The organism is Euzebya rosea, from assembly GCF_003073135.1.
In the GTDB taxonomy this organism is placed as follows: domain Bacteria; phylum Actinomycetota; class Nitriliruptoria; order Euzebyales; family Euzebyaceae; genus Euzebya; species Euzebya rosea.
Genome location: NZ_PGDQ01000001.1, coordinates 345,345 through 390,868, shown reverse-complemented (window position 1 = coordinate 390,868; position 45,524 = coordinate 345,345). Strand labels below are relative to the sequence as shown.

The following is a 45,524-nucleotide window of genomic DNA, read 5'->3' as shown; positions in this document are numbered from 1 at the left end:
CCGAGGGGCCAGGACCTCCGAGGGGCCAGGACCTCCGAGGGGCCAGGACCTCCGAGGGGCTCGGCGCCCGCGTGAACAGGCGGACGTCGTCCACGAGGCCGTCGAGCTGCCACCCGTGTCAGCGCTCCGTGTGCGATGCACACCTCTCGTGGGAAAGGATCGAACACACCCGCCGGCGGTGGGTGCGATCCACTGCACCTCGAGCGGCCCATCGCACACGCCGGCCGAGGGTGGGTGCGATCCACTGCACCCCGGGCGGCCGATCGCACACGCCGGCCGAGTGCACATCCCCCGGCCACCACGAAGGCCCCGGACACGACGTCCCCCGGGACACGACGTCCCCCCGGGACACGACGAAGGCCCGCCGGTGGGGCGGGCCTTCGTTCGACTGTGGTGGTAGTTGCGAGGGCAGGATTTGAACCTACGACCTCCGGGTTATGAGCCCGGCGAGCTACCGAACTGCTCCACCTCGCACGAAGAACAGTAGCGCCGGGTTCACGACCTTGCAAAGGCCGACTTGGTCAACAGTCCAATCACCTGGCGGGTGGGCGCGAGGTTGGCCCCGCGGGGCTGGCGGGACAGCCATTCGACCCATACCGGATCGGGGTTGAGCGGCCAGCTCGGGTGATCCTTGCGGTGCAGCCGCTGGGGTGTGGCGTCCATCCACCGGGCGACCTGCTCGATGGTCCGCCAGCTGATGTTGGCGGTCCTGACGTCGGCCACGCCGGCCCGACGCTCGCGCTGCTCGGCGGTTGCACCGGGCAGGCGTGCACCCAACGAGGCCACCGTCCCTCCGAGCCGGTGCGGCAGCCACGGCACCCACCGCACGTCGGTGTGCTGCTCGACGGGGTACATCCGGTTCGGCGCCCCGACGATGGCCACGCCACCGGGAGCCAGCACCCGGCCGAGCTCCCTGGCGTAGGGCTCGAGGTCGGTGACGTGCTCGATGACGTCGAGGGACTCCACGACGTCGAAGTGGCCGTCCGGGAAGGGCAGCGGCTCGGCCGGGTCGATCAGCCGCACGTCGACGCCGGGCAGCCCGCGGGTGCGCAGCCGTCCCATCCGGACGGTCTCGTCGTCGATCTCGGTGCCCACGACCTCCGCGGCACCGAAGGCGTGGTAGGCCAGCACCGTCCCCGCCATGCCGCATCCCGAGGCGTACACACGGGCCCCCTCCAGCGGGCGGTGCGCCTCGACGATGCCGACCCAGCCGAGGAAGAAGTTGACGCCCAGGTAGGTGTCGGTCAACGAGCCGTGCAGGACGCTGTCCCGGGCGTGGTCGAGGAACGCGTCCACCGCCGCCCGGTAGGCCGGCGGGTTGGCGTCCATCAGCAGGCAATCGGGCGGCGGCACCCCGACGGCGGCCTCTGCGCGTATGCGCTCGACCTGCAGCCGGCGGGCGAAGGCGGCCCACGCGGCCCGCTCGGCCGCTGGGTCCCGGAAGGCGACGTGCTCGCCGTCCGGTCCCACCTGCTGCAGCCGCTGCCCGTCGAACACGACGCCGTCGGGCAGTCCCCACCCCCCCTGGGTGGTCATCGGGTCATGACCCCGCGTCGATCACGAGCTCGAGGGCTTCCAGGTATCCCTGCGCCTCCTCGACCTTCTCCTGGTAGGTCCCGAGGTCGCCGGCAGCCAGCGCCTCGTCCGCGGCCGCGAACGCCTCGATCGCGAGGGCGATCAGGGACTGGGCGTCGCCGCCCACCTCGACCGGTGCCGACGGTGCCTCGGTGCCCTCGGGTGCCGGCTCCGCGTCGGGTTCGGCCGGCTCCTCCGGTTCCTCGGTGGCGCCCGCCTCCGGCAACGAGGGGACGTCCTCGAACACCGCGATGTCGCCGAAGAGCGTCTCCAGCGCCTCGTCGAGCCGTGGCTCCATGACCACCCGGTCGCCGTAGACCAGGATCACCCGTCGCAGCTCGGGGATGTCGGACTGGTCGGACTTGAGGAACAGCGGCTGGGCGTACAACAACGACTCGTCGATGGGCACGACGATCAGGTTGCCGAGGATCACCGAGGAGCCGCTGTCACCGAGCAGGGTGATCAGCTGGCTGACGTCGGCGTCCTGCTGGATCCGGGCATGGATCTGCTCGGGACCGAACACGGTCTCGGTCGGCGGCATCTGCAGGATCCGCAGCTCGGGGTTGTCGGGATCGCCGGAAGCCGCGAGGTAGGCCGACAGGACGTCACGGTCGGCCGGCGTGAACGGCTGGATGAGGGAGAAGTCCTCCTCCTCCTCACCGGGCAACCTGATCAGCTGGTAGGTGGGCGGGAACGGCCGCGTGATGTTGCCGCCGTTGTTGTCGGCGAAGGCGTTGTCCGCCGGCAGCTCCCACTCGTCGGAGGCGTTGTAGAACGCATCGGCGTTGGGGATGTGGTACCGCAGCAGCAGCTCGGACTGCACCCGGAACATGTCCTCGGGGTAGCGGAAGTGCTGCTTGATGTCCGGGTCGATCTCCTCCATCGGGGTCAGCACCCCGGGGAAGGCCCGATCCCAGGCTTGGATCAGCGGGTCGTCCGGGTCGTTGACGTACAGCTCCACCGTGCCGTCGTAGGCGTCGACGACCGCCTTGACGGAGTTGCGGATGTAGTTGGCCTGCCCGGTCAGCCCGCTGACCCCGCGGATCTGCTCCTCGGTGGTGACGCTGCCGTCGGGCTGCTGGACGAACACCGTCTGGCGTTCCACGATCCGGGTGGGGCCGGCGAGGTCCAGCCGTTCGCTGTAGGGGATCATGTCGGTGATCGTGTAGGCGTCCTGGACCCACTTGACCCGGCCGTCCACCACGATGGGGTACGGGTCGTGGTCGAGCTCGACGAACGGCGCGACCGCCTCGACGCGCTCCCTGATGGAACGGTTGAACAGGATGCGCGAGTCGGGCTGGATCAGCCCGGACAGGACGATGTTGGGTTCGCCGTAGCGCAGCGCGAACGCCAGCCGGTTGAGCAGGCCGCCGACGTTGACGCCGTCCGCGCCGTCGTAGCGGTTGCGTTCCTGCGCCGACTCGGTCTCGAAGTCGAACTCGTCCAGCGTGGCGTTGATGATGGAGTAGCTGGGCGGGCGCTCCGCGAAGTAGATCCGCGGCTCCTCGAGCTCCAGCTCGCCCACACCCCGGTTGGGGATGTCACGGGCGAGGAACTCCGGCTGGCCGTTGCTGGCCGCGGTCGAGACGACCGAGGCGACCACGCCGTAGCCGTGGGTGAACTCCAGGCGCTGGTTCTGCCACGACGGTTCCTGCAGGTCGTCGATGGAGATCTCGCGAGCCGAGATCATGACCTGCTGGGGGTCGCCCTCGATCACGTACCGGTCGACGTCGACGTCGCGGAACTCGTAGTACGGCCGCAGCTCCTGCAGCTGCTGGTAGGTGTTCTGCAGCGTGTTGGGGTCCCACAGGCGGATCGCCTCGAGGGTCGCGGCGTTCTCCTCGACGTCCTCGGCGGTCAGGTCCTCCGACGCGGGGAACCGTTCGTAGCTGACGGTCCCCGCACCGATCTCGGAGGCATCGGTCTCGATGCCCCAGGCGTAGCGGGTGAAGGCGAGGTTGCGTTCGATGAACGGCTCCTCGCGGTCCAGCTCCTGCGGGTTGACCTGCACCGCCTGGATCACCGCCGGGTAGATCCCGCCGAGCACCAGCGAGGCGACCAGCAGGATCCCGACGCCAGCAGTCGGCAGGACCGCACCGCGGAAGCGGATGTTGGCCAGGAACAGCACGACACAGACCGCGGCGATGATCGTCAGCAGCTCGAACGCACGCAGCTCGGCGTTGACATCGGTGTAGGACAGGCCGGTGACCAAGCCGCGTTCGCTGTAGCTCAGCATGTAGCGGTCCAGCCAGAAACCCCACGCCCGCACGGCGATCAGGCTGGCCAGCAGCACCGACACGTGCACGTTGGCGCCCGAGGTGATCTTCTGGCCGGGGCTCTGCGGCCGGATGCCACCGAAGAGGTAGTGGGCGCCGGCCGACAGCAGGATCGTGATGGTGAGCGCAGTGAACAACCACGAGTTGATCGTCGTCCAGAACGGCAGGTCGAAGACGAAGAAGCCCAGGTCGATCCCGAAGTGCGGGTCGTCGATCCCGAAGCTGCCGCCGTTGGCCCACAGCAGGAACGTCCGCCATTCGCCGAACAGCGACGATCCGCTGAGCAGCGCCACGACCACGGTCAGGGCGATCAGGAGCGGCCGCGCGATCGGGGTCACCATGCGGCGGTAGCGCTCGATGACCTCCTCGCCCTCGGAGGGGATCCGGAACTCCGGTGTCAGTCGCCGGGCGAGGAAGAGGTTGGTGCCCAGCAGCGCCATCATGACGACGGTCGCGGCCGCCCCCAGCCCGAAGCGGGTCTGCAGCAGGTTCCAGAAGACGTCGGCGAAGCCGATCGACTGGTACCAGAGGACGTCGGTGTAGAAGGTTGCCAGGCGTGGCCCGACCACCGCCACCAGGACGACGAAGGCGAAAAGGACGAGAAGCCAGCGGCGGCGCAGCTCAGCGATGATGGTGTTCATGGTGGGTCGCCCAACCTAGAGCAGCCGGTCGTTCCCCGCCGCCGGGCACCACGTCAGTCGCTGTCGGTGTCCTCGTCGGCGTCGTCACCGGCCGCCTCGGCAGCCAGGACGGAGGTGTTGGCGTCGGCCGGTTCGGCCTCGGCCTCGATCTCCTCGACCTCCAGCAGCGCCAGGTCGACGGTCTCCTTGGCCTGGCGGAGCCGGTTGGCCAGCTCGTCCCGACGGCCCTCGAGGTCGTCGATCTGCTTGCGGATGGCCGCGGCCTGCTCGCGCAGCCCGTCGACCTCGTCCTGGGCGTCCTTCAGCCGGGACTCGCGCAACGACTCCGCCTCGGTCTCGGCCTTGCGGCGGATCTCCTCGCCCGCGGCGTGGGCGGCTTCGAGGATGCGCTGGGTCTCGGCCCCGATGGCGGCGAAGGAGGCCATGGCGTCGGCCGGTGGCGCGGGCTCGGGGGCAGGTTCGACGACCGGTTCGGGCGTCGCCTCCTCCACGGCCTCGTCGCCGTCCTCGGCGTCGGCCTCGACGGCGGCGTCGTCGGCCGCCGGCGCGTCGTCGGTGGCGGGCGCGGCGGCAACGCCGCTGCGGCCGAGCAGCGATGCGAAGTCCTCGGCGACCTCGTCGAGGAACGCATGCACCTCGTCGCGGTCGTACCCGCGGAGGGACACGAGGAACTCTCGTGACTGGATGTCCTCTGGCGTCAGCACCCCAGGAGCCTTTCGGTTGTCGGTCACGTCCCGGGGAGTCTAGAGGCCGGACGGGACGAGGCGAACCAGCCGGACCGGAGTTCTCGTGGGACGGGGCTACTCCTCGGGGTCGAGCAGGCCGACCGCTGCCGGGACGATGTCGAGCACCTCGTCGATGAGGGTGCCCACGGGCCCGAGGACCGGATCGGGTTCGGGGTCGGTCGGCGGGGGCGGCGGGGGTGGGGGCACGGTCGGCGGGACCGTCGGCGCCGGGCCCGGACCGGGATCGGTCACCGTGGGCACCGACGGCGCGGGCGCGGCCGGGGACACCGGCACCGGGGCGGGCACGGACGCCTCGACGACCTCGCGGGCGGCGACGGCTTGGTCGACGGTCGCCCCGAACGTGACCTGGCCGAGGTCCAGTGCCATCGCGATCAGGCCCCAGCGGGCCCCTTCTGCACGGAGTGCGGCGACCCGAGCGGCCGTGTCGGCGAGGTCCTCGGGGCGTTCGGCGGCCAGCGCGCGGGACACGAACAGGCCGATGAGCGCATCGGCGGGCGGTCCGACGGCCCCCTCGTCGTTGCGGTTCGGCGCGGCCTGCAGCAGGACGTCGACCTCGTCGGCCCCGACCTCGGCGAAGGAGGCGTAGAAGGCGGCGGGCTGCAGGCCGGTGCCGTAGAGCTCGGCCAGCCGGGTGCTGTAGCGGGCCACCTCCCCGTCGAAGTTGATGGCCTTGCTGAGCAGCCGCTGGTCGACGGGGTCCTCGGCGTCGTAGGCAAGCGGGTCGTCGAGGCCGTCGAAGCGCCGGCTGGTCAGGCTGAGCTGGCGGTAGGGCTGCAGGCGGTATCCCTCACCGGGGCGACGGACCTCGGCCGTGCCGGCGTAGATCGCGACCCGGGGTGCGACGCCCGCGTCCACCCGGAACGTGCCGATGCCGTCGACGACCGCATCGTCGACGCGGACCTGGAGCTGGTCGCCGTCGACGACGACGTCGCCCCGGACCAGCTCGACCTCCTGCTCGGTGATGACGGCCTCGGCGTCCTCGAGCAGGAACACCTGGTCACCGTCGACCTGCAGTCGGCTGTCGGTCACCGCACGGATGCGGTCCCCGTCGTCGGCGTGGCTGGCGAGGACCCACGCGTCGTCGTCGAACCGTTCCAGCTGGCCCTCCACCAGGGCGATGTCACCGCTGGACCGGGTCGACGAGCTGCACCCGCTCGCCACGAGGGCAAGCGCGGCGACGACGACCAGGGCTCGACGCATCCTTGCCAGTGTGCACCCCCGACATCGCTGCGGCCAGCATCGATCGGTGACGAACAGTGACCAGTCCATCGCGGAAAGTACCGACGCCGTGGCCTCAGAGGGGTGGCGGGGGGACCAGTCCACCGCGCAGCGGCGGCGACGGGAGCGCGGGAACGGGGACGGGACCGCCCACGGGCAGCAGCAGGCTGACGGTGGCGCCGACACCCGGGTCGGAGTCGACTTCCGCGGTGGCGCCCGTCCCGTCGAGGATGCGCTTGACCAGGCCGAGGCCCAGGCCGAGGCCGCCGTAGTGGCGGGTCTCGGTCCCGTCGACCTGCCGGAAGTCGGTGAAGAGGTGCGCCGCGGCCCGGGGGTCGATGCCGATCCCCCGGTCGATCACCGACAGCCGTACGCGGTCACCCTCGGGACGGGCGGTCACGTCGACGGGATCCCCGTCCGGGGAGAACTTCACGGCGTTGTCCAGCAGCTCGTCGAGGACGCGGCGCAGGTAGACCGGGTCGGCGAGGACCGGCGGCAGTCCCCCGTTGAGAAAGTTGCCGAACTCGCGGCCGTCGTGGCCGGCCCGCCACTCCTCCAGCGTCTCGGCGACCATGGCCGTCAGGTCGATCGGTTCGGGTTCGAGGACGACGCGGCCGGAGTCGAGGCCGGCGAAGTCCACGATCATCCCGACGATCCGCTCGAGCCGGGCCGTGGAGTTGAGGATCTCCCCGGCGAAGCGCTGGGTGGCCTCGGCGCCCACGTCACGGCGGGCCAGCACGTTGGCGTAGCCCTTGATGGGGGTGATGGGTGTCCGCAGCTCGTGGGAGACGTTGGCGAGGAACTCCGTCTTCATCCGCTCCACCTCGATCTCGCGGGTGATGTCGCGCAGGACGAAGACGCGGCCGAGCAGCTCGCCGTCGGGTGAGCGCACCGGGGCGGCGGTGACGGCTGCGGGGATCCGTTCGCCGTCCGGCCGGACCAGCAGCACGCGGGCGGCGGTGCTGCTGTCGGCGAGGGGATCGTCGAGGTGCAGGTCGGCCTCGCCGCTCATGCCGGGCACGGCCTCGGTCGCGGACTCCGCGGCGATCCGGTCGGCCATCACCGCGGCCAGCGGTTCGCCGACGACCTCGACCGCCAGCAGCCCGGTCAACGCCTCGGCGGCAGGGTTGAACTGGATGATGTCCCCGTCGGCGTCGGCGGCGATCAGGCCGTCGCTCATGGATGTCGTGAGGGATTCCAGGCGGCCACGCAGCTTGGACTCGGTCCGGGCGGCGTCGGTCAGCTCGGCCCGCTGGGCGGACAACGACCCGACCATCTCGTCGAAGGTGCGGCCGAGCAGGCCGACCTCGTCGGCGCTGTCGACCCCGGCACGTGCGGCGAGGTCACCGGCGCCGATCTGGCGGGCGGCCTCGGTCAGCTGGCTGATGGGTCGGACGAACCGTCGGGTCACGACGGCGCCCGCCACGATGGCCAGCAGGCCGCCGGCGAGGGCCACGACGAACAGCCGCTGGGTCTGTGCCCGCTCGACGTTGGCGATCACGGCAGGCGTGGAGGTGGTGATGATCCGTCCGAGCACGGCGCCGGACTCGGGATCGATGATCGGCGCGCTGGCCGCGAAGAGGGTCAGCCCCTGCTCGCCCAGATCGGCCCGGTCGCGGTCGCCCAGGCCGTCGAGGACGGCGTCGCCGGTGGTGCCGACGGCGGCGGCGGTGAACGCTGGGCTGTCGTCGACCACGCCGACGATGCCGACGTCCAGCGATGCGGATTCCTGCTCGGCCCACACCACGTCGACGAGTCGTCCGGTGATCAGCACGCCGCCGGGTGGGTCCTCGGGCAGCAGGCCGTCGGGACGCAGCGCCACCGCCCCGTAGGCGACGACGCGACCGCCGGTGGACAACATGCCACCAGCCTGCTGGACGTCGCCGGCGCCCTGCCGCACGGTCGTCACCAGCGGGTCGCCGGTGAGCGACAGGACCAACGATCCGCCGAGGTCCTGGGGGTGCTGGTTGACGACCTGTCCGGCGGCGTCCAGCACGAGGAAGAAGTCCTGGTCGGCGAACCCGACCCGGTACAGCTCGGCAGCTTCCTGGGCGGCGAATCGCGTCTCCAGCAACGACCGGGGCGCGATGGCGATGGCGGCGGCGGAGTTGACCGCCTCGGCCGGCCACTGCGACACCTCCTGCACGAGGGTGTCGGCCAGCCGCGACAGCCGGGTGAGCTCGTCGTTGGTCAGCTGCGCCGCACCGACGGTCGACAGGACCGCGGCCAGGAGGATGGCCAGGGCCAGCAGGGCCGTCCCGAAGGCCGCCAGCAGCTTGGCGAGGATCCTGTGGCGGGCCGCGCCCCACAGCCATCCACCGAGGGCCACCGCGCCGGCAACGGTCAGCCAGTCGCCGATGACCGGTTCGAGGGGCGCAGCCGCGTGCCCGAGGGCCAGCAGGACCATGCCGATAGCCGCCCCGAGGTGCGCGCGGCCGGCGCCCAGGATGCGGACGGCCACGAGCAGTCCGGCCCCTGCGGCGATGAACGACGGGGTCTGGGGCACCACCGGGATGAGCAGCGGCAGGCCGCGATCGTGGTCCCCGGCGGGGCCGGCGCCGACCGCGAGGGCGGCCAGGCCAGCGACGTGCAGCCACGTCCACAGGGTCGGGTCACCGACGAGCGCGCCGGCCAGGACGTGGCCGGCGGCGTACACCAGGGCGCCGAGCACGGCGATCAACCGCCACGGCCCCAGGGCCTGCCTGTTCCGGGTGTCGACCGGGTGCCCGGTCAGGACGCCCTCGGCGATCGCGAAGCCCACGCCCACCGACGCGGCGACCGCCAGCAGGGCGGCCGCCAGATGCAGCGCTGAGGGGACCCCGACCATGTGTCAGCGAGTGTACGGGTCGAACACGACGTGCAGGCCCTACCGGGTGCCGACGGCGGGCCGCCAGGTGGGGAACACCGGGGTCAGCCGCAGGCCCCGGTCGTCGCGGGCAGCCACCAGCGTGGGGCCGTGCACCGGGGTCGCCGCGCAGCGGATGTCGGCTTCGGCGACGCCGATCTCCCGCAGGCGGGCGGCAGCAGGCGAAGCGATGATGCGCTCGCTGGTGTCCGACGGCGGTGTCCGGCCCAACCGGAGCGCCTCGATGTGCTCGACGACAGCGAGGTCGTCGTCACCGTCGTCGAAGGCCGCCCGTTCCTCGGACCGTCCCGAGACGACGTAGGTGGGCGTGTCCGCGCCGATGGCCTGCGCGGTGGCCACGGCGGAGACCAGGGAGGCGCAGTACAGCCGGTCGGCACCGGCGAAGGCGGCCACGGCGGCGCGGGTCCCCGAGGACGTGCGGTGCACCAGCTGGCGACCCCTGACCTCGCTGGCGATCAGCTCGACCGGCGAGTTCGACAGGTCGAAGCCGTCGATGGGCAGGCCCCCCTCCTCCCCCATCAGCAGCACGTCCGGCCGCTCGTCGCGGTGGGCGAACGCCTCGGCCGGATCGGCGACGAGGTGGATGCCCGGCACCCCGTTCGCGGCGGCGAGGCTACCCGTGGTGAAGGCCCGAAGGACGTCGATGACGACCACGACGCCCGACGCCAGGTGGGCGTGGTCGCGGTCCAGCACGACGGCGTCCATGGCGGTGTCCATGGTCGTTGCTCCTCAGCTGCTCGGGATCGGCGAGCCGAGGACGGTACACGCGCGGCTGCCGCCGGGCCGGAAGCCCCTCAGGTGCGGGAGAACAGCCGGCGCCCATTGGCGGCGGCGGACTCGGGCAGCACGTCGGACGAGGTAGGGACGGCCGGGGTGGCAGGCTCGTCCACGGCGGCGGCCGGTGTGGCCGGCGGGGTGTGGGCAAGGCCGATGGTGGGCGCGACAGCGGGGGTGGTGGGTACCTCGGCGCCGTTGACCTCGACCCGGTAGTAGGTCTTGAACTCGATCGGCACGGCGGTCAGGCGGAACAGCTCGACCTCGCTGCTGCCCTCGGTGTTGCGCAGCCGTTCGACGAAGGCGACACCTTCCTCGAGGGTCTCCGCGATGTGGTGGCCGTCGCGGCCTTCGGCGGTACGGAAACGAACCAGGTGTTGCATCGTGTGGCCTCGAAGGGATGGGGGTCGGCTGGACACGTCGCACGCGAGACGACTTCTCCTTCTTCGGCACCGGGCATGGACGCCTTGAGGACTTTCCGGTCCGGCGACCCCGTGTGTCGGGTTCGGGGCCGCCCGCCGCAGTCGCCCGACAACCGCTCGGGTGCAACGGGGTGGAGTCAGTCGGAGGCGAAGAGGGCGCCGAGGTCCCACTCGGCGTCGATGGCGGCGCCGGCGCCGGTGATGACGGCGTCCAGGGGGTTCTCCGCGACGTGCACCTTGACCTGGGTGATCGAGGCGATCAGCTCGTCCATGCCGCCGAGCATGGCGCCGCCACCCACCAGCAGGATGCCGCCGGACATGACGTCCTGGGCGAGCTCTGGGGGACAGTCCGACAGGGTGTCGACGACGCAACCGACGATCACGGCGGCCTGACGGTCCAGCGCCGCCCGCACCTGGTCGGAGTCGATGGTGACGGTGTGGGACAGCCCCGTCTCGAGGTCCCGTCCGGTGACCTCCGCACGTGTCGGGTTGGTGGTCGGGAACACCCGGCCGAGGGCGATCTTGAGCTCCTCCGCGGTGCGATCACCGATGGCGATGCCGAACGCGTCACGCACCCAGTCCTGGATGGCGAGGTCGAGGTCGAAGCCGCCGACCCGGACCGACCGGCTGACCACCACCCCGCCGAGGGAGATGACCGCCACCTCGGTGCTGCCCCCGCCGATGTCGACGATCATCGACCCGACCGGATCCTCGACAGGCATGTTGGCCCCGATGGCTGCCGCCATGGGTTCCTCGATGAGGTACACCCGGCCGGCGCCGGCCTGCTTGGCCGCATCCCGCAGGGCCGACCGCTCGACGTTGGTGACGCCGCTGGGGACCGAGATCAGCACGCGCGACCGGCTGAACCGTCCGACGCCGAGCCGCTCGAAGAGCAGCCGCAGCATGCGGGAGGTCATGACGAAGTCCGTGACGGCCCCGCCGGACAGCGGACGTTCGAGCACCGCGGGCTGGGTCGCCGCACGCACCGCTTCGTAGGCCCCGAGGCCGGCGGCGATGACCTTGCTCGACCGCGCATCGACGGCCACGACCGTGGGTTCGCGCAGCACGATGCCGCGGTGTCGAGCCCACACGATGGTGTTGGCCGTCCCGAGGTCGATGGCGAGGTCGCCGCTCATGCTGCCGGCCACCTTAGTGTCCACCGGGGCAGTGGGCCCGCCGCCGTCCCCGGTGCGCGCCGTGCCCTGCTAGCGGCGGGTGGCCGCGATCCGCCGGTTGGGACCCTGCTGGCGGGTCGGCGCGGGCGGGCGAGCGGCGGGCATGGGGCGCGAGGGATCCAGCGCGGACATGGCGCGCGAGAAGTCGTGGACGGAGTCCATCGGCTCGCGACGGCCGGTTGCGGAACCACCGGCGAGGTTGGTGACGAACCAACCTGCGGCGACCAGCAGGATCAGGGCGATGAGGGCGGACATGGTCCGTTCATGATACGGGGCGTGCGTACAACGCACGCAGAGGCATCCCCTGTCCGGTGGTCCGAGGGTTCTGAACGCCGGTCAGTCCGTCCCTGGCCAGTGGTGTCCCCCGTCGGCCCAGTGTTCCTTCTTCCAGATCGGCACCGTCGCCTTGAGCGTGTCGATCAGGTGGCGGCCGGCCTCGAACGCCGTGTCGCGGTGGGGGCTGGACACCCCGACGACCACGGCCAGGTCGCTGATGGCCAACCTGCCGATCCGGTGCTCGGCCCAGATCGCCCGCACGGTCGGCCAGCGTTCGGCGACCTCGGCCACCAGGGCCGCGAGCGTGTCCTCGGCCACCCCCTCGTAGGCCTCGTAGTCGAGGCCGGCCACGTCCCGGGCATCGGCGCCGGGGGTCTCGTCGGGGACGGCGTGGTCGCGGACCTGGCCGGTGAAGACCACGGTCGCACCCGATGCCGGGTCGGCCACGAAGGTGTGTGCGTCGGCGACCGACAGGGGCGAGTCGATGATGGCGGAGTGGGTGCGGGCGGGGCTCACGAACGGCCTCCTCGCCGCAGCAGGCGCCAGCCGAGGACGCCCAGCAGGAACGCGACACCGGTGCCGGCCCGCCGGAGGTCGGCGGTCTGCAGCCGCAGCGTGCCGATCGACACGGTCCCGGCGCGGGACTCCGCGAACGCCTGCAGGCAGTCACGGGTGCTGGACCTCGGCCGCCAGCCGGTCTCGCGCAGCCGGGTGCCGTCCACAGCCCACGGATGGGTCAGGTAGGCGAGGGATTCCTCGGGCGCTGGGCCGATGCCGGCGGCCTGCGCCGCGCGGAGGATCTGCGCGAACGTGGTCTGGCCGACCTTCTGGACGCGCGTGTGCAGCGCGGCGGCGGTCTCGTCGGTGGACAGCCACCCGTCGGGGGCGACGTTGTAGATCCCCGAGAGATCGTGCTGCAGGACGTGGGCGACGGCATCGGCGGCGTCGCTGACGCGCAGGAGCTGCCACAGCGGCTGTCCGGTGGCCGGGACGAGCAGGCGGGGGGCGCCGAGGAGGTGGGACACGGCGTTCTCCAGCTCCGGACCGAGCACGGGCACCAGGCGCAGCACGGTGACGGCCACGTCGGGGTGGGCGTCGGCCCAGTCCTCGACGAGCTCCTCCACCAGCTGCCGCTGGTAGGCCCACGCGAAACCCGGGTTGGCGCGCATCGGGGCGTACTCGTCCAGCGGGACCGGGTTGTCGGCGTGGGCGCCGTAGACGGCGGCGGTGGACAGCACCACCAGGCGGCCGACGTCGGCCCTCGCGCACGCCTCCAGCACGTTGCGCGTCCCACCGACGTTGTGGCCGTACAGGGCGTCCGGGCCAGCGGTCAGGTCGTCGCTGAACGCCGCGTGCACGACCGCGTCGGTGCCCTCGAGCGCAAGCGGCAGCAGCCGGTCGCGCGGATCCATGACCCGCACGTCCACGCCGCCGGGGGGCATGCCGGGGACGGTCCCGTCGATCGCGACGACCGCGCTGTCGGTGGACAACCGCTCGACGGCGGCGCTCCCGAGGGGCGTGGAGGACCCGATGACCGTGACGGTCCGGGGCATGGCCATGGCGTGCAGGCTCCTGTGAGGGTCGAGGGCGGCCCACGTCTACCACGGCACGAGCCCCCCGGCCGGGCTTCGTGGAGTGGCCACCCCACGACGGTGGACCGCTCACTACAGTGGCGGCATGGCCAACGACGAGTTCGAGCAGGGCCCCTTCGGCTTCGACCCCGAGGCGCTGTCCAACATCCCGCTGTTCAAGGAGCTCCAGAAGCTCATGAGCTGGCAGGGCGGCCCCGTGAACTGGGACATCGCCCGACAGACCGCCGCTGGTCTCGCAGGTGAGCCGCAGCTGGCAATCGGCGTGGACGCCGACCAGGAGGCGTGGGCCGACGCGGTGCGGGTCACCGAGTCGTGGCTGGAGGGCCACACGGGCCTGCCGGCCGTGACCGGTCGGGCGCTGGCGCTGACGAGTCAGGAATGGGTCCGCATGGCGGCCTCCGAGGGTGGGATCGCCCGGTACGTCGAGCCGATCGCCACCGGCATGCAGGAGGCGCTGGGCAAGGGCCTGGCCGACCAGCTGCCCGGGGGCATGGCGGGAATCGGCGGCCTGCAGAGCGCCATGGGCCCGATGACGGCGATGCTGACCGGCATGCAGGTCGGCACGATCGCCGGCCACCTCGCCGGACAGCTGATGGGTGGCTACGACCTGGGCGTGCCGACCATGGAGCCCGACGTGGTCGCGACCGTCGGTGACGCCGCCGGGAAGCTCGCCAAGGAGTACGGGCTGGACGTCCACGAGATGCGCTTCTGGCTGGCGCTGCGCGAGGTCGTGCACCGTCGCGTGTTCGCGGGCGTGGACTGGTTCACCGACCACCTCACCGACGAGATGGGTCGCTTCGCCGCCGCCGCGGAGATCGACCCCACCCGGCTGACTGAGCAGATGGGTGGGCTCGAGGCGCTGTCACCGGAGATGCTCGGCGACCCGGAGGCGATGCAACGGCTGGCCGAGCAGGCCGGCGACATGGGCCTCCAGCCCTCGGCCGCACAGCGCGAGATCATGTCGCGCGTGCAGGCCATGGTGGCCCTGGTCGCCGGCTACGCCGACGTGATGGTGTCTCGGGCCGGCGAGGGCAAGCTCGTCTCGCTGGCACGCATCGAGGAGGTCACCCGCCGACGGCGTGCCGAGGCCGGGACCGGCGAGCGCTTCCTCACGCAGCTGATCGGCCTTGACCTGCGTCCCTCCGACACCGAGCAGGGGCGGCGGTTCTGCGAGGCCGTCCTGACCGCACGCGGCGTCCCCGGGCTGGATGCGGTGTGGCGCGACCCCGCCCACCTGCCGTCCCCGGCCGAGATCGCCGACCCCAGCCGGTGGTTGCTCCGCCTTGCCGCCGAGGAGGCCGACGAGGGCCTCGCCCCTGCCACCGACGACCTGCCCGAGGCCGACATCGAGATCCCCGACGACCTGGGCGGCCTGGACCTCTGACACCCCCGGATCCCGCTCGCCGGGAGCGGCCCGGACCCCAACCCTCGACCTTCGGTCGAGGGTTCATCAATCCACAGCAACTTTGTTTTCCACACGGGCGTTTCCGCAGGTCAGCGAGTTGTGCGGGAAGTTTTCCACGGGTTGTCCACAGCGACGCCCACGCTCCTGATTCGCGTTCGTGCAGGTCAGCGGCCCATCCCTCGACCATCGGTCGAGGGGGTGTGGACAAGGTCGATTGACGGCCGTCCGGGACGCCCGTACCGTGTCCGACACGCGAGCGGCCTCGAGGCAAGCCGGGCCGTCCTCCAAGGGGAAGGGAGGACGGATCCAGGCACCTCGGGGCCGTTTGCTGTCCGATCGAAGGGCGCTTCCGGCTCGGTGAGCCCGGTTTGGCATCCGCAGGCTACCGACCGGTAACCTGCCGACATCCCGACCTCGAGCGCCCGGTTCCGGGCGGCGAAGGAGAGCCCCTCATGACCTCCGCCATGCACGATCTGCTGAACGTGGCGCTGTCCCCCGATGCCACACCCGAGGACATCGCCAACACTCCCCTTCCCGAGTCGATGCGCGCAGCCGTGGTCCGCGCCGACGAGGTCGACATGTTCGACGGCCTCGACTCCGCGGAGAAGGACCCGCGCAAGTCCCTCCACGTCGACGAGGTCGACCTGCCGCCGCTCGGCCCCAACGAGGTGCTCATCGCCCCGATGGCCGCGGCGCTGAACTTCAACACCGTCTGGACCTCGATCTTCGAGCCGCTGTCCACCTTCGGCTTCCTGAAGCGGTTCGGCCGTGAGGGCGAGCTGGGTGCGCGCCACGACCTGCCGTACCACATCGTCGGCTCCGATGCGGCGGGCGTCGTGCTGCGCACCGGCCCCGGCGTCACCCGCTGGCAGCCCGGCGACCGCGTCACCGTGCACTGCAACTACGTCGACATGGAGGGCCCCGAGGGCCACGACGACTCCATGATCGACGATCGCCAGCGCATCTGGGGCTTCGAGACCAACTTCGGCAGCATGGCCGAGGTGTCGATGGTCAAGGCCAACCAGCTGATGCCGATGCCGACCCACCTGACGTGGGAGGAGGCCGGTTCGCTCGGCCTGACGCTCGCGACGTCCTACCGCATGCTCGTGTCGCAGAACGCGGGCGGCATGAAGCAGGGCGACACCGTCCTGATCTGGGGCGCCACCGGCGGCCTCGGTGGCTTCGCCGTGCAGCTGGTCCGCAACGGCGGCGGCATCCCGATCTGCGTGGTGTCCTCCCCCGACAAGGTCGAGCTGCTCAAGGACCTGGGCGTGGACACCGTCATCGACCGCAAGGCCGAGGGCTACCAGTTCTGGGACGGCGACACGCAGCGTCCCGACGAGTGGAAGCGGTTCGGCAAGAAGATCCGCGAGTTCACCGGCGGACGCGACGTCGACATGGTCTTCGAGCACCCGGGTCGCGCCACCTTCGGCGCCAGCGTCTTCGTCACCCGCAAGGGCGGCAAGATCATCACCTGCGCCTCGACGTCGGGCTACATGCACGAGTACGACAACCGGTACCTGTGGATGAACCTCAAGTCGATCGTGTCCAGCCACTTCGCCAACTACAAGGAGGCGTGGGAGGCCAACCGCTTGGTCGACCTCGGCATGATCCACCCGATCCTGACCCGTACCTACAACCTCGACGACGCCGCCGAGGGTGCGTGGGCGATGCACACCAACGCCCACACCGGGAAGCTCGGCGTCCTGGTGAACGCCCGCGAGGAGGGCCTTGGCGTCCAGGACACCGCCAAGCGCGAGGCCCTCATCGACGACCTGAACGCCTGGAAGCAGCTCCAGTAACCTGGCCCTCGCTCCGCTCGGGCGGTCCTCGGGCTCGTCACCCTCGCCTTCCTGCGTGCGCTCCTCACTCCTCCGGGAGGACGGGGTCGACGCAGGTGAGGGGGGCCAGGGGGGTGCCGCTCGTCGGGTCGACGGCCACGCCGGCGGTCTCGGTGATGACCGTGGACCGCCAGGCCGGCGGGGTGGTCCAGGTCGAGCCGTCCCAGGCCGCTGGTGCGCCGGTGGCGTAGACGACGGCCACCACCGGCTGGCCCCCGGCGTCGCAGGAGGCAAGCGCGTCGGCCGCCGCCGCCCCCAGGTCGGCCGGTTCGAGGAGCCCCTCGGGCACCGGCGGCAGCTCGGCCACCGCCGCGTCGGGCAGCTCCAGCAACCCCAGCCCCTCGAGCCTCGGCCGCTCCACGCGCAGCCGATCGGGGTCAGCGCGGACCGTCATCATGCGGTCGGCGTCAGCGGCCACGTAGGTCGCCCGCAACCGCTCCCACATGCCCGACGGGGTCAGCCACACCGTCATGTCGACCAGGACCGGTTCGTCCTGCCAGGTCAGCGCCTCGGGTCCGGCGAAGGCCCGCAGCCCCGCCAGCGTCGACGGGAAGTCCTCGTCGGGGTTGCCGAGCAGCTCCTCGGCCTCGGCGGCCGAGGGGTCGGTGTCGGTCGGCTGCAGGTTCTCCTGGCGGTCCACCAGCTGGCATCCGGCGAGGCCGGCCACGAGCCCGGCCACCAGCAGCGCCTTCGCCGCGGGGCCCCTCACCGCAGCTCCCCCTCGACGACGCTGGGCTGGATCAGACGGCCGGCCTCGACGCCCATGGCCGGCAGCAGCAGGCACACGGTGGAGGGGCGCTGGACCTTGATCCGTCCGCCCTCGGCCTGGACCAACGACTTGGCCAGCCGCAGGCCACGGCCCGGCACCGAGTCCTCGGCGAACCCCTCCCCTTCGTCGGTGACGCACAGGCGCACCCAGCCCCGCTCGGGGACCAGCGGCGACTCGACGCTCGTGACGGTGACGCTGATGGTGCCCTCGCCGTGCTCCAGCGCGTTGTCGAGCAGGACCTGCAGGCACTGGCCGATCGCGGCGGACCGCCCTCGGACCAGCGGCACGGGGTCGGCGGACACCTCGACGCGGCGGTCCTCGGCCAGGGCCAGCGCCCGCCACGACTCGACACGTTCCTCCACGAGGGTGGCCAGCTGGATGTGCTCGTCCCCCATCGGCACCTCCGCCAGGGCCAGCAGCTCCTCGATGGTGGCCTCCAGCCGATCGGCCTCGCTGAACGCCGCCCCCAGCAGGGCCTCGTCGGCACCCGCCAGCTGCAGCGCCTCCAGATCCAAGCGGAGGGCGGTCAGCGGGGTGCGCAGCTGATGGCTGGCGTCGGCGCCGAAGGACTTGCTCCGCTCGACGAGGATGCCCAGGCGTTCGGCGGTGATGTTGAGGGCAGCGGCGAGCTGATCGGACTCGGGGATGCCGCTGGCCTTCGCACGAGCGGAGAAGTCCCCCTCACCGAGCGCGGTGGCGGCCTCCGCCAGGTCCTCCAGCGGCATGGCGATGCGACGGGCCACCATCAGGCCGACGAACCCCGCGATGCCCAACGACGTGATCGCCAGGCCGCCGATGGACAGCCACGCAGCCGACAACGACGACCGGAGCTCGTCGTCGGGGGCGATGGCGCGCAGCACCTGCGGGACCCCGGCGATGCGCAGCGGCACCGACACGGCCAGGACCCCGTCACGGCCGGCCCGGCCGAGCTCGCCGTCGAAGGCGGCGTCGAGATCGTCGGTGAAGTCGACCTCCTCGTCGGCCATCTCCCCGGTGTCCTCGGTCAGCAGGAAGCCGACGCGGTTGCCGTCGCGGATCACCCGGTCGAAGACCTGGAAGCGCACGTCGAACTGACCGGCGAGGTCGTGCAGCAGGTTCCGGCGTTCGCTGCCCGACAGCTGCTGCTGGTTGAACAGGACCTGCACCTGCTCGGCCTGGCGCTGCAGCGTCTCGAACGCCTGGGTCGTCAGCACACCCCGCACGGCCACCGCGAGGGGCAGGCCGAGCAGCAGCACCCCGATGGCGACGGTGCCGACGGTGGCGACGAGCAGGCGGTTGCGCACGTGCCGGCCTGTCTAGGAGTCCGTCTCGAACCGAAGCCCGACACCACGGACCGTGGTGAGGTACTTGGGGGCCGACGCGTCGTCGCCGAGCTTGCGGCGCAGCCACGAGACGTGCATGTCCACGGTCTTGGTCGAGCCGAACCAGTTGGTCTCCCACACCTCGCGCATGATGTCCTCGCGGGTGACGACGGTGCCGGCCTGGCGGACGAGCATCGCCAGGAGGTCGAACTCCTTGGGCGTCAGGTCGAGCTCGTGGTCGCCCCGCCACGCCCGCCTGGCCGCCACGTCGACGCGAACGTCCATGGCGGTGTACTCCTCCTCGACCGGGGCCCCCTGGCTGGACTGGGCACGGCGGACGAGGGCACGCAGCCGGGCGAGCAGCTCGGCGAGGCGGAACGGCTTGGTGACGTAGTCGTCGGCGCCGGCGTCCAGGCCGACCACGACGTCGGCCTCGCTCGTCCGGGCCGTCAGCATCAGGACCGGGACACCGGGGTGGGCGTCGTGCAGGCGACGACAGACCTCCACGCCGTCGATGTCGGGCAGGCCGAGGTCCAGCACCACGGCTGCCAGCTCGTCATGGGCGAGCGCCAACGCCTCTCGGCCGGTGGCGACGCGGGTGACGGCGTAGCCGCCCCCGCCGAGCGCTGCGGACAGCGGGTTGGCGATGCCGTCGTCGTCCTCGACGAGCAGCACCTTCTGCAGATCGCTGTCGGGCTGGCCGCTCACGCGGACTCCTTGGTCGTCGCTTCCGGTCGGATGGTGCCGGGCCGTCCAAGGGTGCCGTTCGGTCACCGGGCGGACGGGCCCTTTACGGAATGTTTGCCGCTCGCCGGGCCCTGCAGGAGGAACCGACAACTACCGTCATCCTCGGCCGACACGGTGACGTCTCGGCCGATCCGGTTCGTGCAATGGACGACGAGTGTGGCAGAGCGCCCCCCCGAGCACACTGCACGATGGACCGCGTCGGCGGGGATGCACCCCGACCGACGAACCCGAGAGAGGACCGCGGCGTGAACTCCACATGGCTCGACGACGACGAGTGGACCGGCGGCGAACGGCGGCCGGCCGATCGCTCCGGTGCCGACGCCGGCGTGCCCGGAAACCCCGCGTCCCCCGACGGGGCGTCACGCACCGAGGGTGACGGGGACGGCGACGACCCCGCCGTGTCCCCGCCGGCCACCGACACGCCCGCCGGGGCGCCTGCCCCCGATCACGACGGCGGCGCATGGCCTGCCTCGGCATCGTCACAATGGGTGCAGTCTGGTTCGTGGCAGACGCCCGGGGGATCATCCTCGCCTCAGGCGGCGTGGGGCGCGCCCCCACCGGCGGCGCCCGTGTGGCAGCCCGCGCCACCCTCCCCGCAGGGGTACCGGCCCCCGCCCCCACAGCCGGGACAGCCCGCACAGATCACCCCGACGGCCACGCCGCCCACCGACCCCACCACCCCACCCCCGGTGGGCGGCGACTGGCCATCGACGACCTCCGACGACGCCGAGGGCCCTGCGCGGCACCCGGCCCCGCCCAGCGTCCCCGCCGAGGCCGACGACGCGCGGAGGGAAACCTCCGGCGGCGGCACCGGCCGTACCGCGTTCGTCGCCGCCCTGGTCGGTGCCCTCGTCGCGGTCGCGGTGGCCGTGCCGACGACCCTCGCCCTCGCCCCGGACGCGGCCGACCAGACCGCCGGCACCTCGGTCACCCCGGTCAACGCGCCACAGGACACCCCGGCCGACGAGACCCCGGTGGCACCCGCCGCGCCCCCGTCGAGCATGACCACCGACACCGTCGCCGACGTCGCCGAGGCGTTGCTGCCGTCGGTGGCGGTCGTGGAGACCAACACCGGATCCGGCTCGGCCGTGGTCTACCGGGCCGACGGCTACCTGATCACCAACAACCACGTGATCGCCGGCGCCCGTGACGTCCGCGTCCGCCTGACCGACGGCCGCACCCGTGACGCGACCGTGGTCGGCACCGCCGCGAGCTTCGACCTGGCGGTGCTGCAGATCGACGCCGACGACCTGATGGTCCCGGAGTACGCCGACGGCGACCCACGCGTCGGCGAGACCGCCATCGCGATCGGTGCACCGTTCGGCTTCGACTCCACCGTGACCTCCGGCATCGTCTCCGCGCTCGGTCGCACCCTGTCGGACCCCATCAGCAACGTCAGCCTCGTCGACCTGGTGCAGACCGACGCTGCGATCAACCCCGGCAACTCCGGTGGGGCCCTCGTGAACGCCGCCGGCCAGGTGATCGGCATCAACACCGCCATCGTCGGCGGGGGCACCAACGACGGCGTCGGCTTCGCGGTCCCCACCTCCACGGTCCTGCGCGTGGCCGATCAGCTGATCGAGCAGGGCTTCTTCGAGTACGCCCTCCTCGGCGTCACCGGTGGGGACCTGCAGCCGGCACAGGCCGAGGAGCTCGGCCTGGACACCACCAACGGTGCCTACATCGGTGAGGTCGTGCCCGACAGCGCCGCCGACGACGCCGGCATCGTGCCCGGAGACGTCGTGGTCGCCATCGACGGCGACGACGTCACCTCGATGTCGGACCTGTCAGCAGCGATTCGCGGATACGCCCCCGACGACGTCGTCACGGTCACGCTGTACGGCGTCGACGGCCAGACCCGAAGTGTCGAGGTCACCCTCGGCGGGGTCCGGACCAACGACTGACTCGTCCGGGCCCCACACCTCCAGCGCCTCCATGGTCGGTGGGATGCCGGCCCGGACCAGCGCGCCGCGCAGCAACCGGCGCAGGACCGGATCGGTGGCCCCACGACCCTCCTGCATGGCTGCTTCGTCCCACGCGACGATCAGGTTGTTGAGGTCCTGGCTGGACAGTTCCGGCAACAGGTCCAGCATCCGCAGGTCGACGGTCCTCATCCCCTGATCGGGGTCGACCGGTGTCCCCAGCGCGCGCACGACGTTGCTGACCAGGCAGCCGCCGACCCCGTCCTCCCACGACCCCGCGACCAGCGGCAGGTCCTCGCGGTCGGCGATGGTGACCAGCGCACGCTGCGCTCCGGGCGGCAGCGCCTGGATCGCGGCGGCGAGCCGGGCCTCCGGCCCGACCTCGGCATGGACCCTGACGCTGCGTCGCATCGCTGACCTCTCCGACGGGGAGGTCCACGCTACTCCTGTCGGGTACCGCGGCGCTCGGGCCGTCGGTACCGCACCCGGTACCCTCGACGGCTCGATGAGCACCCACGAACCCCCCACCACCGATGACCCGTCCGGCGAGGCCGCCGGCTTCGCGGTCCGCGTGACCGCCGACCGCATCCTGTGCAGCACCGACGACGGGGGCGAGAAGCGGTCCCGCGGCGGCATCCTCATCCCCGCCACGGCCCAGTCGAAGGACCGCCACGGCGTGTGGGCCGAGGTCATGGAGGTCGGACCCCTCGTGCGCTCGGCATCGGCCGGCGACAAGGTCCTGTTCCTGCCCGACGCCGCCATCGAGGTCGACATCCACGGCGAGGACTACATCATCATCCGCGAACGCGACGTGCACGCGATCGCCTCCGCCGAACGCGACGCGAGCGGCACCGGGCTGTACCTCTAGCCCTGCGGCCCCCTGGCCCGGACTGGCCGGTGAACGACACGAGGCCGCCCCGTTCGGGGCGGCCTCGTCCACGTCCGGGGGACGCTACTCCACGCAGTCGACCGGCTTGACGGCGCTGACTGCGGCGCAGACGAGGTCCTCGGCACAGCCGAACTCCGTCTGGGTGCAGCTTGCGCTGGCGGCGACGGGCAGGCCGAGGGTCATCAGGGACACGGCGGCGACGAGGGCCGCGAGACGAGCACGCATGGGAGGTTCTCCTTGGTTGGGGGGAGGGTGGATGACACAGCCCTGTTGCAGGTCCGCACCCGATCTCCTGCTCCGATCCTCGGAATTCCCGGTCCCGGGTGCGCCGACGACCCGTCGCCGAACGGGGCAGTCGGCCTAGGCTGCGGTGCCCCCGACCCCGTCGACACCGAAGGCATTCCCCATGGCGGCACCAAGCGCGTCCTACGCCATCATCCTCCGCGTCCGGATGGACCACGACACCACGGCCCTCGGGCGGGTGACGACCGCCGTCGGTGAAGCCGGTGGTGCCGTGACCGGCGTGGACATCGTGGAGTCCCATCCCGACGGCATGACGGCCGACATCACCGCCAACGCCGGCGACGTGGAGCACGCCAACACCATCCGGGACGCCGTCAACGCCGTCGACGGCGCGACGGTCCACAAGATCTCCGACCGGACCTTCCTCATCCACCTCGGCGGCAAGATGGAGATCCGGTCGAAGGTGGGGCTGCGCACCCGTGACGACCTCTCGCGGGCCTACACGCCGGGTGTCGCCCGGGTCTGCATGGCGATCCACGACAAGCCCGAGGACGCCTGGCGGCTGACGATCAAGCGCAACACCGTCGCCGTGGTCACCGACGGCTCGGCGGTCCTGGGGTTGGGCAACATCGGCCCCGAGGCCGCCATGCCGGTCATGGAGGGCAAGGCGGTCCTGTTCAAGGAGTTCGGTGGCGTCGATGCGTGGCCGGTGTGCCTTGCGACCCAGGACCCCGACGAGATCGTGAAGGTCGTGCAGGCGCTGGCGCCCACCTACGGCGGGATCAACCTGGAGGACATCGCCGCCCCCGGCTGCTTCGAGATCGAACGCCGCCTGCGGGAAACGCTGGACATCCCCGTCTTCCACGACGACCAGCACGGCACCGCCATCGTGACCCTTGCCGCCCTGACCAACGCCCTGCGGGTGGTCGGCAAGCGCCTGGAGGACGTGCGCATCACCATGACCGGAGCGGGTGCGGCCGGCGTGGCGATCCTGAAGATCCTCCAGGACGCCGGCGCGACCAACATCGTCATCTGCGACCGCGACGGCGCCATCCACCGCGGTGTCCCCGAGGTCGACGACTCCAAGAAGTGGCTGCAGTCCAACACCAACCCCGACCAGCGCACCGGCTCGGTCAGCGACGTCATCGCCGGCAGCGACGTGTTCATCGGGGTCAGCGGCCCGGGTGTGCTGACCGAGGACGACGTCGCCTCGATGGCCGACGACGCGATCGTGTTCGCCATGGCCAACCCCGAGCCGGAGATCGACCCGGCGATCGCCAGCCGGCACGCCCGGGTGGTGGCGACCGGCCGCAGCGACTACCCCAACCAGATCAACAACGTGCTGGCCTTCCCGGGGGTGTTCCGCGGCGCCCTGAACGCCAAGGCCCGTGACATCACCGAGGAGATGAAGGTGGCTGCCGCACACGCCATCGCCAGCGTCGTGTCGGCCGACGAGCTGCACGCCAACTACATCATCCCGAGCGTCTTCAACGCCGAGGTCGCCCCGGCTGTCGCCGCGGCGGTCGAGCGGGTCGCGGCAGGCGGCGACAGCTGAGCCGGCCCGCGTCGAGCGCCGATCGGGCTCAGGCGGCGGCGGTTGCCGCCGGCTCCTCCACGGTCTCGACCCGGAGGTCCTCCGCACCGGTCAACCGGCCGCTCTCGTAGCCCATGGCCATCGCGGTGCGGCCTCCGAGGCCGGCGACCCGCTCGATCTCCGACCAGGCCGCGACGGCCTCGGTCGGGATGGTCGTGGCGATCCGGCCCTCGGCGCGCAGCTCGTGGGCCCACACGAGGACCGCGGACATGCCGTAGACGATGTGCTGGAGCATGCTGGGGTCACGGACGGGCAGCAGCACGGTCGCACCGGAGCCCTCCTCGACCGCGACCGCGAGGTCACCCATCCAGTCGCCGAGTCCGGTACCGCCGCCATCGAGCAGGTCGTCGGCGCTCACGGAGAGCAGGCCGGCCATCTTCAGGACCTGCGTCTCGCCACGCACCGCGTCCAGGGTCTCGTGGAGACACGTCGCGTGGGCGGTGGGGACTGGGATCGTGGTGGGCATCGCTGGACGACCTTCCGACCCGCTGTCGCGGGTCACTGATGGGGCGTCCATTGCCCGTCTCTCGTCGACCACCGGTCCATGGTGATCCTCTTGTCCTCCCCATCGGCACGAGGGGGTCATTACCTTAGGCTTTTGCCTGCAACGCTCTGCAAGGTCGAGCGGGGGTGGCACTCGGGGGCGTCGGTGGGTGCCGCGGCGGGCGCTACCCTGCCCTCACGACCCGTCCTCGACTCGACCGAAGGCCCATGGGACTGCCCGTTTCCCGCCGCAAGAACGTGACCTACGTCAACGGCCGACGCATCCGCCTGCCCGACGTCCCCGGGCTGCGGCACGAACGCCGGCACTGGGACGACGGCCACGTCGTCGCCGGGGTCGACGAGGTGGGTCGTGGTGCGTGGGCCGGGCCGGTCACCTACGCCGCCGTGGTCCTGCCGACCGACCGGCGCATGTACAAGCTGCGTGACTCCAAGCAGCTGGACCACACGCGGCGTGAGGAGCTGCACGACCGCATCCTGGACTTCGCCCTCGCGGTGTCGGTCGCCTCGGCGAGCAACGAGGAGATCGACCGGCTCGGGATGAGCGCCGCGATGCAGCTGGCCGCCCACCGGGCCGTCGACGGGCTGGCCCTCACCCCCGACGTGCTGCTGCTCGACGGCAACTGGGACTTCCTCGCCGGGCAGGACACGCACAACGAGCTGATCGTCCACGGCGACGCCCACTCCGCGTCGATCGCTGCGGCCTCGATCGTGGCCAAGGTCACCCGCGACCGGCAGATGGTCGACCACTCCCCGAGCCACCCGCCCTACGCCTTCCACTCCAACAAGGGGTACCCCTCCCCTGTCCACCGCCGGGCACTTCGGGAGCAGGGTCCCTGCGTCCTGCATCGCACGTCCTGGACCCCGATCGCGGAGCTCCTCGACGGTGACCCTCGTTCACCCAGCGTGAGAACGGACTAGTCAATTCGGGTGTGGACAACCATCCCCAATAACCATGGCGAGGTCGGGACCGGCCGGCCATGATGAAGTCTCCGGGGCCCCAGGGCGCCCCGACGGCCCGGCGGAGAGTTGACTGCGCTCTTCGCCGGGCTTCTCCCTTTTTCGGCGTGTCCACATCGGGAGTCCCGCCGTGCACGGGAATGTGCGGTCGCGCCGCTACGTTGGGGCCGGCCAACGTCGCGTTCGCCAGACAGGATCACGCACCCATGCAGCTGTTCGACACGCGCACGTCCACCACCGCTCCCTTCGTGGCCGGCGCCACCGTGCGGTTGTACGTGTGCGGCATCACCCCCTACGACTCCGCCCACCTCGGGCACGCCTTCGTCTACACGATCTTCGACGTGCTCATCAGGCGCCTGGAGGCCGAGGGGCACGAGGTCGTGTACGTGCGCAACGTCACCGACGTCGACGACGACATCCTGCGGACGGCCCGTGAGCGAGGCATCCACTACCAGGTCCTCTCCCGCAGCGAAGCGGCGGCCTTCCACGCCAACCTGACCCGCCTGGGTCTGCGCCCGCCGGACGTCATCCCCTTCGCCACCGAGACCGTCCCGGCGATGATCCCGATGGTGTCGGGGCTGCTCCAGCGCGGCGTGGCCTACGCCCTTCCCGACGGACGGGTCTACGCCGACGTCGACTCGATGGAGGACTACCTGGCGTTCTCGCGGCTCGACCGGGACGAGGCGCTGCGCCAGTTCGCCGAGAAGGGCGGGGATCCCGACGCCGAGGGCAAGCGCAACCCGCTGGACTTCCTGCTGTGGCAGCCGAGCCTGCCCGACGAGCCGTCGTGGGCGACCCCGTGGGGTGCCGGGCGACCCGGCTGGCACCTGGAGTGCTCGGCGATGGCCATGGAGCACCTCGGCTCGACGATCGACATCCACGGCGGCGGCAACGACCTCGTCTTCCCCCACCACGAAGCCGAGATCCTGCAGTCCGAGGCGTTGACCGGACAGGGCCCCTTCGCCCGGGTCTGGATGCACGTCGGCATGGTTGCCCTGGAGGACGTCAAGATGTCCAAGAGCCTGGGCAACCTCGTGTTCCTCGGCGACCTGCTGGACCGCTACGACGCCGACGCGGTGCGCCGCCTGCTGCTGTCCAACCACTACCGGTCGGGATGGACCTACACCGAGGCCGACATGGAGTCGGCGGCCACCGCGGTCAAGGGCTGGCACGGCGCAGCCGACGGGGACCCGCTCGCGGTCGACGGCGTGGTCGCGGCGGTGGCGGCGGCGGTCGACGACGACCTCGACACCCCTCGCGCCATCCGTCTGATCGACGACGCGGTGGCAGCCGGCAACGGCATGGCCGCACGGGCCGCGGCGACCCAGCTGGGGTTCTCCCTCGGGGCCTGATCGACCCACACCGGGGCGACCTCACCGATGAACGACGCTCAGGGTCTCGTCCGGATCGCCGATACGAGGGCATGAGCCCAACGACACTCACCCCGCCCACCGCCCGCCAGCGCCTCGACGCCACGCTCGCCAACCTCCACGTCATGGAGCCGCAGGATGCCGGTCTGGTCGTCGAACGACTGCTGGCCCAGATCGCGGTCGAGGGACGCACCGCGACGCGTCGCTTCGCCGTGCACGCCCCGCGCACTAGCTGACCCAGCCCACGGGCGTCAGGATGCCCGGAGCCCGTCCAGCAACAAATCGGTGACCGTGTCGGTGGCGACCGAGACGTCGACCTCGCCGATCATGCCGAAGCCGTGGGCGAGCACCCCCACGAGGCCGTGCACCGTCGACCACAGCGTCAGCGTCGCCATGAACGGGTCGACCTGGCGGAACTCGCCCGACTCGATCCCCTGCTGCACGATCGCGGCGAGCTCGAGGAGCGCCTGGTAGCCCGCCAGCTCCTCCTCCGGGATGCGCGCCTTCACCGTGTCGACCGGGACCACGCCTCCGAAGAGGATCGCGTACTGTTCCGGATGCTCCATGCCGAAACGCACATAGGCCTTCCCCGTCGCCTTGACCTGCTCGGCGGCGCTGTGCAGCCCCTCCCGTGCCTCACGGAGCAGCTGGGCGAACGCCTCGAACCGTCGCTGGCACACCCCGATGAACAGGTCGTCCTTGTCGGTGAAGTGCAGGTACACCGACGTGGCGCTGACCCCCACGTCGCGCGCCACCTGCCGCAACGACACGGCCTGGATGGACCCGCGTGCGGTCAGCTGGGCCTCGGCGGCGTCGAGGAGCTGGGCCCGAAGCAGCTCGCCCTGGCCGGCGTCGGCACGATGGCCCACCGCTCGTTTGGGCTGGGTGTCCCGTGGTGCGGCTGCGGAGTCGGTCACGGGGTGGCGTCCACCGGGGTGCGAAGGGGATCGAGGACGATCTCGTCGTCGAGGTCGGCGTGTTCGCTGAACCCGAAGCGGTCGTGGAAGGCGCGCAGCGGCGCGGGGGCCCACCAGTTCGCCCCGCCGGCCAGGCGCATGAACGCCGGGACCAGCGTGGTGCGGACGACGAAGGCGTCGACCAGCACGGCGAGGGTCATGCCGAAGCCGAACAGCTTCATGAAGCTGACCGACCCGGTGATGCCGAAGGACACGAACACCACGGCGATCAGCACCGCGGCGGCGGTGACGATGCGACCGGTCCGCTCCAGGCCCTGGGCGACCGAACCGATCGGGTCGCCGGTGCGGTCCCACTCCTCCTTGATGCGTGACAGCAGGAACACCTCGTAGTCCATCGACAGCCCGAACGCGAGCACGAACAGCAGGATAGGCATCGTGACGGTCAACGACCCGGTGGCGGTGAAGCCGAGCGCGTCCTGGAAGCGGCCGTCCTGGAAGACCCACACCATCGCGCCGAGCGTGGCGGTCAGGCTGAGCAGGTTGAGCACGATCGCCTTGACGGGCATCAGCACCGACCCGAACGACAGGAACAGCACCACGAAGGTGATGACGGCGATGAGGGCGAGGGCCACGGGCAGCCGGTCGATCAGCCCGCGCTTGGAGTCCGCCAGCTCCGCTGAGGGGCCACCGACCAGCACGCCGTCGGCGGGTGCCTGGACCGCGCGGACGTCGGCGACCAGCTGCTCGCCCTCCGCCGAGATGGGTTCGACGTCGGGGACGACCTGCAGGTAGGTGGTGTCACCGGTGGCGAGCGCGGCTGCGAAGGGCAGCTCGACCGGAAGCCGGGACCCGCCGATGAACGACCCGACGGCTGCGTCGACGCGGGCCACCCCGTCGAGGGTGCTGAGCTGCTGGGCGTAGCTGCTGATGTCGTCGGCGTCGACGCCGCGGGCATCGACATCGGGCACGACGACGGACAGGGCCGACTGCTCGCGGCTGTCGAACTCGGTCCGCAGGATCTCGCTGACCTCGCGGGTCTCCGCGCCGGGCGGCAGCACCCGGTCGTCGGGGAAGCCGAGCTCGACCCCGAGGAACGGCACGCCGAGGAGCAGCAGGACCAGCGTGGACACCGTCGCGATGGGGACGGGTCGACGCATCACGGTCATGGCGATGCGGTGCCAGGCGCCGTCGGCCTCTTCCCCCGGGGCGGTGACCTTCGGCCGGCGGACGGTGAGGGCGTTCACGCGGTGGCCGAGGAGGACCAGGACGGCCGGGAGCACGACGACCGCGCCGACGACCGCCAGGCCGACGACGGCGATCCCGGCGTAGGCGAAGGACTTGAGGAAGGCGAACTGGAACACGAGCAGGGCCACGAGGCTCGAGGCGACCGTCAGCCCGGAGAACACCACGGTGCGCCCGGCGGTGCGCACGGTGCGGGTGACGGCCGCGGCCGGGTCGTGGCCGGCGGCGAGCTCCTCCCGGTATCGGTTGACCACCAGCAGGGCGTAGTCGATGGCCAGGCCCAGCCCGAGGGCGGTGGTGAAGTTGAGGGCGAAGATCGAGACGTCGGTCAGCCCGGCGATCAGCTCCAGGGCCAGGAACGTCCCGACGATGGAGAGGCCGCCGATCGCCAGCGGCAGCATGGCGGAGACGACCGACCCGAAGATGACGATCAGCAGGATCAACGTCAGCGGGAGGGCGACGACCTCGGCCAGGACCAGGTCGGACTCGACGGTCTCGTTGACCTCGCTGAAGACCGCGGACATGCCACCGACGGCGACCTCGGCCACGCCGTCGAGGTCGGTGCCGTGGAGCTCCTCCCGCAGCTCGCCGGCCAGGTCCAGCCGCTGGCTCTCGTCACCGGCGAAGCGGAGGAGGACCAGCGCCCGGTCACCGTCGACGGACCGCAGCGGCGGGGCGGCGCCGAGGGTCCAGTAGCTGGTGGCCTGCACGACCTCGTCGCGACCGGCCAGGTCCTGGGTCAGCGCAGCGCCCGCGGCGGCCACCTCGGGGGCGTCGACGGATCCGTCGGCGGCGGTGACCAGCAGCACCACGTCGGGAGCACCCCCGTCGAAGGTGTCGGCGACGATCGCCGCCGCCGCCGAGGACTCCGACCCGGGGTCGTCGAACCCGCCGGAGACCAGCGAGTCCTGCACGTCACCGCCGAAGGCGCCGGCGACGACGAATCCGACGAGGGCGAGCAGGGCGATCACCCATGGACGGCGGACTGACAGCGGGGTTCGTGTGGTGGTGGTCGACACGGGTGGTCGCTTTCGATGCGGAGTAACGGGTTCCACGCGAAGATAACGACGTCAAGTTGACGGTGTCAACATCGCTGCTGACAGGCTCCTGCCACCGGATTCCCGCTCGGCCAGCGCGGCGCCGTGGCGGAACGACAACGCCCGGCCGCAGGGGCCGGGCGTCGTGGGGTCCGTCGCGGGGACGGTCAGGGCTGTGGGGTCAGCGGCTGATCGGCTTGTACTTGATGCGGTGGGGCTGGTCGTCGCCACCGTGCCGCTGCTTGAAGTCCTCGGCGTACTCCGAGTACGTCCCGGGGTACCAGACGACCTGGCTGTCGCCCTCGAAGGCCAGCATGTGGGTGGTGACACGGTCGAGGAACCAGCGATCGTGGCTGATGACCACCGCACAGCCGGCGAAGGACAGCAGCCCCTCCTCCAGCGCCCGGAGGGTGTCGACGTCGAGGTCGTTGGTCGGCTCGTCCAGCAGCAGCAGGTTGCAGCCCTTGCGCAGCAGCTTGGCCAGGTGGATGCGGTTGCGCTCACCACCCGAGCACTGCCCGACCTTCTTCTGCTGGTCGGCGCCCTTGAAGTTGAACTGGCCGCAGTAGGCCCGTCCGTTGACCTCGCGACCGCCGATCTCCAGCAGGTCGTTGTCGTCGGTGATCTCCTGGAAGACGGTCTTGTTGGGGTCCAGCGCGTCGCGGTTCTGGTCGACATAGCCGAGGTCGACGGTCTCGCCGACGCGCAGGCTGCCCTCGTCGGGCTTCTCCTCTCCCATGATCATGCGGAAGAGGGTCGACTTGCCGGCACCGTTGGCGCCCACGATCCCTACGATGCCGCCCGGCGGGAGGCTGAACGTCAGGTCCTCGATGAGCAGCCGGTCCTCGAACCCCTTGTAGAGGTGGTCGGCCTCGACGACGACGCCACCGAGGCGACCCGTGTGGGGGATCGTCAGCTCGATGTTGCTGTCGCGGGACTGGCCGGCCTTGGCCACCAGGTCCTCGTAAGCGGAGATACGGGCCTTGGACTTGGCCTGGCGGGCGCGGGGGCTGGCGTTGACCCACTCCAGCTCCTGGGCCAGGGTCTTCTGCCGCTTGGACTCCGTCTTCTCCTCCTGGCGCAGGCGTTCCTGCTTCTGCTGCAGCCAGCCGGAGTAGTTGCCCTCGAAGGGCATGCCCTTGCCGCGCTCGAGCTCGAGGATCCAGCCGGCGACGTTGTCGAGGAAGTACCGGTCGTGGGTGATGGAGACGACGGTGCCGTTGTAGTCCTGCAGGAAGCGCTCCAGCCACGCGACGGACTCGGCGTCGAGGTGGTTGGTGGGCTCGTCGAGCAGCAGCATGTCGGGCTTGGACAGCAGCAGGCGGCACAGGGCCACGCGGCGGCGTTCACCACCGGAGAGGCTGGTGACGTCGGCGTTGGCCGGCGGCACGCGCAGGGCGTCCATCGCGATCTCGAGCTGGCGGTCGAGGTCCCAGCCGTCGACCGCCTCGATCTTGTCCTGGACGGCGGCGAACCGGTCGTAGACCTTCTGCATCTCCTCGTCCGGCAGCTCCTCGGCCATCTTCATGGAGAGGTCGTTGAACTCCTCGAGGAGTCGCACGGTCTCGCCGACGCCCTCGCGGATGTTCTCCTCCACGGTCTTGTCCGGGTCGAGCTGCGGCTCCTGCGGCAGGTAGCCGACGTTGACCCCGTCGGCGGCCCACGCCTCGCCCTCGAACTCGGTGTCGACCCCGGCCATGATGCGCAGCAGGGTGGACTTGCCGGCGCCGTTGGGCCCGATGACGCCGATCTTGGCGCCCGGCAGGAACGACAGCCAGATGTTGGACAGGATTTCCTTGGAGGGCGGCACCAGCTTGGTGAGGCCCTTCATCACGTACACGTACTCAGCCATGGCCGCACAGGCTATCGGTCGTCAGCTGGCGCGAACCCGTCCGTCGGAGACCGTCGGCGAACGGAGCCATCCCCGCCCGGCGAAACTGGCCGTTCGCCACAATTGTCGGATCCGGTGCACGGGTGCTCCCCTCGCCACAATCGTGGCCGGACGCCAATGTGGCCAGATCGGTCGACGGCGACGATCGTCGGATCCGGTGCACCCGTGCACCCCTCGCCACAATCGTGGCCGGATGCCAATCGTCGGACGGTGGGCTGGCCGCAGCGGTCAGGTCGTCGACACGAGCCCGTCGGAGACCGTCCACGTTCGGCTCGTGGTGACGGCGTCGAGGAGGCGACGGTCGTGTGAGACCAGCAGGAGGGTGCCGTCGTAGCTGGCGAGGGCGTCCTCGAGCTGCTCGATGGCGGGCATGTCCAGGTGGTTGGTCGGCTCGTCGAGCACCAGCAGGTTGGTGCCGGTGGCCATCAACATCGCGAGGACCGCGCGGGTGCGTTCGCCGGGTGAGAGGTCCGCGGCCGCCCGGTTGGCACGCGGCCCCTTGAGGCCGAACTTGGCGAGGAGGGTGCGGGCCTCCACGGGTTCCATGCCGCTGTGGGCGACCAGCAGGTCGACGACGGTGTCGTCGCTGGCGAGCGCGCCGCGGGCCTGGTCGAGCTCGCCGACGACGACCCGGCTGCCGAGCGTCGCGGTGCCGCTGTCGGGCTGGAGGTGGCCGAGCAGCAGGCCGAGGAGGGTGGACTTGCCCGACCCGTTGGGGCCGACGATGGACACCCGGTCGCCCTGCGCCAGGTCGAGGGTGACCGGGCCGAAGGTGAAGCTGCCGCGGACGAGGGTGGCGTCGCGCAGCTGGGCGACGACGTCACCGGACCGGGGGGCGCTGGGCAGCTCGAGGCGCAGCTCCCATTCCTTGCGTGGTTCCGCGACGCCCTCGTTGGCCAGGGTGCGGTCGAGCTGGTTGAGCCGGCTCTCGAGGGCACGGACCTTCTTGGCCCCGCTGGTGGCGGCCTCGATCCGGGCGCCCCGCGCAGCCCGGTCGGGGTCCGGTGGATTCTTCTTCGCGCGGAGTGCCCCACGCACCGACTGCTCCTTGGCCCCCTGGACCTGGGCCACCAGGTGGCTGCGCTGTTCCTCCGACGCCTCGTAGGCCTCGCGCATGCGCCGTCGGGCGACCTCGCGTTCGGTCAGGTAGGCCTCCCAGCCACCGGCGAAGGTCGACCACGTCGCGTTGACGGGGTCGAGCTCCAGCACCTCGGTGATGGTGCGGGCGAGGAACTCGCGGTCGTGGGAGACCACCGCGATGCCGCCCCGGTAGCCGGCGACGAACGCCTCGAGCCGGTCGAGCCCGTCGAGGTCGAGGTCGTTGGTCGGTTCGTCGAGCAGCAGGACGTCGAAGCGGGAGAGGAGGATCGCGGCGAGCGACGCCTTGGCCATCTGCCCGCCGGACAGTCCCACCGTGGGGGCCTCGAGCAGCCGCAGCGGCAGCCCGAGGTCGGTGAGCACCTGCTCGACGCGTGACTCGAAGTCCGCCGCGCCGACCGCCATCCAGGTCTGCAGCGCGTCGTCGTAGGCGTCGCCGTCGGGGTCGGTGCCGTCGGCGAGCGCCTGGGTGGCCAGCTCGAGGTTCCGCTCGGCGTCCGACACGCCGGTCCTGCGGGCCAGCAGCTGGGCGGTGGTCTCGTCGGGACGGCGGTCGTGCTCCTGGGCGAGCAGGCCGACCGTGCCGGTGCGCGTGACGGCGCCCTCGTCGGGCACGAGCAGGCCGACGAGGACACGCAGGAGGGTGGACTTGCCGGCGCCGTTCGGCCCGACCAGGCCGACGGTCGCGCCGGGGCGGACGGTGAGGTCGACCCCGTGCAGGACGTCCTGACCGCCGAAGGCCACGCGGATCCCCTCCGCGACGAGCTGTGACATGGGCGACAGCGTACGGTCGGATGTCCCCGGGCGCCGGCCGCCCCGATGGGGACGGCCGGCGTCGCGCACCGGGTCAGCGCTGGCCGTGGCGGCCGGGGTGTCGGCGGGCAAGGCGTGGTGGTGCCGGCCGCGTGGGCCCCTTGCCCCGCGGACCCTTCGGCCCGCTCGGCCCGTTGGACGGGCGGGCGGGGCGACGAGGCGGGACGGGGCGACGCGAACGGTTGTTGTTGAACGAGGCAGGCATGGAGATGTCCGTTTCTGCTTCCCGCGCGCGCAGCACCCTTCGGTCCTCGCGCGACGGTGATCCATGCCCTCGACAGGACCGGCATCACCGACGATTCGCGCGAGAACGCGACGAGCACCCATGACGACGCACGCGACACGGAAAGCCGTGGTGGTGGTCGGGAGGGGTGCTCTACAGGCGCATTGTGGAACAGAGGTTACTGCGACGTCGTCCCACCGGCAAGGGTGTCGAGAACGGCATCGCTGACCACGTTCGGGCCGCCGAGCACGGTCACGGTCGTCACGCCCAGCTGGTCCAACGCGTCCAGCGTCTCCTGCGGCGCGGTGTCGCGGGTCACGAGCAGCACCGGACCGCCCAACAGGCCGGCCAGCGGCGCCGCCGACAGCGCGTCGGCGAAGCCCTCGCCGTTGACGACCACGGCGCGACGGGTTCCCGAGGACCACAGGGTGGTCGCGACGTCGGCCGCGGTGTCGAACCGGCTGGTCCCGGCGATCCGTGTGGTCGGGGCGATGCCGTTCAGCTCCTGCTGCACCGCCGCGGACACCGATGACGGGCCGCCGAGGATGGTGATGCGCGACGGGGACAAGCGCTCCAGCTCCGCCCGCGTCGCAGCGGGCACCGAGTCGTTGGCGACCAGCAGCAGCGGGGCGCCGAGCATCCCCGCGCCGGCGCCGCCCGACAGCGCATCGGGATGGTCGATGCCCGAGGCCACCAGCACGTCGGTCGCCCCGTCGGGCCACGTCGCAGCGCTGACGGCCGCGGCGGTGGCCCACCGGTCGGCCCCCGAACGGCGCGAGGTCGGTGCGATTGCGGCCAGCTCCTGCTCGACAGCGGTGCCGATGGCCCCCTCGCCGCCCAGCAGGACAATCCGTTCGGGAGCCAGCTCGGCCAATGCGTCCGATGTGGCCGCGGGCACGGCGTCGGACTCGACCAGCAGCAGCGGTGCCCCGTCGAGGATCGCCGCGGGGCCACCGGCCAGCGCGTCGGCGAACCCGGTGCCGTTGGCCACGTACGCGACCGCGGCCTCGTCGACGGACCCGGCGGCTGCTGCGGCGGTGGTGAACCGGTCGCTTCCCTGGACCCGCTCGACGGCCCGTGCCCCACCGGGCACCCCGGCGGCGAAGGTGATCGGCACCCACCGGTCCAACGACGTGTCGTTGGGGGCGTTGTGGTCCCGACGGGTGAAGATCCCGCACTGCACGGCAGTGCAGTCGACGTCGCCGAAGGCCTGGGCGACCGGGAAGCCGAAGGAGCCCTGTGATGGCTGCAGCGAGCCGTCGGGCGTGCCCGGCAGCCCCGGTGGCAGCGTCGCCCACGATCCGGTGCCGTCGCAGACGGTGGGCCGCTCCTCCCCCACGGGGGCGATGCACTGGCGCACGTACAGCCCCTGCCCCGACGGGGTCCCTGCGAGCGTGACGGTGACGGTGTCGGTCTCGGCCAGGCCGACGGTCGGCTCGACGGTCAGCGAGAACTCGTCCTGCGCGGCGACGGGCACGACCAGTGCACCGACGGCGAGCACGACACAGAGGAGGGCAAGCAGGCGGACGGGGCGCGGGGTTCGGCGTGACATGGCTGGGTGACCTCGGGGTCGGGGAACGGTCGGCGACGGTTCGGTGGGACGGGGGGTGGGGCTCAGCGCGCGGGCAGCACGATGGGCGCGCCGGTCCGGGGGTGGGCGACGACCTCCATCGGGGCGCCGTAGGCACGGCCCAGCAGCTCGGCGGTCATGACCTCCTGCGGGAGGCCGGCGGCGAGCACCCCACCGCCGGCGAGCAGCACGATCCGGTCCGACCACGCAGCGGCGGCGGTCAGGTCGTGCAGGACCACGACGACGGCGTCCCCCGCACGGGCGCGGGCGGCGAGCACCGCCAGGATCCGGTCGGCATGGTGGGGGTCCAGCGCCGCGACGGGCTCGTCGAGCAGCAGCAGCGGCGTGTCCTGGGCCAGGGTACGGGCGAGCATGACGCGGGCGCGTTCCCCTCCCGACAGCTGCGTCACCGGACGGTCCACCATCTCGGCGACGCCGGCCGCCTCCAGCGCCCAGTCCACCATCGCGTCGTCGGCGCCCGCGGCGTCGGTGCCGTGCCACGGGGCCCGTCCCATCATGACGACGTCGCGCACGGAGAACGGGAAGGCCACGGTCGCGTCCTGGGTCAGCACCGCCCGTCGCCGGGCCGCGTCGACGGCCCGCAGGGACGACAGCGGCGCGCCGTCCAGCTCGACGGTGCCCGACGCGAGCGACAGGTCACCGGACACGGCGTGGAGGAGCGTGGACTTGCCGGCGCCGTTGGCCCCGACGACGGCGACCAGCTCGCCAGCGGCCACCTCGACGGTGAGGTCGTGAAGGATGGTCCGATCCCGACGGGCCACACCCACCTGTCGAAGGGCAAGGAGGGCCGTTCCGGCTGCACGACGAGGCGTGCGGTGCGGTGTGGGGCGGTCGTCCACCGGACGGTCGGCGAAGACGGCGGTCATGCCCATCCTCCCTGCTGCCGACGGGTGCGGCGCAGCAGGACCAGGAACACCGGGGCACCCAGCAACGCCGTCAGCACACCCAGCGGGATCTCCGCCGGCGCTGCGATCGTCCGCGCCAGCATGTCGCCGGCGGTCAGGACGACGGCGCCGCCGAGGGCGCTGGCGGGCAGGACCGTGCGGTGCGCAGGGCCCGCCAGCAGCCGGACGAGGTGCGGCACGACCAGCCCGACGAACGCGATGATCCCGGAGACGGCCACCCCCGCGGCGGTCAGCACGGCAACGACGGTGATCAGCTGCAGCCGCAGGCGGCCGACGTCGACGCCGAGGTGGCCGGCAGGTCCCTCCCCGAGGCCCAGCAGGTCCAGCGGCCGGGCGAAGCGGCCGGCCACGACCAGGCCGCCCAGCACCAGCGGTCCGGCGATCAGCAGGCTGCGCCAGGACGCCGAGGCCACGCTGCCGAGGGACCAGAAGGTGATGGACCGGATCTCCGCGTCGTCGGAGATGAACATCGCCAGGCCGATGAGGGCACCGGCGATCGCGTTGACGGCGATACCCGTCAGGACGAGGGTCACCGTCTCGGTCCGGCCGCCGGACCGCGCGCCCGCGTAGACCACCAACGTGGTCACCAGCCCGCCGGCGAACGCCGCGGCGGGCAGGACCCACGGGCCGGCCGCGGTGGCCCCCAGCGCGATGGCGAAGACCCCACCGACGGCCGATCCGGCCGACACGCCGATGATGCTCGGCTCGGCCAGCGGGTTGCCGAACATGCCCTGCAGCAGCGCACCGGCGGTGCCGAGCCCCGCGCCGACGACGAGGCCGAGCAGCACCCGCGGCAGCCGGATCTGCAGGACGACGTCGCGCGCGATCGGGTCGACGTCGGCGGCGGCGCCGGTGAACGGGTCGGCGAGGATCCGCACGACGTCGCCGACCCCGACCTCGAAGGCCCCGGCGGCGATGGCGGCGACGGCGACGGCCACGCAGAGCAGCCCGAGCACGGTCAGCAGCATGGGTCCCGACAGCTGTCGCCGGGGGCGGGGCAGACGGCGTGCCGTGGCCTCGACGGCGGTGGGGGTCGCGGCGGTCACGGGGTGGCCCACTCCCTCAGCTGTTCGGCGAGGTGCTCGACCACCGCGGGGGTGCGGGCGCCGAAGGACAGCAGCAGCCCGTCGTCGACGACGACGATGTCGCCGTTGGCACCGGCCGGTGTCTGGGCGATGCCGGGGACCTCGGCCAGCCCGTCGAGTCCGCCAACGCTCTCGAGGCCGAGGGTCATGACGAGCAGCACGTCGGGCGCGGCGGAGACCAGCGCCTCGCTGGTCAGCGGGGTGAAGGGCGCCAGGCCGAGCGCCGAGCCGGCGTCGATGCCGCCCGCGGCCTCGATCAGGGCGTCGGCGCCGGAGCCGTCACCGCCCAGGAGGTACACGCCTGCCGTGCCGCGGAGGTAGAGGAACGCCACGGTGGGTGCGGGATCCAGCGGCTGCGCGGCGGCCGCGTCGACCCGCTGACGGGTCGTGTCGATCAGCTCGGCCCCCGCGTCGGCCACGCCGAGGGCGTCGGCGACCGCCTCGATGCGGGGGTAGATGTCGTCCAGGGTCCACGCCTCGGGCACGAGGACGACGGGCACGCCGGCGCCACGGATGGCGTCCAGCGCCTCGGGGGGCCCGGTGAGGGTGTCGCCGATGACGACGGTGGGGTGCAGCGACAGGACGCTCTCGGCGGAGACCGAGTGGGCGTCGGTGACGACAGGCAGGTCGGCGACCTCGGGGAACGTCGCCTGCTCGTCCCGGCCGACCATCGACTCGCCGAGGCCGAGGGAGTACACGACCTCCGCCACCCCGCCGGACAGCGGCAGGATCCGGGACGCGTCGGCGACCTCCACGGTGGCCCCGTCAGCCGAGGTGACGGTGACGGGGAGCGTCGGCGTCGGTTCGGGCAGGACGGGGAGGGGCTCGTCGACCATCGCCACGGGCAGGCGGTCGGATGCACGCTCGGCTGGCTCCGACCCGTCGCGGTCGACGTCGCCGGCCGCGACGGCGGCCGGCTGGACCTCGCCGCCGACGGGCGCCGGCTCGGTGGCCCCCGGGGCGCAGGCGGTGAGCAGGCCGATGGCCACGAGGGCGGCGGCGAGCAGGCGGGTCACGGCTCCCGCCGCTTCTGGCGGATGGCCGCGACACCCGTGGAGGAGGTCAGCAGCGCGGCAAGCAGGATCAGCGGCCCGCGGTCGACCGGCGCCTCGCCGTCGGACGCCACGAGCGCGGTGGTCGACGACGCGGGCGATCCGGGCGAGCCGGCATCGGTGGCGTCGGCCGTGGGCGCGACGGGGGTCGGCGACGTGCCGGATGCGTCGACCGGTGCCACCCCACCCGCCTCGATCGCGACCAGCGCCTCGGGGGTGGCGCCGTCCAGCGGGGCGGTGCTGCCGCTCGGGATCGGCGGGGCGACGGTCTGGGTCGCCCTCGGCTCGCTCGACGGTGACGCGGGCCGTGCCGTCGACGCAGGCGCGGTGGACCGGGGCTGTTGCGTCGGCTCAACCTGCGCCTGCTGCGTGGGCTGCGGTTGCTCGGGCTGCGGCTGCGCGGGCCGAGGTTGCTGGGGTTGTGGCTGCTCGGGCTGCGGCGTCGACGCAGGCGGCTGTGGCTGTTGTGTCGGCTGGGGCTGCTCTGGCTGCGTCGTCGGTTCGGCCCGGAAGGAGACCGGGTGGAACACGTCCTGGGACCGGTCGTTGGTGCGGGTGTGGTCGTTGCGCGTGGTCACCGCGCACGCGGTCACCAGGCAGTCGACCTCGTCGTTGATCCACCGGGTGACGACGAGGTCGACCTCGAACGTGCCACCGAGGCCGTAGGGCCGTGCCAGCCCGACCCCGTAGGGCGGTGGGTTGGACGACACCCACACCGAGGACTCCGACGTGCCCTCCTGGTCGGCGCCACCGCCGCAGGGGGAGGGCACCTGTCCGGGGGGCGGCACGACGCACCACGCGACGTAGATGCCCTTGGTCGTGTCGTACCCGTCCCCGCGAACGGTCACGGTGTGGCCGGCGGGGTCCAGGTCGGTGTCGGGTGTGACCTGGATGCTCGGCGCGGCGGCGGCAGGCACGGGGGCGAGCAGGATCGTCGTGCCCGCCAGCAGCATCACCAGCAGCAGGGCCGGCAGGTTGGCGACGGCGGCGCCGGCCCACCCCCGAGGGTGCGGCGACACCCCGGTTCGGGTGGGGGTCACAGGTATCGCGCTCCGAGGTCGTCGAAGATGCAGGTGTTGAACTCGTAGGCGAGGGTGGACTCGTCGATCAGCCGGCGACGTTCGTCCTCGCTCCAGGGCGCGTGGTCGAGCTTGGCCCGGTAGGTCTGCTTGAACACCGGCCCCTTGATGTCGCCGAAGCGGTACATCGACAGCTCGTCCTCGCCGAACCCATAGTGCTGGGTCAGCATGCGGGCGATGATCTGTCCACCGGACAGGTCACCCATGTACCGGATGTAGTGGTGGGCGACGAACGCGCTCGGCCAGTCCCGCGGCGCGGTCCAGATGCGCTCGACGTAGGCAGCGGTCGCGTCGGTGGCCGGCGGCATCACCTGGCGCCAGCGGTGGTCGACCAGGGCCTCCATGTCGGACTCGATCGCCGCCACGCGGTGCAGCCGGGCGTCCAGGAAGTCCCCGACGACCGGATCGTCGGCGACCAGCTCCGCGCTCTCCTCGAGCGCGATGTAGATGCGGTACAGCTGGCCGAGGAAGTCGACGTAGGCCTCGCCACCGAGCCGGCCGCTCATCAGCGCGCCCACGAACGGGGCACGTTCGGCGGCGCGGTGGGCGTCCTGGGTCTGCTGGCGGAGGACCTCCGAGAACGGATCGGCGACGGACTGCGACGGTGACTGCGGTGTGGACATCAGGCGGGGTTCCCAGGGTGAGGGGGACGTGACCCGAACTAAGGTAAGGGACACCTAACCCAACGGGAAACCGTGGTTCGTCCGGTCGGACAGCAGGAACTCGGCCTCGTGGCGTCGACGCGTCGCGGGCTGCTCGGTCCGCCGGAGTGGGTTCAGCCGTCGGTCCGCAGCGCCTGGAGCGCCGTCCACGCCGCCGGCGGGGTGGTGTGCAGGTCGTAGAGCCCCGCCCCGATCACGCCGGTGTCCTGCGCGGCCTGCACGAACGTCGCCACCTCGGGCAGGCGGTCGGCGATGCCGCCGGCGAGGTGCACCGGCAGGTCGGGATCACCGACCAGCTGGCGCAGCCGGACGACGTTGTCGTGGTTCCACTGGTGGGTGATCACGGTGTCGGTGCCGCGGTAGCTGGAGTAGCTCATGGGCACGAACACGTCGTAGTGCTCGGCCAGGGCCGCGTAGGGGAACCCGGGCCACCAGGTGGTGTTGACCTCCAGCTGCATGGGCGGCAGGACGACCGCGGCCATCGGGTAGTCCGGCCCCACCCAGTCGCGCAGCTCCGCGGACAGCTCGAGGACCCGCTCGGTGCGCAGGGCCACGTCGGCCAGGTCGTCGACCTCGATGTCCAGCCCGAACGCGTCGGGCCGGTCACCACGCGGCGTCACGAACGCCATGGCGGCCTTGGCCCGGGCGAGGTCCAGCTCGGGATCCTCGAACGCCGGGATGGTCCACACCATCACCCGGATGCCGGCGTCGTGGGCCAGCTCGATGACCTCGGCCAGCCGGTCGTGGTCGTGCAGCGCCCCGTTGGTGGACTCCCGCGAGACCTGCAGGTAGATCGCCTGCACGCCGTTGGCGGCGGCCAGGTCGACCTGCTGGGCGGGGGTCAGGTCGGTGTCGTAGGTGTCGATCCAGGTCGACAGCCCCTCGAAGGCCGCCAGCCCCTCCCCCGGTGCAGGGGGTGCCGCCTGTGGCTTGGGGCCGTGCAGGCGGAGGTGCTCGCCGTCGAGCCGATCGATGGTCAACGTGTGCTGACGGCCGGCATCGAGGATCTTGGTGCCGACGTCGGCCCCCAGCATCCACCGCGGCGTGTCGCCCTCCGGTCCGGACAGGGCGGAACCGGCAAGGGCAAGGCTTGCGAGGGCGAGGAACACCACGGCCACGCCGAGCATCCACGTCCTGTTCGGCATGCCCCCACAGTAGGGACGTCGGACCGCGTTGGCTGCTACAGCCCCAGGGATGCCCCGAACACCGGCACGCTGGTCAGCAGCGCGAACGCCGCCGCCATGACGATCGGCATCCGCGGCCCCTTGCCGGCCGACAGGGCCATCACCGACAGCAGGCCGAAGCCCGCGACCATGCCCGCCGTACGCAGCCCGACGAGGAAGTCCAGCGGGTCGGTGAGGAGCGCGAAGATCTCCAGCGGACCGAGCGCGAGCGTGATGAGCGGCGCGTAGACCTGCCACTGCTCCCCCATCCCGGTGGCCGGGACGAGTCGTGTGGCCAGGAACCACGCCGCGGCGAAGCCCAGCGGCGCCATGACGAAGCCGATCGTCGACACCCGGGGAAGCAGCAGCAACGACGCGACGACGGACGCGCCGATCGTCGCCGCGGCGGCACGGGTGACCAGCACCTCCATCCGCTCGCTGATCGATCGGAACGCGTACTCCGCACGACGCCAGAGGAACACCGCCAGCACCGCGATCGACAGCCAGCGAAGCACCCGCCCGACCAGGATGATCGGGTTCTGGAAGGTGCCGGTGAGGCCGTCGACCAGCCCGCCCCCGGCGATCAGGTCGCCCAGGAGCACCCCGACGACGACCGGCGCGACCAGCGCGAGCCCCAGCGGCGCGGCGTCACCCGAGCCGCGCAGCAGGCTGGACCAGCTCTCGTCGCGGTAACGCATCAGGTACAGCGGCATGGCGGCGATCAGCAGCACGGGAACCCCGACCGCGAGGAGCCACTGGCCGACCGTGCCGTTGAACAACCCGCCGGTGCTGCGCAGGAGTGCGCTGAGCAGGGTGGGGCCGATCACGTACACGGCCGCGGCCAGGAAGAAGTCGCTGCGGGCATCGTCGGTGGACATGTACATCGCGCCGCAGCGTAGTGCGCGTGGCGTGCCATGCTGTGATCCATGTCGGACCTGCGCGCCTCGATCGTCGTCATCGGCGACGAGATCCTGGGTGGTTTCGTGCACGACACCAACAGCCACTGGCTGGCCGGGCAGCTGCAGGTGCAGGGCATCCCGCTGGACCGGGTGCAGACCGTGCCCGACACCATGGCCGCCATCGACGAGGGCCTGCGGATGGAGCTCGGCCGCAGCCGACCCCGGCTGATCATGACGTCCGGTGGCATCGGCTCGACCCCCGACGACCTGACGATGGAGGCGGTGGCCGCGACGCTCGGTCGTGACCTGGTGGTCAACGAGGAGATCGACCGTCGGATCACGCTGGCGCTGGAGTGGACGGCCGGCACCGGTGCCACGGTGACACCGGACCACGAACGGGCGATGCGTCGCATGGCCCGGGTGCCGGAGGGGACCTACCTGCTGCAGGGGGCGCGTGGGGTCGCGCCGGGCGTGGCCGTCGACGTCGATGGCGGGCTGGCGGACGCCGGCGTCACCATCGTCATCCTCCCCGGCATCCCCGGCGAGCTGAAGCGGATCTACACCGACGGGATCGTGCCCGAGCTGCTGACCGGCGTCGGGACGCCACAGCACGTGGTCGAGATGACCCACGGGTATCCGGAGTCCTCGCTGAACCCGGTGTTCGACCGTCTGGTCGCCGACTTCCCCGATGTGCACCTGGGTTCCTACCCGGGCAAGGAGTGCACCATCAGGCTGAAGGGCGAACGCAGGAGGGTCGAGGCGGCCGAGTCGGTCGTGCGTGCCTACCTGCAGGAGCTCGACGGCGACCCCGGCGCGACCGAGCTGAAGACGGCCTGGGCCAGCCGCTGGACCGACTGAGGGCGACAGCTAGCTTGGGTGCCCATGCGCGCCTCGACACCCCACGCGATGTTCCTGCACGCCCACCCCGACGACGAGTCCTCCAAGGGGGCCGGGACGATGGCCCGCTACGCCAAGGAGGGGTACCGCGTGTCGGTGGTGACGTTCACCGACGGCGGGCAGGGCGAGATCCTCAACCCGGCGATGGCCGACGAGCCCAACGTGCTGGACAACCTCGTCGAGGTCCGGAAGGGTGAGCTGGCGGAGGCGCTGCGCCTGCTGGGCGTGACCGACCACTTCGACATCGGGTTCCCCGACTCCGGCTACGTCAAGGACTTCGACGGTGACGGGTCGGTGCTGACCGACGACTGCTTCTACAACGTCCCCATGGCCGATGTGCTGGAGCGGGTCGTGCCGATCATCCGCGAGACCCGTCCCCAGGTCCTGGTCACCTACGACGAGCGCGGCGGCTATCCCCACCCCGACCACATCCGCACCCACACCGCGACGATGGCGGCCTGGCGTGCAGCGGCCGACCCGACCTTCGTGCCCGAGTTCGGACCGGCGTGGCGGGCGTCGAAGGTCTACTACCAGATGACCTTCACCTACCGGCGGCTGACGATGCTGCAGGCCGAGTGCGAGGTCCGCGGCATCGAGTCGCCGTTCCGTGAGTGGATCGACGGCTGGGACACCTCCCGCGCCGAACGGATCACCACATCCATCGACGTCGGCGAGTACATCGGGCTTCGCGGCCAGGCGCTGCGGGCACACCGCACCCAGGTCGACCCGGCGGGAAACTGGTTCAAGGTGCCCGACGACCTGATCGCAGAGGTCTACCCGTGGGAGGACTTCCGGCTGGCCCACAGCGAGGTCGTCACCGACAAGCCCGAGGACGACCTGTTCGCCGGGTTGCCCGTCGCCCGCCCCTGAGCGAGGCATCCGACACCGGTCAGCCCAGGGCCTCCAGCTCCGTCAGGGAGTCGTCGAGGTGGGTCAGCAGGCGCTGCAGGTGCGGGACGGTTCGCCGGCAGCCGGTCAGGCCGACCTGCAGCTCGCCGTCGTAGGTGGTGACGGTGATGTTGAGCGCCAGGCCGTCGGTCGGGATCGACATCGGGTACAGGCCGTCGAGCTTCGCCCCGTTGAAGTAGAGGGGCTGTCGCGGTCCGGGCACGTTGGAGATCAGCACGTTGAACGCCGGCCGTCGCAGGGCGTCGAGGTCGAACGGCAGTGCGCCCAGCCCGGCCGGCACGAAGTTCATGGCCGACAGCATCAGCGTGCCGAGCTGGTTGAGGCCCTTCAGCGTCAGCTTGCCGCGGTCCATCGACTCGCGGACCAGCTCCAGCCGGGCCTCGGGACTGGCCAGGTGGGTGCCGAGGTTGCACAGCACGATGCCGACGTTGTTGCCGTCGCCGGAGCCCTCCCCGTGCAACGACACGGGCACGGCGGCGATGAGCGGATCCTCCGGCAACGCGTCGAGGTCCAGCAGGTAGCGACGCAACGCCCCCGCCGACATGGCCATGACGACGTCGTTGACGGTCGCGCCCGTGCTGTCGCGGACCGCACGGATGCGGTCCATGGCGTAGCCGTCGGCGGCGAAGCGTCGGGCACCGCTGATCGGCACGTTGAACATCGTCCGGGGCGCCTGGAACGGCATGCGGGAGGCTTCCTCGGAGAACGAGCGCCACAACGTGCGCACGGCGGCTTCCGAGGACCCGGTGACGGCCCGGACCCCCTCACGAACGCCCGAGGCCACACCGGCGACCGCGCCCTGCACCGCACGGAGCGGGTTGGGCCGTCCGGTGGGTTCGCCGGGGTCGAGGACTCGCGGCGGCGGATCCATGCGTGCCCACGGCGCCGGGGCGTCCCGTTCGTCGGGGTCGGTGGACAACGACCGCTGCAGCAGCTTCATGCCCGTCACGCCGTCCAC

40 protein-coding genes and 1 tRNA gene (1 of these 41 only partly in view) are annotated in these 45,524 nt (G+C 71.8%); 10 read left to right on the top strand and 31 right to left on the bottom strand.

The window, feature by feature from the left end:
- Window positions 1–400: 400 nt before the first annotated feature.
- The 12 genes from CUC05_RS01660 to CUC05_RS01605 all read right to left on the bottom strand — a co-directional run bounded on the left by CUC05_RS01660 (window position 401) and on the right by CUC05_RS01605 (window position 13,528).
- Window positions 401–474 (bottom strand) — tRNA-Met (locus CUC05_RS01660).
- 21 nt (window positions 475–495) lie between these two features.
- The gene (locus tag CUC05_RS01655; RefSeq protein ID WP_108664322.1) at window positions 496–1,536 is read right to left on the bottom strand and encodes a class I SAM-dependent methyltransferase; all 1,041 of its coding nucleotides are present in this window, start codon (window positions 1,534–1,536) and stop codon (window positions 496–498) included.
- 4 nt (window positions 1,537–1,540) lie between these two features.
- Window positions 1,541–4,492 (bottom strand): UPF0182 family membrane protein, encoded by a 2,952-nt coding sequence (locus CUC05_RS01650; protein WP_108664321.1) that lies wholly within the window; start codon window positions 4,490–4,492, stop codon window positions 1,541–1,543.
- 53 nt (window positions 4,493–4,545) lie between these two features.
- Window positions 4,546–5,223 carry a DivIVA domain-containing protein gene (locus CUC05_RS01645; RefSeq protein WP_108664320.1) on the bottom strand — a complete coding sequence of 226 codons (678 nt, stop codon included), beginning with the start codon at window positions 5,221–5,223 and terminating at the stop codon, window positions 4,546–4,548.
- A 69-nt stretch (window positions 5,224–5,292) separates the two neighbouring features.
- Entirely contained in the window at window positions 5,293–6,438 is a 1,146-nt protein-coding gene (locus tag CUC05_RS01640) for a hypothetical protein (RefSeq protein ID WP_108664319.1), read from the bottom strand.
- Window positions 6,439–6,532: 94 nt separating this feature from the next.
- Complete coding sequence (locus tag CUC05_RS01635) at window positions 6,533–9,283, bottom strand: sensor histidine kinase (protein WP_108664318.1); 2,751 nt, start codon at window positions 9,281–9,283, stop codon at window positions 6,533–6,535.
- A gap of 39 nt (window positions 9,284–9,322) precedes the next feature.
- Window positions 9,323–10,039 carry a 2-phosphosulfolactate phosphatase gene (locus tag CUC05_RS01630; protein ID WP_108664317.1) on the bottom strand — a complete coding sequence of 239 codons (717 nt, stop codon included), beginning with the start codon at window positions 10,037–10,039 and terminating at the stop codon, window positions 9,323–9,325.
- A gap of 77 nt (window positions 10,040–10,116) precedes the next feature.
- The gene (locus CUC05_RS01625) at window positions 10,117–10,479 is read right to left on the bottom strand and encodes a hypothetical protein (protein ID WP_108664316.1); all 363 of its coding nucleotides are present in this window, start codon (window positions 10,477–10,479) and stop codon (window positions 10,117–10,119) included.
- A gap of 176 nt (window positions 10,480–10,655) precedes the next feature.
- The gene (gene mreB, locus CUC05_RS01620) at window positions 10,656–11,654 is read right to left on the bottom strand and encodes a rod shape-determining protein (protein ID WP_108664355.1); all 999 of its coding nucleotides are present in this window, start codon (window positions 11,652–11,654) and stop codon (window positions 10,656–10,658) included.
- Between the two features lie 69 nt (window positions 11,655–11,723).
- Window positions 11,724–11,948, bottom strand: a complete 225-nt coding sequence (locus tag CUC05_RS01615) for a hypothetical protein (protein WP_108664315.1) — start codon at window positions 11,946–11,948, stop codon at window positions 11,724–11,726.
- An 81-nt stretch (window positions 11,949–12,029) separates the two neighbouring features.
- Window positions 12,030–12,485, bottom strand: coding sequence for a molybdenum cofactor biosynthesis protein MoaE (locus CUC05_RS01610; RefSeq protein WP_157965089.1), 456 nt, complete (start codon window positions 12,483–12,485; stop codon window positions 12,030–12,032).
- Complete coding sequence (locus CUC05_RS01605; protein ID WP_108664313.1) at window positions 12,482–13,528, bottom strand: NAD-dependent epimerase/dehydratase family protein; 1,047 nt, start codon at window positions 13,526–13,528, stop codon at window positions 12,482–12,484. Before CUC05_RS01605 ends, CUC05_RS01610 begins: the two co-directional genes overlap by 4 nt.
- A 118-nt stretch (window positions 13,529–13,646) precedes the next feature.
- On the opposite strand from CUC05_RS01605, the gene CUC05_RS01600 reads away from it, so the two are divergent.
- Both CUC05_RS01600 and ccrA read left to right on the top strand, forming a co-directional pair.
- Window positions 13,647–14,945: a zinc-dependent metalloprotease gene (locus CUC05_RS01600; protein ID WP_108664312.1), complete on the top strand. Its 1,299-nt coding sequence runs from the start codon at window positions 13,647–13,649 to the stop codon at window positions 14,943–14,945.
- Window positions 14,946–15,430: 485 nt separating this feature from the next.
- A complete protein-coding gene (gene ccrA, locus CUC05_RS01595) occupies window positions 15,431–16,768 on the top strand; it encodes a crotonyl-CoA carboxylase/reductase (RefSeq protein ID WP_108664354.1) in 1,338 nt (445 codons plus the stop codon).
- A 64-nt stretch (window positions 16,769–16,832) separates the two neighbouring features.
- Here ccrA and CUC05_RS01590 read toward each other — a convergent pair whose 3' ends face one another.
- From CUC05_RS01590 to CUC05_RS01580, 3 genes are read right to left on the bottom strand one after another with little or no spacing between them, the layout of a single operon-like run.
- The gene (locus CUC05_RS01590; protein ID WP_108664311.1) at window positions 16,833–17,516 is read right to left on the bottom strand and encodes a hypothetical protein; all 684 of its coding nucleotides are present in this window, start codon (window positions 17,514–17,516) and stop codon (window positions 16,833–16,835) included.
- The gene (locus CUC05_RS01585) at window positions 17,513–18,859 is read right to left on the bottom strand and encodes a sensor histidine kinase (RefSeq protein WP_108664310.1); all 1,347 of its coding nucleotides are present in this window, start codon (window positions 18,857–18,859) and stop codon (window positions 17,513–17,515) included. Before CUC05_RS01585 ends, CUC05_RS01590 begins: the two co-directional genes overlap by 4 nt.
- 12 nt (window positions 18,860–18,871) lie before the next feature.
- Window positions 18,872–19,561, bottom strand: a complete 690-nt coding sequence (locus tag CUC05_RS01580; RefSeq protein WP_108664353.1) for a response regulator transcription factor — start codon at window positions 19,559–19,561, stop codon at window positions 18,872–18,874.
- Between the two features lie 308 nt (window positions 19,562–19,869).
- Here CUC05_RS01580 and CUC05_RS01575 point away from each other — a divergent pair, with 308 nt between their 5' ends.
- Window positions 19,870–21,528 (top strand): S1C family serine protease, encoded by a 1,659-nt coding sequence (locus tag CUC05_RS01575; protein ID WP_157965088.1) that lies wholly within the window; start codon window positions 19,870–19,872, stop codon window positions 21,526–21,528.
- On the opposite strand, the gene CUC05_RS24385 is transcribed toward CUC05_RS01575, so the two are convergent.
- Window positions 21,412–21,957 carry a hypothetical protein gene (locus CUC05_RS24385; RefSeq protein WP_157965087.1) on the bottom strand — a complete coding sequence of 182 codons (546 nt, stop codon included), beginning with the start codon at window positions 21,955–21,957 and terminating at the stop codon, window positions 21,412–21,414. The two genes, CUC05_RS01575 and CUC05_RS24385, sit on opposite strands and share 117 nt — an antisense overlap.
- A 94-nt stretch (window positions 21,958–22,051) precedes the next feature.
- Between CUC05_RS24385 and CUC05_RS01570 the strand changes: the two genes are divergently transcribed.
- A complete protein-coding gene (locus CUC05_RS01570; RefSeq protein WP_108664308.1) occupies window positions 22,052–22,414 on the top strand; it encodes a GroES family chaperonin in 363 nt (120 codons plus the stop codon).
- Between the two features lie 84 nt (window positions 22,415–22,498).
- On the opposite strand, the gene CUC05_RS24380 is transcribed toward CUC05_RS01570, so the two are convergent.
- Window positions 22,499–22,660 (bottom strand): hypothetical protein, encoded by a 162-nt coding sequence (locus CUC05_RS24380; RefSeq protein ID WP_157965086.1) that lies wholly within the window; start codon window positions 22,658–22,660, stop codon window positions 22,499–22,501.
- Window positions 22,661–22,841: 181 nt separating this feature from the next.
- Between CUC05_RS24380 and CUC05_RS01565 the strand changes: the two genes are divergently transcribed.
- Complete coding sequence (locus CUC05_RS01565) at window positions 22,842–24,233, top strand: NAD-dependent malic enzyme (protein WP_108664307.1); 1,392 nt, start codon at window positions 22,842–22,844, stop codon at window positions 24,231–24,233.
- A 28-nt stretch (window positions 24,234–24,261) separates the two neighbouring features.
- Here the strand turns inward: CUC05_RS01565 and CUC05_RS01560 are convergent, their stop codons facing one another.
- Entirely contained in the window at window positions 24,262–24,738 is a 477-nt protein-coding gene (locus CUC05_RS01560; protein ID WP_108664306.1) for a hypothetical protein, read from the bottom strand.
- A 245-nt stretch (window positions 24,739–24,983) separates the two neighbouring features.
- Here CUC05_RS01560 and CUC05_RS01555 point away from each other — a divergent pair, with 245 nt between their 5' ends.
- The 3 genes from CUC05_RS01555 to CUC05_RS01545 all read left to right on the top strand — a co-directional run bounded on the left by CUC05_RS01555 (window position 24,984) and on the right by CUC05_RS01545 (window position 27,339).
- Entirely contained in the window at window positions 24,984–25,694 is a 711-nt protein-coding gene (locus CUC05_RS01555; RefSeq protein WP_108664305.1) for a ribonuclease HII, read from the top strand.
- Between the two features lie 245 nt (window positions 25,695–25,939).
- Complete coding sequence (cysS, locus tag CUC05_RS01550) at window positions 25,940–27,085, top strand: cysteine--tRNA ligase (RefSeq protein WP_108664304.1); 1,146 nt, start codon at window positions 25,940–25,942, stop codon at window positions 27,083–27,085.
- A 71-nt stretch (window positions 27,086–27,156) separates the two neighbouring features.
- Complete coding sequence (locus CUC05_RS01545) at window positions 27,157–27,339, top strand: hypothetical protein (protein WP_108664303.1); 183 nt, start codon at window positions 27,157–27,159, stop codon at window positions 27,337–27,339.
- A gap of 15 nt (window positions 27,340–27,354) precedes the next feature.
- Here CUC05_RS01545 and CUC05_RS01540 read toward each other — a convergent pair whose 3' ends face one another.
- The 12 genes from CUC05_RS01540 to CUC05_RS01480 all read right to left on the bottom strand — a co-directional run bounded on the left by CUC05_RS01540 (window position 27,355) and on the right by CUC05_RS01480 (window position 42,745).
- On the bottom strand, window positions 27,355–28,020 hold the full coding sequence (locus CUC05_RS01540) for a TetR/AcrR family transcriptional regulator (RefSeq protein WP_170127890.1): 666 nt from the start codon (window positions 28,018–28,020) through the stop codon (window positions 27,355–27,357).
- Entirely contained in the window at window positions 28,017–30,281 is a 2,265-nt protein-coding gene (locus CUC05_RS01535) for an MMPL family transporter (protein ID WP_170127889.1), read from the bottom strand. The genes CUC05_RS01540 and CUC05_RS01535 overlap by 4 nt, the downstream gene beginning before the upstream one ends.
- Window positions 30,282–30,480: 199 nt before the next feature.
- Complete coding sequence (gene ettA, locus CUC05_RS01530) at window positions 30,481–32,151, bottom strand: energy-dependent translational throttle protein EttA (RefSeq protein ID WP_108664300.1); 1,671 nt, start codon at window positions 32,149–32,151, stop codon at window positions 30,481–30,483.
- Window positions 32,152–32,418: 267 nt separating this feature from the next.
- Window positions 32,419–34,062 (bottom strand): ABC-F family ATP-binding cassette domain-containing protein, encoded by a 1,644-nt coding sequence (locus CUC05_RS01525; protein WP_108664299.1) that lies wholly within the window; start codon window positions 34,060–34,062, stop codon window positions 32,419–32,421.
- A 440-nt stretch (window positions 34,063–34,502) separates the two neighbouring features.
- Window positions 34,503–35,876, bottom strand: coding sequence for a cell wall-binding repeat-containing protein (locus CUC05_RS01520; protein WP_108664298.1), 1,374 nt, complete (start codon window positions 35,874–35,876; stop codon window positions 34,503–34,505).
- 62 nt (window positions 35,877–35,938) lie between these two features.
- On the bottom strand, window positions 35,939–36,781 hold the full coding sequence (locus CUC05_RS01515) for a heme ABC transporter ATP-binding protein (RefSeq protein ID WP_157965085.1): 843 nt from the start codon (window positions 36,779–36,781) through the stop codon (window positions 35,939–35,941).
- A complete protein-coding gene (locus CUC05_RS01510; RefSeq protein WP_205712079.1) occupies window positions 36,778–37,866 on the bottom strand; it encodes a FecCD family ABC transporter permease in 1,089 nt (362 codons plus the stop codon). Before CUC05_RS01510 ends, CUC05_RS01515 begins: the two co-directional genes overlap by 4 nt.
- Window positions 37,863–38,921 (bottom strand): heme/hemin ABC transporter substrate-binding protein, encoded by a 1,059-nt coding sequence (locus CUC05_RS01505; RefSeq protein WP_205712078.1) that lies wholly within the window; start codon window positions 38,919–38,921, stop codon window positions 37,863–37,865. The genes CUC05_RS01510 and CUC05_RS01505 overlap by 4 nt, the downstream gene beginning before the upstream one ends.
- The gene (locus CUC05_RS01495) at window positions 38,918–39,997 is read right to left on the bottom strand and encodes a hypothetical protein (protein ID WP_108664295.1); all 1,080 of its coding nucleotides are present in this window, start codon (window positions 39,995–39,997) and stop codon (window positions 38,918–38,920) included. The genes CUC05_RS01505 and CUC05_RS01495 overlap by 4 nt, the downstream gene beginning before the upstream one ends.
- Window positions 39,994–40,659: a biliverdin-producing heme oxygenase gene (locus CUC05_RS01490; RefSeq protein ID WP_108664294.1), complete on the bottom strand. Its 666-nt coding sequence runs from the start codon at window positions 40,657–40,659 to the stop codon at window positions 39,994–39,996. Before CUC05_RS01490 ends, CUC05_RS01495 begins: the two co-directional genes overlap by 4 nt.
- A 152-nt stretch (window positions 40,660–40,811) precedes the next feature.
- Window positions 40,812–41,843: a hypothetical protein gene (locus CUC05_RS01485; protein ID WP_108664293.1), complete on the bottom strand. Its 1,032-nt coding sequence runs from the start codon at window positions 41,841–41,843 to the stop codon at window positions 40,812–40,814.
- Between the two features lie 35 nt (window positions 41,844–41,878).
- Window positions 41,879–42,745, bottom strand: a complete 867-nt coding sequence (locus CUC05_RS01480; RefSeq protein WP_157965084.1) for a hypothetical protein — start codon at window positions 42,743–42,745, stop codon at window positions 41,879–41,881.
- Window positions 42,746–42,787: 42 nt separating this feature from the next.
- Here CUC05_RS01480 and CUC05_RS01475 point away from each other — a divergent pair, with 42 nt between their 5' ends.
- A complete protein-coding gene (locus tag CUC05_RS01475; protein WP_108664291.1) occupies window positions 42,788–43,618 on the top strand; it encodes a competence/damage-inducible protein A in 831 nt (276 codons plus the stop codon).
- 24 nt (window positions 43,619–43,642) lie between these two features.
- Window positions 43,643–44,527, top strand: coding sequence for a mycothiol conjugate amidase Mca (mca, locus tag CUC05_RS01470; protein WP_205712077.1), 885 nt, complete (start codon window positions 43,643–43,645; stop codon window positions 44,525–44,527).
- Between the two features lie 19 nt (window positions 44,528–44,546).
- Here the strand turns inward: mca and CUC05_RS01465 are convergent, their stop codons facing one another.
- On the bottom strand, window positions 44,547–45,524 hold the 3' portion of the coding sequence (locus tag CUC05_RS01465; protein ID WP_108664351.1) for a WS/DGAT/MGAT family O-acyltransferase. The gene runs 411 nt beyond the window's last position; 978 of the gene's 1,389 nt are visible here — the last part of the coding sequence; the start codon falls outside the window, past its right edge; its stop codon occupies window positions 44,547–44,549.

What these genes read in the sequence shown, in the direction of transcription:
- CUC05_RS01490 (WP_108664294.1), bottom strand. Translation starts at nt 40,659, where the DNA reads ATGTCCACACCGCAGTCACCGTCGCAGTCCGTCGCCGATCCGTTCTCG.
- CUC05_RS01545 (WP_108664303.1), top strand. Translation starts at nt 27,157, where the DNA reads ATGAGCCCAACGACACTCACCCCGCCCACCGCCCGCCAGCGCCTCGAC.
- CUC05_RS01630 (WP_108664317.1), bottom strand. Translation starts at nt 10,039, where the DNA reads ATGGACACCGCCATGGACGCCGTCGTGCTGGACCGCGACCACGCCCAC.
- CUC05_RS01570 (WP_108664308.1), top strand. Translation starts at nt 22,052, where the DNA reads ATGAGCACCCACGAACCCCCCACCACCGATGACCCGTCCGGCGAGGCC.
- CUC05_RS01625 (WP_108664316.1), bottom strand. Translation starts at nt 10,479, where the DNA reads ATGCAACACCTGGTTCGTTTCCGTACCGCCGAAGGCCGCGACGGCCAC.
- CUC05_RS01655 (WP_108664322.1), bottom strand. Translation starts at nt 1,536, where the DNA reads ATGACCACCCAGGGGGGGTGGGGACTGCCCGACGGCGTCGTGTTCGAC.
- CUC05_RS01475 (WP_108664291.1), top strand. Translation starts at nt 42,788, where the DNA reads ATGTCGGACCTGCGCGCCTCGATCGTCGTCATCGGCGACGAGATCCTG.
- CUC05_RS01555 (WP_108664305.1), top strand. Translation starts at nt 24,984, where the DNA reads ATGGGACTGCCCGTTTCCCGCCGCAAGAACGTGACCTACGTCAACGGC.
- CUC05_RS24380 (WP_157965086.1), bottom strand. Translation starts at nt 22,660, where the DNA reads ATGCGTGCTCGTCTCGCGGCCCTCGTCGCCGCCGTGTCCCTGATGACC.
- CUC05_RS01615 (WP_108664315.1), bottom strand. Translation starts at nt 11,948, where the DNA reads ATGTCCGCCCTCATCGCCCTGATCCTGCTGGTCGCCGCAGGTTGGTTC.
- CUC05_RS01605 (WP_108664313.1), bottom strand. Translation starts at nt 13,528, where the DNA reads ATGGCCATGCCCCGGACCGTCACGGTCATCGGGTCCTCCACGCCCCTC.
- CUC05_RS01635 (WP_108664318.1), bottom strand. Translation starts at nt 9,283, where the DNA reads ATGGTCGGGGTCCCCTCAGCGCTGCATCTGGCGGCCGCCCTGCTGGCG.
- CUC05_RS01650 (WP_108664321.1), bottom strand. Translation starts at nt 4,492, where the DNA reads ATGAACACCATCATCGCTGAGCTGCGCCGCCGCTGGCTTCTCGTCCTT.
- cysS (WP_108664304.1), top strand. Translation starts at nt 25,940, where the DNA reads ATGCAGCTGTTCGACACGCGCACGTCCACCACCGCTCCCTTCGTGGCC.
- CUC05_RS24385 (WP_157965087.1), bottom strand. Translation starts at nt 21,957, where the DNA reads ATGCGACGCAGCGTCAGGGTCCATGCCGAGGTCGGGCCGGAGGCCCGG.
- ccrA (WP_108664354.1), top strand. Translation starts at nt 15,431, where the DNA reads ATGCACGATCTGCTGAACGTGGCGCTGTCCCCCGATGCCACACCCGAG.
- mca (WP_205712077.1), top strand. Translation starts at nt 43,643, where the DNA reads ATGCGCGCCTCGACACCCCACGCGATGTTCCTGCACGCCCACCCCGAC.
- CUC05_RS01640 (WP_108664319.1), bottom strand. Translation starts at nt 6,438, where the DNA reads ATGCGTCGAGCCCTGGTCGTCGTCGCCGCGCTTGCCCTCGTGGCGAGC.
- ettA (WP_108664300.1), bottom strand. Translation starts at nt 32,151, where the DNA reads ATGGCTGAGTACGTGTACGTGATGAAGGGCCTCACCAAGCTGGTGCCG.
- CUC05_RS01560 (WP_108664306.1), bottom strand. Translation starts at nt 24,738, where the DNA reads ATGCCCACCACGATCCCAGTCCCCACCGCCCACGCGACGTGTCTCCAC.
- CUC05_RS01485 (WP_108664293.1), bottom strand. Translation starts at nt 41,843, where the DNA reads ATGCCGAACAGGACGTGGATGCTCGGCGTGGCCGTGGTGTTCCTCGCC.
- mreB (WP_108664355.1), bottom strand. Translation starts at nt 11,654, where the DNA reads ATGAGCGGCGACCTCGCCATCGACCTCGGGACGGCCAACACCATCGTG.
- CUC05_RS01520 (WP_108664298.1), bottom strand. Translation starts at nt 35,876, where the DNA reads ATGTCACGCCGAACCCCGCGCCCCGTCCGCCTGCTTGCCCTCCTCTGT.
- CUC05_RS01565 (WP_108664307.1), top strand. Translation starts at nt 22,842, where the DNA reads ATGGCGGCACCAAGCGCGTCCTACGCCATCATCCTCCGCGTCCGGATG.
- CUC05_RS01480 (WP_157965084.1), bottom strand. Translation starts at nt 42,745, where the DNA reads ATGTACATGTCCACCGACGATGCCCGCAGCGACTTCTTCCTGGCCGCG.
- CUC05_RS01515 (WP_157965085.1), bottom strand. Translation starts at nt 36,781, where the DNA reads ATGACCGCCGTCTTCGCCGACCGTCCGGTGGACGACCGCCCCACACCG.
- CUC05_RS01600 (WP_108664312.1), top strand. Translation starts at nt 13,647, where the DNA reads ATGGCCAACGACGAGTTCGAGCAGGGCCCCTTCGGCTTCGACCCCGAG.
- CUC05_RS01525 (WP_108664299.1), bottom strand. Translation starts at nt 34,062, where the DNA reads ATGTCACAGCTCGTCGCGGAGGGGATCCGCGTGGCCTTCGGCGGTCAG.